This is a genomic window from Paraburkholderia sp. A1RI-2L, assembly GCF_048957375.1.
In the GTDB taxonomy this organism is placed as follows: domain Bacteria; phylum Pseudomonadota; class Gammaproteobacteria; order Burkholderiales; family Burkholderiaceae; genus Paraburkholderia.
Genome location: NZ_JARBTA010000002.1, coordinates 688,178 through 744,075, shown reverse-complemented (window position 1 = coordinate 744,075; position 55,898 = coordinate 688,178). Strand labels below are relative to the sequence as shown.

The window sequence follows — 55,898 nt, the reverse complement described above, 5'->3', positions numbered from 1 at the left end:
GCCGAACGTGCTGTTGAAGTAGTTGTACGAACCGGTATGGTTCGCGAACAGGAACGATGAGGTGCCCGGCGCGCGGTTGTAGATATACGTCGGGTCGATATAGCCGGTGACCGACAGACCTGCGAGCGGTCCGGTCGTGGCCGCGTCGGTGAGCGAATCCACCTTCATTTGCTGGTTCGCGATTTGCTGCTTCATCTGGTCGACCTGGTCGTTGGTCAACTGGGCAGGCTGCTTGCCATAGTCGGGCGAGGACGGATCCACAGCGGGCGCTGCGACGAGCGTGGCGCCTGCCGCGCCCGAGAACGCGCCGCCGGCCGATGCCGTGGCGGTTTTCGCCGTGCCCTGTGCGGCATGGTTCGACGCCGCGAGTTCGCTCTTGAGCGATTTCACCTCTTTTTGCAGCGCGTTGAGCTGCGCCTGCAGGGCCTTGATCTGGTCGCTAGTCGTGTCCGCGAAGGCGAGCCCTGGCAATGCCCCGGCCACCAGCAAACAGATTAACTTCTTCTTCATTGAAATTCTCCGAGTGGGTCGTTATTGCAAGCGCTGCGGCATAAAGATCCCCTGTGCCGCAGCGCGTTGCCGGCAGCGCGCGCTGCCTTTGTGGACTGCGATCAGATCATCAAGCGGCGCGCCGGCCGAGCGGCGAGCCCACTGCGCCGGCCGGCGCGCCCGGTGCCGCGCTCTGGATGGCTTCAGAGGGATCGGGCTGCACGAAGGCCATTTGCATGTCGCGCATGCGCTTCTTTTCGCGTGCCGACATCATCTGGTTCACCGCGATCACGCCGATCGTCACCGCGCAGATGAAGAGCGTGGCCAGCGCGTTCATTTCCGGATTCAGGCCGAGGCGCACGCGCGAGAACACCACGAGCGGCAGCGTGGTCGAGCCGGGGCCGGAGAGGAACGCCGAGAGCACGAGGTCGTCGATCGAGAGCGTGAACGAGAGCAGCCAGCCCGAGAGCAGCGCCTGCGAGATGAGCGGCAGCGTGACCACGAAGAACACCTTGAGCGGCGTGGCGCCGAGATCGAGCGCGGCTTCTTCGAGCGACTTGTCGAGCTCCTTCACGCGCGACTGCACGACGATCGCCACATAGGACACGCACAGCATCACGTGACCGATCCACATCGTGATCACGCCACGGCCCTTCGGCCAGCCGATGAGCTGCTCCATCGCGACGAACAGCAACAGCAGCGAGATGCCCTGGATCACTTCGGGAATAACGAGCGGCGCGTTGATCATCCCGGCAAACAGGGTGAAGCCGCGAAAGCGTCCGAAGCGCGCGAGCACGAAGCCGGCCCACGTGCCGATCACGACCGAGGCGAACGCCGTCATGAGGCCGATCTTCAGCGACAGCCACGCGGAGGTGAGCAGTTCGTCGTCCTGCAGCAGCGCGGCGTACCACTTGAGCGAGAAGCCCGACCACACGGTCACGAGCTTCGACTCGTTGAACGAGTACACCACGAGGCTGATGATCGGGATATAGAGGAACAGGAATCCCAGCGCGAGAACGCCCGTGGAAAGAGTGCGATTGGGCTTGATCATTTGCTTTCCTCCAGTTCCTTGACCTGGTAGTACTGAAAGACCGCCATCGGCACGAGCAGCAGCACCACCATCGCGACGGTGACCGCCGAGGCCATCGGCCAGTCCATATTGTTGAAAAACTCATCCCACATGACGCGGCCGATCATGAGCGTGTCCGCGCCGCCGAGCAGTTCGGGAATCACGTACTCGCCCACCGCCGGAATGAACACCAGCAGGCTGCCCGCGATGATGCCGTTCTTCGAGAGCGGCAGCGTGATCTGCGTGAACGCGACCCACGGCTTCGCGCCGAGGTCGTAGGCGGCTTCGAGCAGCGTGAGGTCCATCTTCACGAGATGCGCGTAGAGCGGCATCACCATGAAGGGCAGGTACGAATAGACCATGCCGATATAGACGCCCGCATCGCTGTGATAGAGGCGCAGCGGCGAGTGAATCAGGCCGATCGCGATGAGCGCGTGATTGAGCAGGCCGTCGTCCTTGAGAATGCCGATCCATGCGTAGACGCGGATCAGGAACGAGGTCCAGAACGGCAGCATCACGGCCATCATGAGGATGTTGCGCGTTGCCGGATTCGAGCGCGCGATGTAGTAGGCAATGGGATAGCCGATCAGCAGACAGAAGAAGGTCGAGACCGCCGCCATCTTCAGCGAGCTGATATAGGTGGCGATATAGAGGCTGTCCTGCAACAGGAAGGCGTAGTGACCCAGCTGCAGTGCGAGGTGCACCATGCCGTCTTTCATCTCGGCGAGGCTCGAATACGGCGGGATGCTCATCGCCTGGTCGGCGAAGCTGATCTTGAACACCAGCACGAACGGCAGCGCGAAGAACAGCGTGAGCCACAGGAAAGGCACGCCGATCACCGTCGTGCGGCCCGAGGGCAGGAAGCGCGCAAGCATGCGTCCGAGCGCGCCGCGCGAGGCAGCGCTCGACGTGGAAGACATAGGGGTACTCATCTCGGCCTCTCCCTTATTGCGTGAGCACGACGCCGCTGGCGGGCGACCACGAGACGTAGACGTCGTCGTTCCATGCCGGCGCGCCTTCGTTCATGAGCTGCGAGCTGGAGAGGTTCGAGACGATCGTTTTGCCGCCGGGCAGACGCACGTGATAGAGCGAGTAGCTGCCCATGTAGGCGACATCGGTGACCACGCCGCGCGCCCAGTTGTGCGGCGTGCCGGGCTTTTCGTGGGTGACGCGCACGCGCTCCGGACGCACGGAGATCCCCACCGGCATGCCGAGCGGCCCGGTAACGCCGTGGCTCACGTACATGCGCGTTTCGAGGTCTTCGCTTTCGACGTAGATGTGATCGGGCTCGTCTTCGACGACCTTGCCTTCGAACAGATTGGTCGAGCCGATGAACTCGGCGGAGAAGCGGCTATTGGGGAATTCGTAGACTTCGCCGGGCGCGCCGACCTGCACGATGCGGCCTTCGCTCATCACCGCGAGGCGGTTGGCCATCGTCATCGCCTCTTCCTGGTCGTGCGTGACCATCACACAGGTGACATCGACCTTCTCGATGATGTTCACGAGTTCGAGCTGGGTCTTCTGGCGGATCTTCTTGTCGAGCGCCGACATCGGCTCGTCGAGCAGCAGCAGCTTCGGCCGCTTGACGAGCGAGCGCGCGAGCGCGACGCGTTGCTGCTGGCCGCCCGAAAGCTGATGCGGCTTGCGCTTCGCGTAGCGGCCCATCTGCACGAGATTGAGCGCATCGGCCACGCGTTCGCGGATCTCATTCCTCGGCACGCCTTCCTGCTTGAGGCCGAACGCAACGTTCGATTCCACGCTCATGTGCGGAAACAGCGCGTACGACTGGAACATCATGTTGACCGGGCGGCGATACGGCGGCAGCGTCGCGAGGTCTTCGCCGTCGACGAAGATCTTGCCCGATGTGGCCGTCTCGAAGCCCGCGAGCATGCGCAGCAGTGTGGACTTGCCGCAGCCGGAGCTGCCGAGCAGCGCGAAGAGCTCGTTCTTCGCGATGTTCAGGCTCACGTTGTTGACGGCGACGCTGTCGCCGAACTTCTTGACAACGTTTTCGATGCGCACGAAAGCGTCGCGGGAGCTGGCCGCGGCTTGGGCGCGAGCGGCTTCGGAGGCGTTGACTTTGGACGTCGGATTCATGGTGTAACTGGGTTCCTTTCTGATCGCGGCACTGGCATGTCCTTGCGCGGTTTGGCGAAACGCGGGCGCGAGTTGCCCCGCGCCGGGCGCCAAAAACGCCTCGCAGACATCAGTACTACGAACTGAGCTCGTTGGAGGCGGGGCGTGCCGGTTTCAAAAAGCAAGGCGACGCACTCAGCCGGACTTCGAAACAGCGAACTTCTGGCGGCGAGGGGTCGAGCGATCCCTCTTCCGCGCGTTGTCTCCTTCCTTCTGCTTCGGTTTCCTTCCGGGGCGAATGGCTACGCTGCTCGGTCGATCAGCGGCCGGTCTTCAGCTGCGACCAGAGACGGTTTTCGAGGCGCAGGATATCGGCCGGCATCGGCTTCATCAGCGTCATCTTCTTGAGTACGTCCTCGGGCGGATAGACTGTCGGGTCCTGCGCGACACTCGCCGTCACGAACTGGCGCGCGGCCTTGTTCGCGGTCGGATAGAACACTTCGTTGGTAATGGCCGCGTTGACCTTCGGATCTTCGATGTAGTTGATCCACTTCATCGCGTTCTCGGCGTTCGGCGCGTCCTTCGGAATCACCATCACGTCGAACCAGAGCAGGCCGCCTTCCTTCGGATTTGAGAACTTGAGGTGATACGGGCGCTTGGCTTCCTCGGCGCGGCGGTGCGCGATGCCGACGTCGCCCGACCAGCCGACCGCCACGCAAACATCGTTGTTCACGAGGTCGTTGATGTAGCCCGACGAATTGAATTGCGTGATGTACGGGCGGACTTTCTTCAGCACTTCATAGGCGGCCTGATAGTCGGCCGGGTTCGTGCTGTTCGGGTTCTTGCCCATGTATTGCAGCGTCGCCGCGAACACGTCCACGGCCTGATCGAGGAACGACACGCCGCAGCCTTTGAGCTTCGAGAGATTGGCGGGATCGAGCACGAGCGCCCAGCTGTCCACGGGCGCGTTCGCGCCCATGGCTTTCTCGACGGCCTCCTGGTTGTAGCCGATGCCGTCCGTGCCGAAGGCCCAGGGCACGCCGTACTGATTGCCCGGATCGGCGTCGGCGATCATGTGCATGAGCACGGGATCGAGGTTCGCGAGGTTGGGGATCTTCGACTTGTCGAGCTTCTGGTACACGCCGGCCTGGATCTGCTTGGCCATGTAGTTCGAGGTGGGCACCACGATGTCGTAGCCCGAGCTGCCGGCGAGCAGCTTGGCCTGCAAGGTATCGTCGCTATCGTAGTTGTCGTACTTCACGTGAATGCCCGACTGCTTTTCGAAGTTCGGGATCGTGTCTTTCGCAATGTAGTCGGACCAGTTGTAGACATTGAGCTGATTATCGGCGGCGTGCACCGGCGCGCTCGACGTGGCCGTGAGGCCCGCGCAGGCGGCAAGCGCGGCCAGCGCGACAGCGTGACGAAGATGACTGACACTCATGTTGGTATCCCTGGAAGGTGAGGATTGGCAGGCGGCGCACGCACCCCGTCGTGCGCCGCCTGCCCTGACGTTTTCAGCGTTACGAAAGACCGAGTTGTTGCGCGGTTGCGTCGATGGCCTTTTTCGCCTTCGACACGATTTCGTCGATCTCGGCGCGCGTGATCACGAGCGGCGGCGAGAGCAGCATGCGGTCGCCGGTGGCGCGCATGATGAGATTGCCGTTGAAGCAGAAGTCGCGGCAGATCGTGCCCACGTCGCCGCCGTTCGCGAAGCGCTTGCGTGCCTTCGGATCTTCCGCGAGCTGCAGGCCCGCGACGAGACCCGCGCCCGAGATGTCGCCGATGATCGGGTGATTGCCGAAGGTTTCGCGCAGGCGCTGCTGGAAGTACGGGCCGGTGTCCGTTTTCACGCGCTCGACGAGCTTCTCGTCGCGCAGCAGTGTGAGATTCGCGACCGCTACGGCTGCCGCCACCGGATGGCCCGAGTAAGTAAGGCCGTGATTGAAGTCGCCGTTTTCGATGAGCGCCTTCGCGATGCGGTCGTGAAGGCCCACCGCGCCCATCGGCACATAGCCGCTCGTGAGGCCCTTGGCCATCGTGATCAGATCGGGCTCGAAGCCGAAGTGCTGATGCGCGAACCATTCGCCGGTGCGCCCGAAGCCGCCGATCACTTCATCGGCGCACAGCAGGATGTCGTATTTGCGGCAGATGCGCTGGATTTCCGGCCAGTAGGTCGAGGGCGGGAAGATCACGCCGCCCGCGCCCTGGAACGGCTCGCCGATGAACGCGGCCACGTTCTCCGCGCCCACTTCGAGAATCTTCGCTTCGAGCTGTTGTGCACGCGCGAGACCGAACTCCTCGGGCGTCATGTTGCCTTCGGCTTCGCCGAAGAAGTACGGCTGGTCGATGTGAACGATGTTCTCGACTTTCGAGGGCATCTGCTCGTGCATGTAGCCCATGCCGCCGAGCGTGCCGCCCGCGATGGTCGAGCCGTGATAGCCGTTCTTGCGCGAGATGACGACCTTCTTCGCGGGCAAGCCCCGCGTGAGCCAGTACTGGTGCACGATGCGCAGCACGGTGTCGTTGCCTTCCGAGCCGCTGTTGCAATAGAAGAAGTGATTGAACGGCTCGGGCGATACCTCGGCGAGCAGCGCCGAGAGTTCGATCACCGGCGGGTGCGTGGTCTTGAAGAAGGTGTTGTAGTAGGGCAGCTCCTGCAACTGCTTGTAGGCGGCATCGGCGAGCTCCTTGCGCCCGTAGCCCACGTTCACGCACCAGAGTCCGGCCATGCCGTCGATGATCTGGTTGCCTTCCGAGTCCCACAGGTACACGCCCTTCGCTTTCACGATCACGCGGCTGCCGGCCTTGTTGAGCGCGCCCATGTCGGAGAACGGATGGATGTGATGCGCGGCGTCGAGCGCGCGGTATTCGGCGGTCGAGCGCGCAGACTGTGCCGCTTGCGTCGATTGCGCGCGCAGCGTCGTCGGCAGCTCTTGCACTGCGCTGGCGGGGGCGTCGATTCGATAGCTCATGTTTCGTTTCTCCTTTCTATTACACGTGCAGCAGCAGGTGCTTGCGTTCCCACGAACTGATCACGCGGAAATACGCTTCGTATTCGGTTTCCTTGAGCGCGAGATATGCGCGCACGAACTTCTCGCCGAGGATGTCCTTGAGCGGCTCGCACGCGGCCATCAGCGAGATGCCTTCCTCGAGGTTGCGCGGCAGCTGATACGGCAGCGAATAGCCGTCGCTCACGAGCGGCTCGGTGGGCTTGAGGTGCTGCGTCATGCCCAGATAGCCGGCGGCCAGCGTGGCCGCGATCGCGAGATACGGGTTCGTGTCCACGCCCGGAATGCGGTTCTCCACGCGGCGCGCGGCCGGCGACGAATACGGCACGCGAAAGCCCACGGTGCGGTTGTCATAGCCCCACGCCACGTTGATGGGCGCGGCCATGAAACGCGAGAGACGGCGATACGAATTGATGTACGGCGCAAAGATCGGCATGAGCGCGGGCGTGTACTTCTGCAGGCCCGCGATGTACGCGTAGAACATGTCCGTGGCCTTGCCGTCCGAGCCCGTGAAGAGGTTCTGGCTGCTCTCGGCGCTGATCATGCTCTGGTGAATGTGCATGGCCGAGCCTGGCTCGTTCTCCATCGGCTTGGCCATGAAGGTTGCATACATGTGATGGCGCAGCGCGGCTTCGCGCACGGTGCGCTTGAAGAGGAACACGCGGTCGGCGAGATTGAGCGGGTCGCCATGGAGGAAGTTGATCTCCATCTGCGCCGCGCCCACTTCGTGAATCAGCGTATCGACTTCGAGGCCCTGAATATCGCAGTACTCATAGATGTCTTCGAAGAGCGGGTCGAACTCGTTGACCGCTTCGATCGAATACGCCTGGCGGCCCGTTTCCGGACGGCCCGTGCGCCCCACCGGCGGCGTGAGCGGAATATCCGGGTCCTTGTTCATGTCGACGAGATAGAACTCCAGTTCCGGCGCGATCACGGGCTTCCAGCCCTTCGCTTCGTAGAGTTCGAGCACGCGGCGCAGCACGCGGCGCGGCGAGATCTCGACCGGCGTGCCGTCGAAGTGCACGCAATCGTGGATCACCTGTGCGGTGGGATCGACGGCCCACGGAATGATGCGGATGGTCGAGGCGTCGGGCACGCACACCATGTCCGGGTCGGTGACGCCGGTGAGGCTGCCGTCCTCGGGATAGTCGCCGGTCACGGTCTGGATCATCACCGCTTGCGGCAGCCGCATGTTTTCGCCGAATTCGAACTTGCTGCGCGGGATGATCTTGCCGCGCGCGATGCCCGCCATATCGGGGATGATCGCTTCGATTTCGGTAATGTGGTGCTTCTTCAGGAAGTCGTCGATGTCGTTCATGATTTCTCTCTGTTCTGTATGAGCCGGCGTCATGCGTGCATGGATTGGCGCCCGGCTCCGCACGGTATTCGGGCCAGCATTCGGGCGCGGCAGGCTTCGCCGAAGGCGCGGAAAATCGCGGTGGACAGCGTGTTCTGCGCGTGCTGCCATTCCGGGTGCCATTGCACGCCGAGCGCGAAGCTCGCCGCATTGGCCACGCTGATTGCTTCGATCAGGCCGTCGGGCGCCGTTGCTTCCACAACTAGTCCGCCGCCGAGCGTTTCGATGCCTTGCCCGTGCAGCGAATTCACACGGGCTTCGCGAGTCTCGCCTGTGCCGCCGGCGAGCCGTTGCAGCAAGCCGCCCTCGGCCAGCGCGATGGTGTGCGCCGGGCCATATTGCGTATCGAGCGTGTCGGCCTTGTTCTCGCGATGGTCGTCGAGGCCGTCAACGGCATGCACCTGCTGATGCAGCGTGCCGCCGAACACCACGTTCATCTCCTGAAAGCCGCGGCAGATGGCGAGCACGGGCACGCCCGCGTCGATGGCCGCGCGCATCAGCGGCAGTGTGGTGGCATCGCGCTCGGGGTCGTGCAACGTGCCTGCGGCGCTAGCCGCGCCGCCGTAACGATGCGGCTCCACGTTCGAGTAGCTGCCGGTGAAGAGCAGCCCGTCAACGGCTTCGAGCAGGTCGGCCGTGGCCTGTCGCGCGCCGAGCGCCGGCAGCACCAGCACGAGCCCGCCCGAGCCGTCCACGGCGGCGGCGATGTACTTCTCGCCGGCCACGTGCGACGCGTGCGGTCCCATCATCGTGCGATCGGCGGTGACTCCAATCAATGGCTTGGTTCGCATGACTAATGTTTCACTTCTTTTGCCCGGGCAATGCATATGCAAAAAGGTTTTGCAGTAAGGCCCGGACGTGACATGACCTTGCAACCCTGCACGAGGCAAGGCCGCAAACCTTGGGTGCGGCGCGAGCGTTGCTAACGCATGGCGCTGCGGGTGGAGATCATGTAGGCGGTTCGTTTCCGGCCGTTATGCGGCGACACCGTGCAAAGGCGTGCGCAACCGCGCCGCGGGCGCGCAGCAATGCGGCTCGCGTGCAATGGACGGCGATAAAAGCGGCGATGAAAACGAACCGCGCAGGAAGGAGAGGCGCTAGGGCAGCAGCGACGCGACTTCGTCGGTATGAACGGCGATGAAGGCGCGGGCCGAGACGGCGTTATGGCGTCGAACGGACCGGCGGGAAAGAATGGTGAAGACGGATGGAAGCAGGCGAGAGGCAAGCCTGCCGCGAACGCCGTCGGCGATGGCGGCGCAGTCACTGCGAAGACACCTCGCATGACTTCGTTCCCATCTCACCAGAGGGCCACGGACTCTCACAATTACACTCGACTGGGTGGTTGAAGAATTGCCCGATTTATTCAGTGCGCAATGAATACTTCGCACTGCATCAATCTGAACATTGGTGTCGTTCAATGTGCATTGCATGAATGGTGTATTGCAGGACCATTTCATGCTCGCGGTCATCGTTCGATCAACCTATGTTTCAGCATATACGAGCCAAAAAGGCCGTCAATTATTTTTTACGTTTTTTTGTGTCAGCACTTTCCCGAGGGCGTTCTGTGAACCCCGACAAACACGAAATATGCCCGGATGCTTTTATATTTCGATTTACTTACAGGGGTTTCCACTAGCGCAAAATCTTGCAAACTGATTAGAATATTCAACACACCGACGTGCCGTTTTTGTTGTTGTTCGTCCGTCGCTCATTGCTGTTCGCAGTCGTACGCAGTGGTTTTTTGGCGCGCTTTCTGATCAACCGGCTTTCGAACGTGACCGAGTCCGCATCCGCTTCTACTGAAGTCGCAACACGTCTGCGCTACGTGCGCAAACGCTATGGATTGTCGCAGCGCGAGCTCGCCAAGCGCGCGGGCGTTACCAATGGCGCGATTTCGCTGATCGAGCAAAGTCGTGTCAGTCCCTCAGTGGGCTCGCTCAAAAAGCTGCTCGAGTGCATTCCCATGAGTCTTGCGGAGTTCTTCACTTTCGATCTGAACGAGGGCGCGAGCGTGGTGTCGCGCCGCAACGAGATGCCTAATCTCGGCAACGCGTCCATCGAGTTCTATCTCGCCGGCGCGAACGTGAAGGATCGCAACATGGGCATCATGCGCGAGGTGTATCAGCCGCTCGCCGACACCGGCGCCGAAATGCTCTCGCATGCGGGCCACGAGGGCGGCGTCGTGGTGTCCGGCCAGCTCGAACTGAGCGTGGACGGCACCACCTGGCTGCTCGACCCCGGCGACAGCTACTACTTCGAAAGCCGTCTTCCGCACCGGTTTCGCAATCCCAGCGCGAGCGATGTTTGCGAGGTGGTGTCGGCCAATTCGCCGCCCACCTTCTGACTCGCGCATATCAGATTCGCTTCCTGCTGCCCTTATGTTGAATTTACGCTGAATTTCGCCTGAAATTCGGCGGCATCCCCGGCATGCGAAGTGGATCGCAAATCATTGAGGCATCCTCATGGAAAAGAGAACTCTCGCTTACTGGCAGGACAAGGCCGCATCGCTTTCGATCGAAGGGCGTGCATTCATCGACGGTGCGGTGCGCGACGCGTATTCGGGCCGTACCTTCGATTGCGTGAGCCCGATTGACGGCCGTGTGCTCACGAGCGTGGCCGATTGCGGTGCGGCTGATGTCGATGCCGCCGTGGCCGCCGCGCGCCGCGCCTTTGAGCACGGCGTGTGGGCAGGCCGCAATCCGCGCGAGCGCAAGGCGGTGCTGCTGCGCTGGGCCGCGCTCATGCGCGAGCATCTGGACGAACTCGCGCTGCTCGAAACGCTCGATGCGGGCAAGCCGATTGGCGACACCACCACGGTGGACGTGCCGGGCGCGGCCTATTGCGTCGAATGGTTCGCGGAGGCCATCGACAAGGTGGGCGGCGAGGTCGTGCCCGCCGACCATCATCTCGTGGGCCTCGTTACGCGCGAGCCCATCGGCGTGGTGGCGGCCGTGGTGCCATGGAATTTCCCGATCCTGATGGCGTCGTGGAAGTTCGGGCCCGCGCTGGCCGCCGGCAACAGCGTCGTGCTCAAGCCTTCGGAGAAGTCGCCGCTCACGGCCATTCGCGTGGCGCAACTCGCGCACGAGGCGGGTATTCCGGCGGGCGTGTTCAACGTGCTGCCGGGCGGCGGCGAGCCGGGCAAGCTGCTTGCGTTGCATCGCGACGTGGACTGCCTCGCCTTCACGGGTTCGACCAACGTGGGCAAGCAGATCATGCAGTACGCGGGCCAGTCCAACCTCAAGCGCGTGTGGCTCGAACTCGGCGGCAAGTCGCCCAACATCGTGCTGCCCGATTGCCCGGACCTCGATCGCGCTGCAAAAGCCGCAGCCGGTGCAATCTTCTACAACATGGGCGAGATGTGCACGGCGGGCTCGCGCCTGCTAGTGCATCGCGACATCAAGGACGTATTTCTCGCGAAGCTGCTCGAAGCGGCGAAGGCATACAAGCCTGGGAATCCTCTCGATCCCGATGTGTCGATGGGCGCGATCGTCGACAAGGCTCAACTCGAGCGCGTGCTCGGCTATATCGAGGCGGGGCGCAAGGATTCCACGCTGCTGCTGGGCGGCGAGCGCGTGAATGCATCGAGCGGCGGCTTCTACGTGGAGCCGACCGTGTTCGATACGCGCCACGACGCACGCATCGCGCGCGAGGAGATTTTTGGCCCGGTGCTTTCGGTCATTACGTTCGACACGATCGACGACGCAGTGCGCGTCGCCAACGACAGCGATTACGGGCTGGCGGCTGCGGTGTGGACGGCGAACCTCACGCATGCGCACGAGATTTCGCGCCGCCTGCGCGCGGGCACCGTGTGGGTCAACTGCTATGACGAAGGCGGCGACATGAATTTCCCGTTCGGCGGCTTCAAGGAGTCGGGAAATGGCCGCGACAAGTCGCTTCATGCGCTCGAGAAGTACACGGAGCTGAAGTCCACACTCGTGCGGCTGCGCTAAAAAAGGCGGGCGAGCCCGCACGGCAGGCGCAAGCTTGCCGGCGGGCGGCGCTCGCAAGCGCGCGAGCGATTCACATGATGGGTTGAATCAGCGCTCGACGAGCGCGCCCAGATTGGCGCGCACGCGCTGGAGCATCCGGCTGAACTGCTCGGCTTCTTCGGGCGTGAAGCCGGCCAGCGCTTCGGCCTGCACCTCGTCGCCCACGCGGCGCGCGCCGCTGAGCGCACTTTCGGCCTTGGGCGTGAGGCTCACCAGCCACTCGCGGCGGTCTTCGGGGTTGGGGGCGCGCACGACCCAGCCGCCTTCCTCCATTCTTTCCAGCAGCCTGCCAGCGGATATCGGCGCGACTTCGAGCCGCTCGGCCAGGCTTGCCTGGTTCATGTCGCCGTAATGCGCGAGATACGCGATCGTGCGGCACTGCGCGCGCGTGAGTTCGAGCGACGACTTTGCAAGCTCGTCGTAACGCTTGCCATACAGGCTGCCCACGTCGACGACGAGAAAGCCGAAGCGTTTTTCCAGGTCGGTAGTCATCGCGCGATTATACGGTGCGCCGCGCGGCCGGGGCCCCGCGACGCGCTTCGCGAGCGCGGGCCTTTCTTTCGGGTTGTGCCGGGTGCGGCGAGTCGTATAATAAGCAGGCTTATTATCTCGCCACCTGGTTGTCACGCGACCCGCGCTGCCCGAACCCACGATGACCGCAGTCCCGCACGGCACCGCCCCGCAGCGTGAGGGCGCGCCGCTCAATCGCGGCATGATCACCTTGTCGATCATGCTCGCCACGCTGATGCAGACGCTCGACAGCACGATCGCGAACGTCGCGCTCCCGCATATGCAGGGCACGCTTTCGGCGTCGCAGGACGAGATCACATGGGTGCTCACCTCGTACATCGTGGCGGCGGCCATCGCCACGCCGCTCACGGGGTGGCTCGCCGACCGTTTCGGCGTGAAGCGGCTGCTCGGCGTGGCCATTGCGGGCTTCACGGTGGCCTCCGCATTGTGCGGGCTCTCGGAAACGCTCGGCGAGATCGTCGGCTCGCGCCTGTTGCAGGGTGTGTTCGGCGCGTCGCTCGTGCCGCTCTCGCAGTCCATCCTGCTCGACATCAATCCGCGCGATCGCCAGGGGCAGGCCATGGCCGTCTGGGGCATGGGCGTGATGGTGGGCCCCGTGCTCGGCCCCACGCTGGGCGGATGGCTCACGGATAGCTACAACTGGCGCTGGGTGTTTTTCATCAACGTGCCGATCGGCGCGTTCGCATTCTTCGGCGTCTCCACGTTCATGCCCTCGCGCACGCCGCGCCGCGAGACGCGCTTCGACGTATTCGGCTTCGCCACGCTGGCGCTCGCCATCGGCGCGCTGCAGGCCTTGCTCGACCGCGGCGAGCAGCTCGACTGGTTCGGCTCGCTCGAAATCCGCATCGAAGCGCTGGTCTCGTGCATCGCATTCGCGTTCTTCGTCGTGCATACGGCTACATCGGGCCCCAACACGTTCTTTCGCTATCAACTGCTCAAGGACCGCAATTTCGCCACCGGGACGCTCTTCATCTTCGTGATCGGCGCGGTGCTGTACGCCACGCGCGCGCTTCTGCCGCCCATGCTGCAGAACCTGATGGGCTACCCGGTCGCCACCACTGGTCTTGTCACGGCGCCCAGCGGCGCGGGCACCATGCTGGCCATGCTGATCGCGGGGCGCCTGCTCAAGCACGTGGACGCGCGCGCCATGCTGCTGTTCGGCTTTGTGGTGTCCGCCTATGCGCTGTGGCAGATGATGCAGTACACGATCGTGCTCTCGGCTTCCGATATCGTGTGGCCCGGCGTGATACAGGGTTTCGGGCTCGGCTTCGTGTTCGTGCCGCTGTCCACGCTGACGTTCTCCACGCTTTCGGCCCCGCTGCGCGCGGACGGCACCGCCACGTACAGCCTGATGCGCAACATCGGCAGCAGTATCGGCATTTCGATCGTGCAGACTTTCGTGACGCGCGGCACGCAGATCGCACACGCGGATCTCGCTGCGCACATCACGCCGTTCAACCCGGCGCTCCAGCCGATGCTCGCCACAGGATCGCGCTACGATCTCGCCGTGCTCAACCTGTCGATCACGCAGCAGGCGCAGATGATTGCGTATCTGAACGACTTCAAGATGATGTTCGTCGCGACGCTGCTGGTGATTCCCCTGCTCGTGCTGATCCGGCCCTCGGCGGGCAGCGGGGCGGTCGACGCGAGCCACGCGGCGATGGACTGATCTCCAGCGTCCCAGCGCATTTTTCGCGCGTTTCGCGCCGCGCCGCGCGACATACTCGCGCGGCACATTCACGTTTGCCCCGATGCTCTCCGCCGTTTCAATCCTGCTTCCGGTCTTCGGCCTCATCTTTGCCGGCTTCGCGTGCCGCCGTTGCGGCGTGCTCGGCCCCACGGCGGCCTCCGAGCTGAACCGCTTCGTCGTCTGGCTCGCGCTGCCGGCGTTGCTCTTCGACATCCTTGCGCGCGCAACGTGGCATGAACTCTTTCAGCCGGCTTTCGTGGCGGCGTTCAGTCTCGCGGGGCTGGCGGTGTTCGCGGCGGTGGTGGGCGTGCGGGTCCTGCTCGGGCGCCCGCTCGCCGATGCCAGCATCGACGGGCTCGCCGCTTCGTATCCGAACACGGGCTACGTGGGCTTTCCGCTGTGCATGATCGCGTTCGGGCCGTCGAGCCTCACGCCCACGACCATCGCTACGATCCTCGTGGTGTGCGTGTTGTTCGCGCTGGCAATCGTGCTGATCGAAACGGGTCTGCAAAGCGAGCGCCGCCCGCACCACTTGCTGCTCAAGGTGATGCGCTCGCTCATGCGCAATCCGCTGCTCGTCGCGCCCGCCCTGGGCGCCATCGTGTCGGGCGCGCATTTCACGCTGCCCGCGAGCGCCCAGACCTTCCTCAAGCTGCTGGGCGGCGCCGCGAGCCCCTGCGCGCTCGTGAGTCTCGGACTCTTTCTCGCCGAGCCTCGCGAGAAAAGCGCAGCGCCGCCCGAGTCGTCGTGGTGGCTCACGTTCTCGAAGCTCGTGGCGCAGCCGGTGCTCACATGGTGGCTGGCCGCGCACGTGTTCGCTCTGCCCGGGCAACTCGTGGACATCGCGGTACTGCTCGCGGCGCTGCCCACCGGCACCGGACCGTTCATGCTTGCGGAGTACTACCGGCGCGAAGCGCACGTCACGTCGCGCACGATCCTGCATTCGACGCTCGGCTCGCTCGTCACGCTCACGCTGATTCTGCTGCATCTGCACAACGGCTGACGCCGTGGAGGCGCTGCGCTCGCCACCCACACTGCGCGCGACGCGGTGGCACGCTGCTTGCGCCAGTTCGGTCATGGTTCTGATTGGGAGAATGAACGATGATCTGGCTTCGACGCAGCCGCGCATTGCGGGCATGTGTTCTCGTTGCTGCCACTGTCTCGATGCTGGGTGCCGGCGCGTGCACGCTGGGCGGTGCCGCGGCAGGCGGCTATATCGGCAACAGGGCGACCAACGGTAGTGCCGTGGGCACGGTGGGTGGCGCCGTTGCGGGCGGTGTGATCGGACACGAACTCGGCGAGTAGGCGCCCGCACGACTTTACGCAGCGAACACGACGCGTGATCCGGAACGCGCGTCTCGCAACGACGGCCCGGGCGCCGTCGTTTCATGGCGCGGTTGGCAAGTGGCCCCATTCATCATCGAATAGCTGCTCGCCTGGATTCTTGCAAAACTTTCTCCTCTTACACGAATGGCCAGCCGACCGCCGCCGGTTTCACCGCTTTATTTCACCGCCCCCAGCGCGAGCCCCTTAACCATGTAGCGCTGCAGCCACGCGAACACCACGGAGACCGGCAGCGTGGCCGCGAGCGTGGCCGCCATCACCAGTTCCCATTCCACGGTGTACTTGCCGGCCACCATGTCGGTGACCTGCACGGTGAGCGTCTTGTTCTCGGGCGAGCGGATCAGGGTGTAGACCACTGCAAACTCGTTCCACGCGCTGATGAACGTGAAGATCGCCGTGACCACCACGGCTGGCACCGCAAGCGGCAGGAACACGCGCAGCACTGCGCCGCTGCGGCTGCACCCTTCGAGCCAGGCCGACTCTTCGAGGTCGCGCGGCACGGTCTGGAAGTACGAAGACAGCATCCACACCGCGAACGCAATGTTGAACGCCGCATACGAGACGATCACACCGATCTTCGAATCGACGAGATTGCCGTCGCCGTAAGGGATCATCGCGGCGAGCCGGAACAGGCCCACCACCAGCAGGATGGGCGAGAGCATCTGCGTGACGAGCAGGAACTGCCGGTAGAGCCCGCGTCCGCGAAACGGAAAGCGCGCGAGCGCGTAGGCCGCGGGCAGGCTGACGGCCAGCGCGAGCGCCGTCGAGAGGCACGAGATCACGATGCTGTTGCGCAGCGCGACGCCGAAGTTCGCGGCCTGCCACATGTCGACATAGTTTTCCCAGCGCCAGTGCATGGGCAGCCAGCGCGCCGGATAGACGAACACCTCGGAGGCGGGCTTGAACGAGGTGAAGAACATCACCGCGAACGGAAACAGCACGGCCACCACGAGCGGCGAGAGCGCGAGCCAGCACCAGAGCGAGCGTTTGAGCTTGCGGTTCATGCGAGGTCTCCTTCGGCGCTGCCGCCACGCCTGGCCTGTACGCGCAGGTAAGCCACCGAAAACGCGAACAGGATCACGAGCATGATGAGCGAGACGGCGGCCGCTTCGCCGGGCCGGCCGAGCCGGAAGCCCAGTTCGTAGAGGTAGGTGACGAGAATGTGGGTGCTGTCGTCGGGGCCGCCTTGCGTCATCACCCAGATGATCGGGAACGAGTTGAACACGTAGATCACGTTGAGCAGGATCGCCATGTTGATGAAGGGCTTGAGCAGCGGCAGCGTGAGCTGGCGGAACTGCTGCCAGGCGCTCGCGCCGTCGATGCGCGCGGCTTCGTAGATGTCGCTGGGCACCGAGGAGAGCCCGCCCAGCAGTATCGTGGTGCTAAACGGGATCGACACGAGAATGCCCACGGCAATCTCCACCGGGAATGCATATTGGGGCGTGGCGAGCCAGTGGATCGGCCCCGAGATCATGCCGAGGCGCTGCAGCGTGACGTTGACCATGCCGTAGTCGTCGTTGAAAGCCCAGCGCCAGACCACGGCAGTCATGGTGAGCGAGACCGACCACGGCAGCATGACGATGGTGCGCGCGATGCCGCGTCCATAGAAGTCCTGATTGAGGATCAGCGCGACCGGAACCGAGATCGCCACCGTGCCCACCACGACGCAGAACGTCCAGATCAGCGTGTTCTTCAGCGCGCTCAGGAACACGGGATCGGTGAAGACGTTGTAGAAGTTCTGCAAGCCGCTGAAGCCGCGAACCTGGCCGAAGCGCGACACCTCGTGCAGCGACTGGTACACGATGTTGAAGATCGGGTAGCTGATGATGAATAGCGCCAGCGCCAGGCTCGGCACGATCAGCAGCCAGGGGGCGCGGGGCACGGCGATGGCGCGGTGTGAGCGGCTCATGTGACTCGTGTGACTCATGTGGCTCGTGCGGCTGCGGTTCGTTGTGCGTGGAAGCGGGCCGGGCGGAGCGCTCGCTTTGCCGCTCGCCGGACCGGCTGGCGGCGTTTGCTTCAGGGGACCGGGGGTCATGGCGTGGTGCGTCCCGCGTTGCGGTCATTGCATGAACGAACCGGCGCGCCGCGTAGCGAATTCCATGCTACGCCACGCGCCGGCATTTTGCGGCGATGAAGCGCCTTGCTGCTGTTCCGGCCGTGGGCGCCGCTTACTTGCCGAGCGACTTGTTGGCTTCGGTGGCGGCCTGGTTCAGCGCGTCGGCGGGCTTGGCCTTGCCGAGGTAGATCGACTGCATCGCGTTGGTCACGGCCTTGGCGGTGTCTTCCCAGCCCGTCACCGTGGGCGCGAAGCGCGCATGCGGCAGCAGCGCGACGAACGCCTTGGTGTCCGGATCCTGGAACGCCGGATCGGTGGCTTCGGCCTTGGTCGTCGGCAAGAAGCCCTCGGTGCTCGTGAACTCCACGCGCGGCTGTTTGGTGAACAGGAAGTCGAGGAACTTCCACGCGCTCTTCTTCACCTTCGAGTTCTTGAACATCATGATCGAGTCCGTGACCGCATAGGTCGCGGGCGTCGTGCCCACCGGGATCGGGTCGATGCCGTACTTGATGTTCGGCGCTTCCTTCTTGAGCTGCTTGGCGAGGAACGGCGCGGAAATCATCATCGCCACGCGGCCCTGCTTGAAGAGGTTCTGCACGTCCTCGCGGCTGTAGCCCGTCACGCCCGGCTCGGTGAGGCCTTCGTCGATCATGGTCTTGTAGAGCGTGGCGGACTTCACGCCGGCCGGCGAATTGAACGCGGCCTTGCCGTCCTTGCCCACCACGTCGCCGCCATTGGTCCACAGCGAATAGTAGTAGTACACATCGGTTTCGATTTCCTTGCCTTGCAGGCCGAACCCGGCAATGCCCTTCGCCTTGAGCTTCTTCGAGGCGTCGATCACCTCGTTCCAGCTCTTCGGGCCGTTCGGATAGCCCACCGAGGCGAGCATGTCCTTGTTGTAGTAGAGAGCGCGCGCGGAGGCGGCAATCGGCAGGCCGTAAATCTTGCCGTTGATTTCGCCAGGCGCGAGGAACGGGCCGATGAAGCGGCCCTTGAAGTTCGCGTCCATATAAGGATCGAGCGGCTCGGCAATGTCGTCCTTCACGAAGTCGAGCAGCCAGCGCGTGCCGATGATCGCGAGGTCGGCGTTCGCGCCGCCGGAGATATCCGTCTGCAGTTTCTGTTGCAGCGAGTCCCAGTTCACGTCTTCGATCTTGATGGTGGTGCCGGGATTGGCGGCCTCGAACTGCTTGGCCATTTTCTCGAAGTATGGGGCAGTGGCGTCACTGTAGTGAGCGACGGTCACGCGGACCGTGTCGGCGTGCGCCGCCACGGTGACGCCTGCCGCAGCGATACCAACCGTGAGCGCAGCGGCGAGCTTGCCGAGCGTGAGGGATGCACGTGCCTTAAACGCCATTCTCTGTCTCCTGTGTCGATGGAAGCGGGCGCCGCGCACCTCGTTCCATCCCATGCGGGGTGATTGCTGCCTGGTTTTTCGGATATTGCCGCCGCCTTGGCTTCGGTCGTCGTGCTGACCGTCTTGCGTTGTGTGAAAAAATCCTACAGGATGAAAAAAGCGTTGTCACCTGGGAAACGCGAGATTGTTTTGCGTGCCGGAAATTGCCTAACATGCCGTAAAACATAAGGAATTCATGCGGCGTCGCAGCAGCATGCCGTTCGTGTAAAGCCGCTTGCAAGATCGCATGCAGCCCACTATGTAGGAAATTTACAGCTTTGCCGAATGCGTGGCGGGACCTTTCGAATCCTTCGTGGAGAGTCGACGATGAGCCGGGTGGTGCTGGTGACGGGCGCGTGCGGCGGCATTGGCCGTGCGCTATGCAAGCGATTTCACGAGGCGGGCGACACCGTGCTCGCGCTCGATCGCGACGAGGCCGGCGTGCAGGCGCTGGCGGACGAGCTGGTGGACCAATCCGGCGCGCAGCGCCTCGAAGCGCTGGCCGCCGACGTGAGCGACCAGGCGGCCATCGAAGCTGCCGTGGCGCGCGCCGTGGCCGCGCGCGGCCCGGTGGAGGTGGCCGTGGCCAACGCGGGCGCCGCGCTCGGCACGACGCTCGCGCATACCGACGCCGCAAGCTGGCGGCGCGACATCGACCTGAACCTGAACGGCGCCTACTACACCGTGGAGGCGGTGCGCCGCTCGATGATCGAGCGCGGGCGCGGCGTGCTCGTGCTGATCGGCTCGGTGAACGGGCTGTCTGCGCTTGGACACCCCGCGTACAGCGCCGCGAAGGCTGGGCTCGTGAGCTACACGAAGGCGCTGGCCATGGAGCTCGGGCCGCACGGGATCCGCGCGAACATCGTTTGCCCCGGCACGGTGAAAACGCCGGCCTGGCACGCGCGCGTGACGCAGCATCCAAAAATATTCGAAGAACTGAAGAAGTGGTATCCGCTCGGCGACGTGGCCACGCCCGAGGACATCGCCGACGCCGTGCAGTTTCTCGCCTCGCCGCAGGCACGCGTGATCACGGGCGTGGCGCTGCCGGTGGATGCGGGCCTCATGGCCGGCAACCGGCTGATGGCCAACGAGCTCACGCTCGATCCGTTCTGAAGCGCGCGGCAGGCGGGAACAGTACAAAGGACAGCCCAAGAGGACAACATGGCGGCAGTGCAACTGAACGGCATCTACAAGCGCTACGGCGACACCCAGGTCGTGCACGGCGTGGATCTCGACATCGCGGACGGCGAATTCGTCGTGCTGGTCGGGCCTTCGGGCTGCGGCAAGACCACCTTGATGCGCATGATCGCCGGCCTCGAAGACATCAGCGGCGGCGATCTCACCATCGGCGGCACGCTCGCGAATACGCTGTCGCCGCAGCAGCGCAATATCTCGATGGTGTTCCAGAGCTACGCGCTCTATCCGCATCTCTCGGTCTACGACAACATCGCGTTCGGGCCGCGCATGCGCAAGGAGCGCGAGGAGGGCTTCAAGCCGCGCATCGAAGCCGCCGCGAAAATGCTCAATCTGTCGAGCTATCTCGACCGTCTGCCGCGCGCGCTCTCGGGCGGCCAGCGCCAGCGCGTGGCGATGGGGCGCGCCGTGGTGCGCGAGCCCGCGCTGTTTCTGTTCGACGAACCGCTCTCGAATCTCGACGCCAAGCTGCGCGTGCAGATGCGCACGGAAATCAAGGCGCTGCATCAGCGCCTGCGCAACACGGTGGTGTACGTCACGCACGACCAGATCGAAGCGATGACCATGGCCGACCGCATCGTGGTGATGAACGCGGGACGCATCGAGCAGATCGGCAAGCCGCTCGATCTCTACGACAAGCCGGGCAATCTGTTCGTGGCGAGCTTTCTGGGCTCGCCTTCGATGAACTTCGCCGCAGGCAGCGTGATGAGCGACGCGCGCGGCACGGCGCTCGTGCTCGAGGACGGCGTGCGCATCGCGCTTGTCGAGGGCAGTGCGGGAACGAGCATGCAAGCGGGCGCGCGCGTGACGCTGGGCATTCGCCCCGAGCACATCGAAACCCAAGGCGGCGACGTGCCGTTCAACGTCGAGGTGATTGAGCCGACTGGCGCCGAGACCCACTTGTACGGGAAAATAGGCGGCACGACATGGTGCGTCACGACGCGTGCGCGGCCCGGCATCGAACCGGGGCAGCGCATGACGCTGGGTCTGCCGCTCGCCCACCTGCATCTGTTCGATACCGAAAGCGGCAAGCGGCTCGACTGACTGAACCGAACCGCGGGCCCGGTCGCACCTTCCACGGCTTATCCACGGAATACAGCTTGCCGGTCTCCAATCTGATCCATCACATCCGCAACGTAGCGGAGTCGCTGCGGCCCGCCGAACGCAAGGTCGCGGAGATGGTGCTCGCCGACATCGACTTCGCGATGCGCGCGAGCATCACCGAACTCGCGCTGCGCGCCGAGGTGTCCGAGCCATCGGTCACGCGGTTTTGCCGCGCGGTGGGCGCGCACGGCCTGCGCGACTTCAAGATGCGGCTCGCGCAGAGCGCGGCGGGCGGCATGCCGTTTGCCGCCGCGCGCGAAGTGGCGAGCGGCGACCTCGCGCAGGCCGGCACGCTGCTCGATCGCGTGACGGAGCAGGTGGTGCTGGGCGTGCAGCACGCGCGCGCCTCGCTGGACCCGGCCGTGTTCGAGGCGGCGGTGGCGGCGCTCGCCAGTGCGCGGCGCGTCTATTTCTTCGGCGTGGGCGCGGGCTCGGGGCTGGTGGCGCAGGACGCGGCGCTGCGCTTGCTGCGCCTCGACATTGCCGCGAGCGCGTTCACCGACGCGCATTTGCAGCGGCTCTATGCCGGCTTGCTCGAGCCCGGCGACGTGGCGTTCGCGATCTCGCAGTCGGGCCGCAGCGTGGAAGTGAACGAGAGCATCCAGATCGCGAAGGAGCGCGGCGCGACCACGATCGCGCTCACCAATGCGGGTACGCGGCTCGCGTGGGTGGTGGACATACCGCTGCTGTTGCGCGTGCCGGAGTCCGAAGAGCCTGAAGAGGCGCACGCGCCGGGCGTGGCGCGCATCGTGCATCTCGCGGTGGTGGATGCGCTCGTGATGGGCGTGGCGCTCGGGCTCGGGCCGAAAACGTTGGAGAAGATGCGTGGCGCGCAGGGTGGCGAGGGGGCGGGCAGCGTCGAAGTGAAGGAATGAGCCGCGCGCGACACTTGAAGCCGCGCGGTTGCTTATTCGCGCGCCAGCGTTTCCAGCGCTATGCGCGCGAGAAAGCCGCTTCGCGTTTCATGCCGCTTCTCGACATACGCGTCGATCTTGTGCAAGACGGACCGTGGAAGGAGCAGGGCGCAAAGCGCGAGGCCGATGGCTGCGGAGTACTGGGGGCTCGTGGTCCTGAACTTCATGGATGGGCTGGCGGACGATCGTTGTCTGAGGAGTCGCCACCATAGCCTGCCGCGGATCCTGAAAAAATCGAGTCGGAGCCTTGTTTGTGCGCGGTCACCGTTTTCCGGCGCGGCTCCAGCCGGTCGCCGGATCAAGTTGCCCGCACGCGTTTCCTTAGCCTCACCGGCATGGTGTCCGGCACCATTGTGAATGCCGACACCTCGTTGATTTTCGCCGGATCGATGGCCATCTCGATCTCGAATTCGTTCATCAGCATGGAGAGCGCGAGGCGCATCTCCACGGTCGCGAGATGACGCCCCGGACACACGCGCGGCCCCGCGCCGAATTGCAGGTAGGCGCGCACGTCGTGCGCACCGCCGTGCTCGCCGCCTTGTTCCTTCTTATGCATCCAGCGCCACGGATCGTAGCGCTGCGGATCGGCGAAATTTTTTGCGTCGATCATCGCGGGCCGTGCCACGAAGAACATGCGCGTGCCACGGGGCAAGGCCACGCCGTCGAGCACCACGTCTTCGAGCGGCTCGAACGAGTGCACGGCCGCCACGGGGCGCAGGCGCGTCGCCTCGATGCAGGTCGCCTCGAAGAGGTCGAGCTCCTTGAGCGTTGCATAGTCGGGGCATACGCTCGCCTCGCCGAGCACGCGGCGCGCTTCACAGGCCAGATGCGTTTGCAGCGACGTGTCCGCAGCGAGATAGGGCAGCGTCCACGCGATCGAATCGGCGGTGGTGTCTTCGCCCGCGAGCAGGATCGTCAGCACGTTGGCGCGGATCTGCGCATCGGTGATGGGCGCAGCACCAGGTTCCGCCCCGGCGTCCTGCTGCTGCACGAGCATCGCTTCGAGCAGGTTGCGCGGCGTTTGCGCGGGCTCGTCGCGCAGGCGTTCGCGGGCGCGCGCCATCATCGCGTCGACATGGCGGTGCACTTCGGCCAGCGCCTGATCGAGCTTGCGGTCCGCGGGCAGCTTGAAGTAGCGCCAATATGGAAAGAGCGCGTTGATGCGGCCCATCACGCTCGGCAGGATGCGCTCCAGATGCTCCTGAATTACGCCGTGATCGCGTTCGAGCGTGCGCGGGTCTTCGCCGAACGCGAGCGCGCTCGTCACGTCCACGGTGTAGCGCTTGAGATCGTCGGTCATCTCGACGGTCTCGCCGCGCTCGGCCGCGCGTAGCCAGCGCGCGCGCAGCCGCCCGGTGATGTCGGCCAGCGTGGGATAGAACGCCTTGATGGTCGGGATCGAGAGCGCCTGCATCACGAGGCGGCGTTGCGGCTCCCAGGCCGCGCCTTCCGCCGAGAACAGGCCGTTGCAGCCCATCTCCTCGAGCACGGCCTCGATCGGTTGATAGCGCCGGTAGCGGTGCGGGCGCTCGCGCATGATCTGCTGGATCAGCTCGGGGTCGGTCCAGATCGTGATGGGGATGCTGCCCACCTGGAAGCGGTAGGGCGTGCCCAGCTCGGCGGCCCAGCGTTCGAGGATCAGATGCAGCCGCGCGGGCGAGAGTTGCAGCAGGTTGCCGACGAGCGGCAGGCCGCGCGGACAGGGCAGGTCTGCGACCTGACGCTGCGCGGTGCGGGAACCGGTGGTGGCCGTGCTCATGAGCGCTTCCCTGGTGGCGGTTGGCGGGCTGGTGTGGCTGCTGGGCGCTACTGCGTGGTGTTGCGTGGTGTTGCGCGGTATTGCGGGGTGTTGCATGGCCGCGCGGACGACTGGGAGCCGATTATAGCGACGCGGCCCCCGCCACATGACCGAAGCGGCGCGACAGGCGCTCGGCCGAGGCGCTTAGCCGCTGCGCGCTGTCGCCCTCGCTGGCGGTGTCGAAGTTGCCCGATGGCCCCATCAGCGCGAGCACGAGGCACACGCTGCCGGTGTGGTCGAACACGGGCGCGGCCACCGTGCTGATGCCGGGGATCGGATTGTCGAGCGCCGTGTCGAGCCCTTGTGCGCGGATCGCGGCAAGGCGCTCGGCGTAGCGCGGATCGGATGCCGCCGATTGCATGGGCGACGACGGCGACGGCGCGCCGGCGAGGCGCAGGCCGTCTTGAGCGAGCAGCCCGGCGCGCATGTCGTCGTCGAGCCAGGCGGCGAACACGCGGCCGATGGCCGTGTTCACGAGCGACATCACCGTGCCTGGCCGCAGGCTCACGTGCAGGGGGCGCGGCGATTCTTCGAGGCGCACGACCGTGGGCCCGAGGGGCCCCGGCACCGCGAGCGCCACGCTCATGCCCGTGCTGGCGGCGAGGTCGACCAGCTCGGCGTCGGCTTCGCGCACGGGCGACAGGCGCGCGAGTCCCAGCAGGCCCAGTTCGAGGCTCAAGGGGCCGGCTTCGTAGCGGCCTGCCGCGTCGCGCGCGAGCAGGCCGGTCTTGAGCAGGCTCACGAGGTGCGGGAATGCCTTCGCGCTCGGCATGCCGGCCGCCGCCGCGAGGTCGCGCAGCGAGAGCGGCGTGCCGGCCGCCACCAGCGCGGCGAGCAGTTCGCCCGTGGCATCGAGCGCCTGGATGCCGCGCTGCGGCTTGTCGGCGGATTCGGGCTGGGGCGCGGATTCGGCGCGGGCTTCGTCCGTGACGGTGGACGGGGTGCGGGCTCGGGGCATGGTGGCGGCTTCAGTTCGGATCGGAGGCGGGAGGGACAGCGACGGCGCCGGCGGAAGCCGCCGCAAAGGCAGCCTCGGCGATTTCGCGCGCGGCCTCGCGCAGCGCGCGCACGAGCGCGCTGGTGGGGCGCACGTCGAGCACGCCGGTTGCGCCCACGGCCGTGAGCGTGAGGCGCAATCCATGCTGCGGATCGAGCACCGGCACGCAGGCGCTGCTGACGCCCGGGCTGGGCGAGTCGATGCCGAGCTCGAAGCCGCGCGCGCGGATGGTGTCGAGCGTGGCGGTGAAGGCGGCGTCGAGTTTCGGCGACGGGGCGTCCTTCGATGTGGACTTGCTGGCCGCCGTCGAAGTCGCGCCGGCTGTCGCTGTGCCGCGCCAGACGGGCTGCGCCGTCTGGTTGCGCCACATCGCGCGCAGCGCGGCTTCGTCGAGGTATGCGCAGAACACGCGGCCCGTGGACGTCGCCGGCAGCGACATCACCGTGCCCACGTGCAGGTTCACATGGAGCGGCAGGCTCGCGTGCTCGTAGCGCACGATGGTCGGCCCTTGCGGCCCGGCAATGCATAGCGCGATGCTGCAGTTGTGCGCCTGCGCGAGCGCCGCCGCGCGCGGCACGGCTTCGCGCAGCGCGGGCTCCTGCGCCAGGCGCAGAAGGCCGAGGCGCAGCGCGAGCGGCCCCGCCTCGTAGCGCCCGGACAGCGCGTCGCGCTTGATCAGCCCCAGGCGCGTGAGGCTTACCAGATAGGCGTGCGCCTGGCTCGACGCGATGTCGGCGCCTGCTGCGAGATCGCTGGGCGCGAGCGGCACGCGGGCGTCGGCGAGCACGCGCAACAGGCGCGCGGCCACCTCCACGCTTTGAATGCCGCGCTGCGTCTTGCCGCCGCCTGCGTCCGCATCCGGCGTGGCCGACGGGGCTTGCGTGGTCGCGGCGGCGCGCGCGTTGCGAGGGGTCTTCACTCGTTGTCCCGGGCTGAAAAAGGGTCCATGTTAACCGAATGGCGCACGAACACCGGCGATCAAATTATTTGCAAATAGCTAGTGTGTTCGCCATTGACAAATAAAACCGGGCGGGCGATCATGGCCTCACCCCGGCAAAACAGCGGCTCATTCACAACCAGGCGGGGCGAGACATTCGGGCGGGCGTGAGGCCCGCCATTGCGGCGCGTGCTCGCGCGGGCCGCCCTGCCTCGCTCCGTCGTTCGCTCCCCCCAACGGATACGGAGACTCAGATGGCAAAGGCGTTCGCATCGCAGGCGGATCTCGAAGAGAAGCAGGTCACCTTCACGCAGCTCTCGGAAAACGCCTACGCGTACACCACGGAAGGCGACCCGAACTCGGGCGTGATCATCGGCGACGACGGCGTGCTGATCGTCGACACCACCGCCACGCCCGCCATGGCGCAGGATCTCATCGCCAAGATCCGCAGCGTGACGGACAAGCCCATCAAGTACGTCGTGCTCTCGCACTATCACGCGGTGCGCGTGCTGGGCGCATCGGCGTATTTCAAGGAAGGCGCGCAGCAGATCATCGCGAGCCGCGGCACGTACGAAATGATCGTCGAGCGCGGCGAAGCCGACATGAAGTCGGAAATCGAGCGCTTCCCGCGCCTTTTTGCGGGTGTGGAAACGGTGCCGGGCCTCACGTGGCCCACGCTCGTGTTCGAGAAGGAAATCACGCTGTTTCTCGGCAAGCTCGAAGTGAAGATCGCTCACCTGGGCTCGGGCCACACGAAGGGCGACACCGTGGTGTGGCTGCCGCAGCAGAAGGTGCTGTTCTCGGGCGACCTCGTGGAGTACGACGCGGCCTGCTATTGCGGCGATGCCCAGCTCGCCGAATGGCCCGCCACGCTCGAAGCGCTGCGCTCGCTGGGCGCGCAAAAGCTCGTGCCGGGCCGCGGCCCCGCGCTCGTCACACCCGATGAAGTGAACAAGGGCCTCGACTACACGAAGGACTTCGTCACGACGCTGCTCGCGCAGGGCCGCAAGGCGGTCGCGCAGAAGCTGGACCTCAAGCAGTCGATGGCGCTCACGCGTGAAGCGATGGATCCGAAGTTCGGCCATGTGTTCATCTACGAGCATTGCCTGCCGTTCGACGTGTCGCGCGCCTACGACGAGGCGAGCGGCATTACGCATCCGCGCATCTGGACCGCGCAGCGCGACAAGGAAATGTGGGACGCGCTGCAGGATTGAGGCTGACGCGAGGCATGGAGACGACAATGATCGACTATCAGACGCTGACCTTCGAATACACGCGCTGTAGCGAGCAAAGGCCGGATGCCGCCGCGTGCGTGCGTCCGGTCGTGGTGGTGGGCGCGGGGCCGGTGGGCCTCGCCACGGCGATCGACCTCGCGCAGCACGGCGTGCCCGTGGTGCTCGTGGACGACGACTGCACGCTCTCCACGGGCTCGCGCGCAATCTGCTTTTCGAAGCGCTCGCTCGATATCTTCGACCGGCTCGGCTGTGGCGAGCGCATGGTCGAGAAGGGCGTGAGCTGGAACGTGGGCAAGGTGTTCCGCAAGGACGAGCTGGTTTACACCTTCAATCTGCTGCCGGAAAGCGGGCATCATCGGCCTGCGTTCGTCAATTTGCAGCAGTACTACGTGGAAGGCTTCCTGCTCGAACGCGCACAGGAACTGCCCAACCTCGAAATCCGCTGGAAGAGCAAGGTGACGGGCATCGCGCAGCACGGTGCGCCGGGCGCCGAAGATTCGCACGTGGCGCTCGAAATCGAAACGCCCGACGGCTCATACGAATTGCTCGCGCGCTACGTGGTGGCCGCCGATGGCTCGCGCAGTCCGGTGCGCAAGCTCATGGGCCTCGACAGCCATGGCCGCACGTTCAAGGACCGCTTCCTGATCGCCGACGTGAAGATGGAAGCCGAGTTTCCCACCGAGCGCTGGTTCTGGTTCGACCCGCCGTTTCATCCGAACCAGTCGGTGCTGCTGCATCGCCAGCCCGACAACGTCTGGCGCATCGACTTCCAGCTGGGCTGGGACGCCGACCCGGTGCTCGAAAAGACCCCCGAGCGTGTGATTCCGCGCGTGCGCGCGCTGCTCGGCCCCGACGCGAAGTTCGAGCTGGAGTGGGTGAGCATCTACACGTTTTCGTGCCTGCGCATGGACAGCTTCCGCCACGGCAATGTGCTGTTCGCGGGCGACTCGGCGCACCTCGTTTCGCCGTTCGGCGCGCGTGGCGCGAATAGCGGCTTCCAGGACGGCGAGAACCTCGCGTGGAAACTCGCGATGGTGCTGGAGAATCGCGCGCCCGATGCACTGCTCGACACCTATGCGAGCGAGCGCGAATACGCCGCCGATGAAAACATCCGCAACTCCACGCGCTCGACCGACTTCATCACGCCGAAGAGCGCGGTGAGCCGCGTGTTCCGCGACGCCGTGCTCACGCTCGCGCGCGAGCATGCATTCGCGCGGCAACTGGTGAACAGCGGGCGGCTCTCGGTGCCTGCGGTGCTGCGCGAATCGACGCTCAATACGGCCGACGAAGAGACCTTCGCGGGCCAGATGGTGCCGGGCGCGTCGTGCGCCGATGCGCCCGTGGCCGGCACGCAAGGAGCGCCGCAATGGTTGCTCGCGCAACTAGGCGGACGCTTCACGGGGCTGCTGTTCTGCCGCGCGGGCGCGACGCTCGAAAGCGGTACGCGCGCAGCGCTCGACGCGCTGGCGCGTGGCCCGGTGCCGATGCAATTCGTGGTTGTGCTCGATGGCGCGGGCGCGGTGCCCGAGGGCTTGCCTGCGAACGCGGCAGTGTTGCGCGACGCCGAAGGCCTGGCCGCGCAACGCTACGGCGCGCAGGATGGCGCGTTCTATCTGATCCGGCCGGATCAGCACGTGTGCGCGCGCTGGCGTCGCGCCGATGCGTCGCGCGTCGAGCAGGCGCTCAAGCGGGCGTTGTGCGTGGCCGGCACGGCTTGACGCGCCGGACCGTCAATCAAGGAGACAACGATGCTCAACACCCAACCCAACCTCGCACGCCCCGACGACTTCTACGAGGCGCTCATCGACATGCATCGCGATCTCGACGAGGCACAGAGCCAGTCGGCCAATGCGCAATTGATTCTGCTGCTCGCGAATCACGTGGGCGAGCACGAGGCGCTGATGGACGCGATCCGCTTTGCGCGCGCGGGCGCGGCGTGCGCGCCTGAAGGCAACGGCGCGGCGAGCGGTCATCGCCAGTTGGCGGCTTGATTCACCGCTTGATGGAGTGAAAGCGCGCGGAGCTTGTCGCTCCGCGCGCTTCATGAGTCATCGCTTCGATCGCTTAATCGCTTACTTCGCCGCATCGCCTTCGCGATGCACCGGCTGCGTTTCCTTCAACTGCTTCGCGAGCCGAGAAGCCTGCAGATAGCCCGGATTCGCGGGCCGTTTCAGATAGCGCCCCGCGCCGCGCTTCGCACGCAAGTCGCCATCCGCCCACACGAGTTCCCCCTGCGAAACCGTATGCGTGGGCACGCCGCGCACCGTCATGCCTTCGAACACATTGAAGTCCACGTTCTGATGGTGCGTCTTCACCGAGATCGTGCGCGTGCCCTGCGGGTCCCAGACCACCAGATCGGCGTCCGCCCCCACGGCCACCGCACCTTTGCGCGGATAGAGGTTGAAGATCTGCGCGGCGTTCGTGGAGGTCACGCGCACGAACTCATTCGGCGTGAGACGCCCGGTGTTCACGCCCTGATCCCATAGCACGGCCATGCGGTCTTCCACGCCGCCGCAGCCGTTGGGAATCTTCGTGAAATCGTTGCGCCCCATGGCTTTCTGCGAGGCGCAGAATACGCAGTGGTCGGTGGCCGTGGTATGCAGCAGGCCGCCTTGCAGCCCGCGCCAGAGCGCGTCGCGATGCTCCTTGGTGCGGAACGGCGGGCTCATCACATGCGCGGCCGCGCGCGTCCAGTCGGGGTCGCGATACACCGACTCGTCGATCACGAGATGGCCCGCGAGCACTTCGCCGAAGACGCGCTGGCCTTCGGCGCGTGCGCGCGTGATGGCTTCGAGCGCCTCTTTCGCGGAGACGTGCACGATATACACGGGCACGCCCAGCACCTGTGCAATGCGCATCGCGCGGTTCGCGGCCTCGCCTTCCACTTCGGGCGGCCGCGAGAGCGGATGCGCCTCTGGTCCGGTGAAGCCGCGCGCGAGCAATTGCCTCTGAAGCTGAAACACGAGCTCGCCGTTTTCCGCGTGCACGGTGGGCAGCGCGCCCAGTTCCAGTGCGCGCGCGAAGCTGTTCACGAGGATCTCGTCGTCGGCCATGATGGCGTTTTTGTACGCCATGAAGTGCTTGAAGCTCGACACGCCGTGGTCCTGCACGAGCAGCCCCATGTCGCGATGCACGCTCTCGTCCCACCACGTCACCGCCACGTGAAAGCCGTAGTCGGCGGCGGCCTTCTCGGCCCAGCCGCGCCATTGCTGGAACGCGTCCATGAGCGGCTGCTTCGGGTTCGGGATCACGAAGTCGATGATCGACGTGGTGCCGCCCGCGAGCCCCGCCGCCGTGCCGCTGAAGAAGTCGTCGCTCGCCGTGGTGCCCATGAAGGGCAGCTCCATGTGCGTGTGCGGGTCGATGCCGCCCGGCATCACGTATTGCCCGCCCGCGTCCACCACGGTGGCGCCAGCGGGCGCGTCGAGGTTCTCGCCGATCGCCGCTATCGTGCCGCCTTCGCAGAGCACATCGGCGCGATAGCTTTTGTCCGCGTCGACGATGGTGCCGCCTCGAATCAGGATCGCCATGATGCAATGTCTCCTTCGGTTACGTTTTCAGTTATGCGTTCGCAATGCGTGGGCTGCGGCTCTTGCCCAGCTTCATCAGCACGCCATAGACAACGGCCGCGATCGCGAGTCCCACGAACCACGCATAGGTATAGAGGTTTTTGAACGCGTCGGGCACCGAGGGAAACGCATTCGGAAACGCCACGTTCAAGAAGCCCGGCAGATTCGGCAGCACGCCCGCGACGAGCGCGATCACGGCGGCGAGGTTCCAGCCATTCGAGTAAGCGTATTCGCCGTTTTCCTCGAACAGCTGCTCGGTGTCGAGGCGCGTGCCGCGAATCAGGAAGTAGTCGACCATGAGAATGCCCGCCACCGGCCCGAGCAGCGCCGAATAGCCCACCAGCCACGTGAAGATATAGCCTTGCGTGGTGGCCAGAATCTTCCACGGCATCATCACGATGGCGATGGTCGCCGTGATCAGGCCGCCCGCCTTGTACGAAATTCCCTTGGGCCAGAGGCTCGAAAAATCGTAAGCAGGTCCGACCAGGTTCGCAGCGAGATTGCAGCACATGGTGTCGAGCGTGAGGATCACGAGCGCGATGCCCACGCCGATGCCTTCCATGCGGCTCGTGACGTCGATGGGGTCCCAGATCGCCTTGCCGTAGATCACCACGGTGGCCGAGGTGACCACGACGGAGACCACCGAGAGCAGCGCCATCGGAATCGGCAGGCCCAGCGCCTGCCCCACGAGCTGGTCGTTTTGCGTCTTCGCGAAGCGCGTGAAGTCGGGAATGTTGAGCGCGAGCGTGGCCCAGAAGCCCACCATCGCCGTGAGGCTCGGCCAGAAGGTGACCCAGAAGAGCCCGGCCTTCTTGCCGCCCGGCGCGAACTGCGAGGGCTGCGAGAGCATCGAGCCCACCCCGCCCGCTTTCGAGCAGGCCCACCAGACCAGCGCCACGCACATCACGACCTTGATGGGCGCCGACCAGCTTTCGAGCCAGCGGATCGAGTCGGTGCCGTGCACGATGAAGTAGAGTTGCAGCGCCCAGAAGATCAGGAAGCACGCGCCTTGGGCGATCGAAATGCCGAGGAACGGCAGCGCGTCGCCGACCAGCGCGTTGTGCGTGAGGATGTTGGCGAGCGTGTAGATCGCGCTGCCGCCGAGCCACGACTGAATGCCGTACCAGCCGCACGCCACGATGGCGCGCAGCATGGCGGGCAGCTTCGCGCCCTGGGTGCCGAACGACGAGCGCACCAGCACCGCGTAGGGAATGCCGTACTTCGCGCCCGCGTGGCCAATCAGCAGCATGGGCGCGAGCACGATCATGTTGCCGAGCAGCACCGTGAGCACCGCTTGCCACGGCGACATGCCCTGTTCGGTGAGCCCCGCCGCGAGCATGTACGAGGCGATGTTCATCACCATGCCCACCCACAGGGCGGCGAAGTGATACCAGCGCCACGTGCGCTGCGCGGCGCGCGTGGGCGCGAGGTCGTCGTTGTATAGCTCGCTGGCGCTGCGGCGCGCGTGCGCGTCGCCTTCCATACCACCGCTGGCTGCTGGCTGGCTCATGGTGCGGTTTCTCCTGGCGCTTTTTGCTGCGCTTTGTTGCTCAGGTTGGGGAGAGAGGATCAGGCCGCCTTCGGATCGGCCACGCGGGCCGGATTGTTCGGGTGCGTGGTCCAGTTCGCGTAACGGCCCGTGTCGACGCGCTCCATCGTGATGCATTGGTCGACCGGGCAGACATGCATGCATAAATTGCACCCGACGCAGTTCGCATCGACCACTTCGAAGTGCCGCTTGCCGTCCTTCGTCGCGGTGATGGCCTGGTGCGAGGTGTCCTCGCAGGCGATATGGCACAGGCCGCACTGGATGCAACGGTCCTGATCGATGCGGGCCTTGATGTCGTAGTTCAAGTTCAGGTATTGCCAGTCGGTGACGTTTTGCACCGCGCGGCCGCGAAACGCGTCGAGGTTCGCGTAGCCCTTGTCGTCCATCCAGTTGGAGAGCCCGTCGATCATGTCCTGGACGATTCGGAATCCGTAATGCATCGCGGCGGTGCACACTTGCACGCTTCCGGCGCCCAGCACCATGAACTCCGCGGCGTCGCGCCAGTCGGAAATGCCGCCGATGCCCGAGATCGGCAGGCCCTGGGTTTGCGGGTCGCGCGCGATCTCGGCCACCATGTGCAGCGCGATGGGCTTGGCGGCGGGGCCGCAGTAGCCGCCGTGCGTGCCCTTGCCGTCCACGGTGGGCAGCGGCGCCATGGCGTCGAGGTCCACGCCCACGATCGAATTGATGGTATTGATGAGCGAGACGCCGTCCGCGCCGCCCTTGAACGCGGCGCGCGCGCCGTGGCGAATATCGGTCACGTTGGGCGTGAGCTTCACGAGGCAGGGCAGGCGCGTGCCTTCCTTCACCCAGCGCGTGACCATCTCGATGTATTCGGGCACCTGGCCCACCGCCGCGCCCATGCCGCGCTCGCTCATGCCGTGCGGGCAGCCGAAGTTGAGCTCGACGGCGTCGGCGCCGGTGTCTTCCACCAGCGGCAGGATCCATTTCCAGTCCTGCTCGGTGCACGGCACCATCAGCGAGACGATCAGTGCGCGATCGGGCCAGTCGCGCTTGACCTGCACGATTTCCTTGAGGTTCACGTCGAGCGGCCGGTCGGTGATGAGCTCGATGTTGTTCAGGCCTGCGATGCGCTGGCCGCGCCAGGTGGTCGCGCCGTAGCGCGAGCTTACGTTCACCACGTGCGGGTCGAGCCCGAGCGTCTTCCAGACCACGCCGCCCCAGCCGGCCTCGAAGGCGCGGTTGACGTTATAGGCCTTGTCGGTGGGCGGCGCGGAGGCGAGCCAGAACGGGTTGGGCGATTGAATACCGGCAATCGTGCAGCGGAGATCGGCCATGATGCGGCTCCTGTCGATTCGGAGTTAGTGCTTCAGCACTTGCTCCGATCCCATGCAAAACTGATGGGATGGTTCGTTTTTGTCGGGGTACGTGTAGTGCTGCCGCTCAGGCCGCTTTCGTGGCCTGCGCAGCGAGGTAGCGGTCGATCGCACGCGCGGCGAGCTTGCCGTCCTGCACCGCCTGCACGGTGAGATCGGTCGCGCCGTGGCCCGCGCAGTCGCCGCCGGCCCAGACGCCTTCGAGCGAGGTCGCGCCATCGGCATCCACGGCGATGCGCACGCCGCCCTCGGTCAACTGCAGTGCTTCGAGCCCTGCCGGCAGCAGCTTTTGGCCGATCGCCTTGAGCACCACGTCGGCCTCGATGCGCTCGATTTCGCCGGTGCCCCGGAGCACGCCGTTCGGGTCGAGCGCCGTGCGTTCGAACTCGACCGCTTCGACACGGCCCGCGCCCACGCCGCTGCCCAAAATCCGCAACGGCTTGCGCCACTCGACGATCGTGACGCCCTCGTTACGCGCGAATTCCTGCTCGGCCCACGTGGCGCTCATGTGTGCGCCGCCACGCCGGTAGGCGAGGGTGACGTGCTCCGCGCCGAGCTTGCGGCTTTGCACGGCGGCGTCGATGGCGGTGTTGCCGCCGCCGATCACCACGACGCGGCGGCCGGTGGGCACGGTGGCCAGATCGCGCGCCTGGCGCAGTTCGGCGATGAACTCGACGGCGTCACGCACGCCTTCGAGCGCTTCGCCTTCGATGCGCAGCGCCTGCGTGCCGCCCAAACCGATGCCGATGAACACCGCATCGAACGCTTCGCGCAGCGCGTCGAGCGCGAAATCGCGGCCCAGCCGCTTGCCCGTTTCGATCACGATCCCGCCGATGGAGAGCAGCCACTGGACCTCGCGCTGGGCGAAATCGTCGACGGTCTTGTACGCGGCGATGCCATATTCGTTGAGCCCGCCGGGTTTCTCGCGCGCGTCGAACACGGTCACGGCATGCCCGGCCAGCGCGAGCCCATGCGCGCATGCGAGCCCGGCGGGACCCGCGCCGACCACGGCCACGCGCCGCCCCGTCTCACTCGTGCGCTTGAAGAGCGGCGCGGCGCCCTCGGCCTCGCGTGCCATCTGGAAGTCGGTGGCATGGCGCTGCAGCGCGCCGATCCGGACTGGTTCGCCATCCTGATGATTTCGCACGCAGGCGCCCTCGCACAGGATCTCGGTGGGGCACACGCGCGAGCACATGCCGCCGAGCGGGTTGGCGCTCAGGATGTCGCGCGCCGCGCCCTTGAGGTTGCCGTTGCCGATCTTGCGGATGAAGCCCGGAATGTCGATGCCGGTGGGGCAGGCGGCGATGCAGGGCGCGTCGTAGCAGTAGTGGCAGCGGTCGGCGGCAATGACGGCGGCGTCGGCGGAGAGGGGTGGGGCGACATCGGCGAAATTGCAGCCGAGCGCCTCGGCGCCGAGGCGTCCGGCAGCAACGCCTTGCGGAGTAGGTGCGGTGGCACGCGAGTTCGAATGGGACATCCGGATGCTCCTTGCGAGGCAAAACACGGGCCCGCCGGCTGCGCACGCAGCGGTGCAGCCGGGACGAGGGGGAAATGCTGGAATTGCTACTGGCGCTCGAGGCCGCCTGTTTCGAATCGTGTGCGATCAACCCGGCTCTGACGCGCGTTCGAGCATCGCATGCAACAGCACGTTCGCGCCCGCCTCGATCCACTCCTGCGTCGCGTCCTCGACCTCGTTATGGCTGATGCCGTCGATGCACGGCACGAACACCATCGAAGTCGGTGCGACCGTTGCGAGATAGCACGCGTCGTGGCCCGCGCCCGAGACGATGTTGCGGTTCGAATAGCCGAAGCGTTCCGCCGCCGCGCGCACGGACTTCACGCAGTTCGCATCGAACGGCACCGGCGCGTAATAGAAAATCTGCTCGACTTGAGCTTCGAGCTTGCCTTGCTGCGCGATCTTCGCGATGCCTTCGCGCAACTCGGCGTCCATTTTCGCGAGCACTTCATCCTGCGGATGGCGAAAGTCGATGGTGAAGAACACCCGCCCCGGAATCACGTTGCGCGAGTTCGGATGCACCTGCATCATGCCGACCGTCGCGCACGCAAGTGGTGCATGGCGCAGGCCGATTTCGTTCACGAGCTGCACCACGCGCGAAGCGCCGAGCAGCGCGTCGCGGCGGCGCGGCATGGGCGTGGGGCCCGCATGCGCTTCCTGGCCCGTGAGCACGACTTCGTACCAGCGCTGGCCCTGCGCGTCGGTCACCACGCCGATGGTCTTGTTCTCCGCCTCGAGTATCGGCCCTTGCTCGATATGCAACTCGAACGCCGCGTGAATCTTGCGCCCGCCGCACGGCAGGTCGCCCGCATAGCCGATGCGCTGCAATTCCTCGCCGATGGTCTTGCCGTCCACGTCCTTGCGCGAGAGGCCGTAATCGAGCGTGAACACGCCCGCGAACACGCCGGACGCCACCATTGCGGGGGCGAAACGCGAGCCTTCCTCGTTGGTCCAGATCACCGTTTCGATGGAGTGCTCGGTCTGAATGCCGTGGTCGTTGAGCGAGCGGATCACCTCCAGCCCGCCGAGCACGCCATAGATGCCGTCGAAGCGACCGCCCGTAGGCTGCGAGTCGGCGTGCGAGCCGGTCATCACCGGCGGCAGGTCGTTGTTGCGTCCCGCGCGGCGCATGAAGACATTGCCCATCTGATCGACGCTCACGGTGCAGCCCGCTTCCTTCGCCCACTTCACGATGAGGTCGCGGCCGGCTTTGTCGAGATCGGTGAGGGCGAGGCGGCAGACGCCGCCTTTCGCGGTCGCGCCGATCTTCGCCATCTCCATGAGGCTGTCCCAGAGGCGCTGGCCGTTCACATGAATCGCGGTGGTCAGCGCGGCTTCGCTTACGGTGTTCATGCGTGCTCTCCTCGTTTGCTGAATCCTGTCCGATTGGACAGGTTGTAGGCGATAAACTTCAGGAATTCAATGCGGTGTTACGAGCGAAAAGCATGCCATCGATGTTGCGGTGCATGAAAGCACACGGGCGACGGGCAGGTTTACCCGAAGGTTTGCCATGCATCTATGCACGTCGCGCCGATGCCGTGACTACAATGAAACCGGCGTTGCGCGGCGGATGTTGCGCGCAACGCCTTTCCACCCTTGAGCGGACCGAACCCCATGCGCGACGACGACCCGAACACGCCAGCCGCGAATCTTGCAGTGCGCACCAGTGCGGGCGCGCGCGACGACGCTGACGCGGCGCACAAGCCGCGCCGCAAGGCGTCGATTCGCGCCTCCAATGAAACGCATCTGCTGGCTTGCGCGGAGGCGGTTTTCGCGGAGCGGGGCTTCGAGGGCGCGAGCACGGCGCTGATTGCCGAGCGCGCCGGCCTGCCGAAGGCGAATCTGCACTACTACTTTCCCACCAAGCTCGCACTCTATTGGCGCGTGCTCGACGACGTGTTCGAAGAGTGGAACGCCGCCGCCGACACCTTCGACGCAAGCGACGACCCGGTGGTCGCCATCGGCGGCTATGTGCGCGCGAAGATGGCGCTCTCGCGGCGCCGGCCGCTGGGCTCGAAAGTGTGGGCCAACGAGATCATCAGCGGGGCCACGCACATGCAGGACATTCTGCTCAAGCGCGTGAAGCCGTGGATGGAGTCGCGCGTGCAACTGATCGAGCGCTGGATCGACGAAGGACTGCTCGCGCCGCTGGACCCCAAGACGCTGCTCTTCATGATCTGGGCGACCACGCAGCATTACGCCGATTTCGAGGCTCAGATTCGCGCGCTCGCGGGCAAGCGCGCGTTATCGGCCGCGAGCTTCGAGGCCACCACCGAAGAAGTCGTGAAGATGATCTTGCGCGCGAGCGGGGCGCGCTCGCCAGGAGCGTGAACTGCTCCGCGCATTTGATACGGATGACGAACTAACTGGCGTGATGCGCTGAGGAAGCTCACACCTGCATCGACGCCACGTCCTTCATGCAGCGCAGCGCGAACATCGAGCGGCTGTGGCGGATGCTCGAAATGCGATAGAGCTTTTCGCGCAGGAAGCGCTCGTAGCCCGCCGTGCCATCCACGGCCACCTTGATCCAGTAGTCGTATTCGCCGGAGACGAGATACGCCTCCAGCACTTCGGGCAGCGCCGCGAGCTCTGCGCCGAAGCGCGCGAGCGCGTCGTCCTCGTGGCGGTCGAGCGTGACTTCGAGAATCACGATGTCGGCGAAACCGAGCTTGCGCTGGTTCACGAGCGCGACATAGCCGTCGATGTAGCCGTCGGCTTCGAGTTGGCGCGTGCGGTTCCAGCACGCCGTGGTCGACATGCCTACTTGTTCCGCGAGTTCGGCGTTGGAGAGGCGGGCGTTCTGCTGTAGCGCGCGCAGGATCTTGCGGTCCTGGTTGTCGAGCGGTTTGGACGGGCGTTCGCGGGGGCTCATGATGGATGGAATTATCTACAGGGGGTTGCAATTTTGGCGGAATTATATTCCGTAAATGAGCGATTTTTGCCTGAAAACAGGAAGCCTTTACAGGGTCATTGCCGGTATATTTTCTCCATGCCTTCTTGCCCGGCACGACCCACGCGGCCACCTCCCCGCGTTGGGGTGCGCCGCCGCAGCCACAAGCCGCGGTGGACCGTCAGAGCCGGTTTTCCGTGCACCCAGCGGCGGCCATCGGGCGTTGTACGCGTTCATCACGCGGCCAGCAAGGTTCGATCGGGCAGATGGCATTTGAAACCGCGCTGTTGCGCGGTTTTTTGTTGCCCGCTTTCGTTTCGCCCCCTTCATTACGCCAACCCAGAACTCCAGAAATGTCGCCCCAGTTGTATTTGTCGTTTCTCGCCGCCGCGCTGGTCCTCGTCTACACCCCCGGTCCCGTCAACGTGCTCACGATGAGCCACGCGCTCCATGCCGGCTGGCGTCGCGCGCTGCCTTGCGTCTGGGGCGGCACGCTCGCGGTGCTGTTGCAACTCGTCTTCACGGCGCTTTGCCTGAATTCGCTGCTGCTCATTAGTGAGCATTCACTTACCGTGCTGCGCTGGGCCGGCGCGGCTTACCTCGTCTGGCTCGGCTGCAAGCAATGGCGCAGCCGTACGCTCGGCGGCGAGTCTGGCGCAGAGCCAGCGGAGTCGGCGCTCACTTCCCGGCGCGGTCTGTTCTGGCGCGGGTTTGCTACCTCGGGGCTCAATCCCAAGACCTTGCTGTTCTTTCCGTCGTTTTTCCCGCAGTTCATCAGCGCGGATGCGTCGTGGAGCGCGAACCGGCAGTACCTCGTGCTGGCGGCGACGTTCGCGTTGCTGTTCGCGGGTGGGGTGGCGTCGATGGCGCTGTTTTCGCACCGCCTGCGCCACGTGCTGCAACGGCCCCGGCGGCTGCGCGTGGTTAACCGCTTGATGGGCAGCCTGCTGGTGGGCATGGGCGCGGTGATGGCGGGCTTGCGCTAGACGCGCATATGGCGGTGGGATTCGGGCGCTGCGTCCGGACGCCGGGGAGGCGTGCGGATCGGGCCGCTCAGGGCGCCCTGGCTGCGGTTGGAGCCGAGCCGGAAACCGGAGCGCTGGCGGAGCTGATCGCCGCTGACGAGGCCGCTGCCGCGCTTTGAGCACCGCGGGCGGGTGCCGGTGCCGTGGCGGCCGATGCCGATGCCGCTGCGGGCTGTACGGCTGTTTGCGTCGGCGTTGCCGAAGCCGCCGAGGCAGGCACGGCAGCGGTGCTTGTCGCAGCGGCGGCCGATGCTGCCGGAGCCGACGCCGCCGACCCAGCAGGAGCCGATGCCGCCGCCGGCAGCACCGGCGTGAGCAACGTCGCCTCCGATGCGGGCGATGCCGGGAAGACCGCATGCACACCGCTTGCGGCGGCGATGGGCGCGGCCGCGTGCGTGGTTGCTTGCACGGGCATTGCGCTCGTTGCCGGCGTCGGGCTCGACACGGAGGTATGCAGCACGGTCGCGCCAGTCACCGCAGCCGCCGCTGCAGCGGCAGCCGCCGCCGCTGGCGCGGTCGAAGCGCCCGGCGCTGCCATGTTCACCATCGTTGTATCGGGCTCGAGTTGCAGCGGCGTAGCCTTGATATTGCCGCCCGGCACCGGCTCGCTGCGCGCGACGCCGCCCAGATAGCGCCCCACGAGACCGAAGAAGCGCTTGTAGAACTCGGTCGACTGAACCGTCTCGCTCGAGACCTTGACCATTTCGTCGCTGTTCGAGTGGATCGGCAGCGAGACCGACCCGAGAATCGACAACCCCACGCTCGCCGAGGTCGCGCTCTTCTTGAGCGCATAGCCGTTCTGCACGGCGTTGACGTACAGCATGCTCGTGTTCGTGGCGTCGGCCGGCGTGCACACCACGTGCACCTCCACGACGATGTGCTGGTCGACGGACGGCTGGAAATTCTTGGTGGCGTCGACGGTGTCGTTGCGCGTCATCGTCGTCATGTAGCCCTGGCTCAGCAGCGCGCGGCGCGATGCCTCGCAGGCATCGCTGCTGGCATAGTTGAAGCCGTGCGAGAACGGGCTTGGAGCGCTGCTCAGCAGCTGGTCATCCCGAAACGCCGGTGTGGGCGACGAGCATGCACTGAGGGCGGCAGCAAGCGGAATCAGCAGAAACGGAACGACTTTTGAAATACGGGGCATGGTGCGTACGAACGAGGCGGCGAGCGCGCCGGCAAACGAGAGAACGGCATGCATTGTAGTGCGGTTCGGGTCCGCGTGACTGAAGCGGCTGTTTGACCCCGACCCCGCAATCGCGATCGCACGCGGCCCCAAAAACAAAAAACGGGCTGTCGCGCGCAGCGAAGCCCGTGTCGATATGGCGCGATGCGCGCGCTTACACGGCCATTTCCGGCGGCGCGCGGCGCAAGCACCGCGTGATCCAGCCGAGATACGCAAGGCCGAGCACGAACCAGATCACGCCGAGCGCGATGGCGGTTTTCTCGAGGCTGCACAGCAGCCAAATATCGGTGATCGCGCCGATCAGCGGGAACACCAGGCCACCCAGGAAGCCGAAGCCGCGCGTGCCGGCGGCGCCGCCCAGGTATTGGCGGATCACGCACAGGTTCACCGAGGTGAACGCAAGGAACGCGCCGAAGTTGATGAACGAAGTGGACGTGGCCACGTCGAGCTTCAGCGCGATCAGGCCGATCGCGCCGGCAATCGCGATGTTGATGGCGGGCGTGCGAAAGCGCGGGTGGATGAAGCCGAAGATCGACTTGGGCAGCACTTCGTCGCGGCCCATTGCGTAGAGCAGGCGTCCCACGCTCGCCTGCGCCGAGATGCCCGAGGCGAACTGCGCGAGGATCAGGCCGGCGAGGAAGATCGTCACGAAAATGTCACCGCCTACTTTGCGCGCGATTTCGAACGCAGCCGAATCGGGGTCCTTGAACACGGCGCCCGGATGTGCGAGCTGCAACGTGTACGCGGCGATCACGAAGATCGCGCCGCCCAGCAGCGCGATCAGCACGATGGCGCGCGGAATGTTCTTTTCCGGCTCGATGGTTTCTTCGGTGAGCGTGGAGACGGCGTCGAAGCCGAGATACGAATACGCGGCGATGGCCGCGCCAGCCATCGTGGCCGAAAGCGGCACGTGCGGCTGGAAGAACGGCTGCGCGGCGAGCAGGCCGCCGGGGCCGGCCGCGGCCGCCGCGTAGTGCAGGCACAGCACGACGAAGATGGCGGCAATGCCGAGCTGCACGATCATCAGCACGATGTTGAAGCGCGCTGCGAGTTCGATGCCGATGATGTTCAGGCCGCTCGTGAGCACGATGAACGCGACGATCCAGATCCACGCGCTCACGTGCGGAAACGCGGCGCCCAGGTAGGCCGCGCCGATCAGCCAGATCACCATCGGCAAGAAGAAGTAGTCGAGCAGGGTGGCCCAGCCGATCATGAAGCCCATGTGCGCATTGAAGCTCTTGCGCGTGTAGGTGTAGGCCGAGCCGGCCACCGGGAACAGGCGCGCGAGCTTGCCATAGCTGAGCGCCGTGAACACGATCGCGATGAGCGCGATGAGATAGGCGAGCGCGGCAGTGTCCTGGCTCGCGCCCGCGAGCACGCCATAAGTGCCGTAGACGATCAGCGGCGCCATGTAGGCGAGGCCGAACAGGAGCACGGAGGGCAGGCCGAGCGTGCGCTTGAGATGCGGTTCGCGCGCGTGGCTTGCCACGCTTGCGCCGTTCGTGCCGTGGGTGCCGTGTTCAGCCGGTGTTGCGGAAGGCTTCATGATGCAGGTGTCTCCTGAGTGCTGCGGGTGTAGTCCGCGCGCGAGCGTGCGTGCCGCCCCGGCGGGGCAGCGCACGCTGCGTGGCTTCGATCGTTTGCTGGTGGCTTGTCGGCTGCGCTGGCCGCTGGCGCTGCGCGCTCAGCGGCTCGTGCGGGCGCGGATGTTGAGCGAGCGGCGGCCCTGCGCGTCGTTTTCATCGGCGAGATTCAGCGCGACGCGCGCATCGTGCAGATAGCTGTAATGCTCGCGGCTTTGCGCGAGCAGCGCGCGGTCCACGGTCACGGGCAGGACCGCGTCGTCGCTCTCGAGCTCGGCCAGCACGTCGCCGAACGGGCTGATGAGCGCCGATTCGCCGGGGAACGTGAGGTTGTCGTCGCCGTCGCCGGTGCGGTTCACGAGCGCTGCGAATGCCTGGTTTTCCATCGCACGCGCGACAATGGCGCGGCGGTGCACCGGGCCGAACGGATCCATGTTGCCGTTGGTGACGATCAGCATTTCCGCGCCGAGCACGCCGAGCGCACGCGCGGGTTCCGGAAACTCGATGTCGTAGCAGATCAGCAGGCCCACGGTCATGCCCTTGAATTCGCAGACCTCGAAACGGTCGCCGGGCGTGAAGACGCCGACGTCGGTGGCCCACAGGTGGGTCTTGCGATAACGCAGCGCGATTTCGCCGCGTTCGTCGATCAGGACGGTGGTGTTGTAGAAGCGCTCGTTGTCGCCGCTGTCACGCTCAGCAAGACCCACGGCCACCGCCACCTGGGCGTTGCGCGCGGCGTCGCGCACGGCGCAAAGCGAGGGGCCGGAGAGCGTCTCGGCCACGTCGCGCACGCGCTCGCGGGTGGGAAAGCCGGTGAGCGTGGCTTCGGGGAACACCATCAGGTCGGTACCCGCACGGCGCTTGCCGATCGCATCGAGCGTGCGCGCCAGATTGGGCGCGACGACGCCGTCAACGAGGGGAATTTGTGCGAGTTCGAGTTGCATGCCTGTCTCCTTGTGCCGCGCGAGCGTAATGAGCGGCTATTATCACCACGTTATTTTTGCTCGGAAATCACCCTGCAGGGGTACCCTGACCGGAGGAACCATGGAACTCGACTGGCAAGATCGCGCGTTCCATCACCGTATCGCGACGCTCATCGACGCCCTCGACGGTCCCGAATTCTGGACCCGCATGACGCGCGTGATCGAGCGGTTCGTCGCTTTCGACAACTGGGTCGCGCTCGTCTTCATGCGCGATCGCGCACCGCTCGTCTGCGCCGAGTCGCCGATGCCCGACGGCACCGTGGATCTCTTGTTCCGCGCGTATCTGGAGGGCATGTACCAGCTCGATCCCTTCTATATCCACGCCTGCGAAAAGCCGCGCGCGGGGCTCGTCACGCTTGCCGAAGTCGCGCCTGATAACTTCCGCATGACGGACTACTACCAGCGCTATTTCAGGAGCAACATCATCGGCGACGAAGTGCAGTTCAATCACCCGCTCGATGCGCGCCGCACGCTGATTTTCTCGCTGGGCGCAACGCGCCATTACACCGAGCGCGATATTGCGATGTTCGCGATGTTTGCGCCGTGGGTGATGGCGTTGATGCGGCAGCGGCTGCCTTATGAGACGTTCTCGATGCCCGAGTCGGGTGAGGCGGATGCAGGCGCGCCGCGCGCCGAGACGACGGCGGCAGGCAACACGGATTACGCGAGCCGCTTCGAAGCGGTGGCGCGACAAAGCGGCCGCACGCCGCTCACGGCGCGCGAGATCGAAGTGGTGCGCCAGAGTCTTTCGGGATTTTCGACGCGCGCGATTGCCGAGCGGCTCGACATCTCGTTCGAGACCGTGCGTGCGCACAAGAAACATATTTACGCGAAGCTCGGCGTTAGTTCGCAGTCTGAACTATTTGCGCTGTTCTACGAGCCGCTGGGACGTGAAGGCGGATAGCGGTGTGAGCGCATGAACGCTCACACATGGCGGGTTCCTCAGAACTCGACCAGCGCGAAATCTTCCTTGCCCACGTCGCACAGCGGGCAGCGCCAGTCGTCGGGCACGTCGGTCCAGCGCGTGCCGGGGGCGAGGCCGTCGTCGGGGGCGCCGGCGGCTTCGTCGTACACCCAGCCGCAGATCACGCAGACCCATTGCTTTAAGGCTTGATCGGACTGAGTAGCGTGTGCCGCGCTTGCGGTGGCGGCATCCGCTCGAGGCTCGCGCGGCGCGTCGAGCGCCACGACGAGCGGCGCCGAAGTGGCTTCGCGCGCGGCCAGCTTTGCTTGCAGCGTGTCGAGCAGCGCGGCGGCTTCCGCGGCGGTGAGATCGATCCAGTAGGGATCGCCTGCGCCATCGTTCAGGCGCTCGGGTGAGAACTGGATTTCGAGGGCGACGCCTTTCTTGTACATAAGCGAAAACCTTGAAGCGTGCGGCCGGTGCGGCGCTTAGGCGAAGTGCTGGAGCACGAGCGAGACCGCGATGCCGCCGAACGCGATCAGCGCGAGCATCTGCAAAAGCGAGATGGATTTGCGTGCGGTCGTGGCGGCGGGGACGGATTGACGGTTCGAGTTCATGGCGTGCGATGCGATTGGGTGTTGCGGGTGCGTGACTTGGGCGTTGGGTGCGCCAGGATTGGCGCAGCCGGCAAGTTTCGCACGATTTCGCATCCGGGGGGACGATTGCGCGCAATTCGCGCGCACGGGTCGTACCCCCCCGAGGCTGCCTGTGCGGCCCGCACTGGCATTGAGCACGGTGGCCCTGATTATCGCCGCTCCTGCGCCGAATATTGCGAAGCGTGCGAAGAGAGATTTTCTCGCGAGGGTTGCCTAAGCATGCAGCCAGCGCCGCTCGAAATACGAAAACCCCCAGCATACGGGCAAGGCGCAAGCCATGCCGATCGCCACCTCGGCCACGCGAAAGAGTGCGACATCCCACACGGGGCCGTGGCTGGGTACGAGGAGCACGATGGTGGTGGTGGTGGCGCCAAGCCGCGCGGCGGTGCTCACGCGCAGGCACCAGCAGGAAACGATCACCACGGCCACCGCCACGAGATACACCGCCATGTTCTCCGGCCCGAGCGTGGCCGCCACGAAGCCCACAATGCCGCCGGAGATCGCGCCGATGAACTGGTCGCGCGACTGCGTGAGCGTATCGGCGTAATCGTGCTGCGTGACGGCGATGGCGGTGATCGCCGCCCAGAACGCCTGCTCGGTATGCAGCGCGCGGCCGATGCTGTAGGCGAGGCCCGCGCCGCAAACGGCGCGCAGCGCCATGAGCATGCCTTGCGCGGCGCGGCTCTTGAGCGGCAGGTGTTTGAGCGCGCTCAGCGCGGATTGCTGCAGCGAGGAAAAATAGCCGAAGAGATTTTCTTGCGGATCGTGCATCGGGTTTGATCGGCTCGAAGGCCGATTTGAAAGCGAATTTGAAGGCGGCCCTGAGAGCTGGGCGCGCGGCGCGCCCGCCTGGTCGTCAAGGATATCAATTTCGCATGCAAGGTCAGCACGCCGCGCTTCTTTACGACGCGCACAGCTCCTCGAGGCACGCATCGAATGCGCCGATCAGGCGCTCGACATCGGCTTCGGTGGTATCGGGGCACACGAGCATCATGTTGTGAAACGGCGTGATGAGCACGCCCCGGTTGAGCAGATACAGATGGATGACTTGCTCGAACTCGTCATTCATCGCGGCGCGCGCCTCGCTGCCATTGCGCGGCGGGGTGGCGCAGAACTGGAACTCGCTGCGCGCGCCCACGCGCGTCACGCACCACGGCAGCGCATGGCGCGCGATCGTTGCCGCGAGGCCCTGTGCGAGGCGCTCGGCGAGCGCGAACATCCGCGCATAGGCCGCTTCGGTCATGACTTCGTCGAGCGTCGCGCGCATCGCGCTCATCGATAGCGCGTTCGCCGTGAGCGTCGTGCCGATGCCCGAGTGGCCCGGCGGCGCGTCAAGCTTCGCTTTTTGCGCACGCGCGGCGAGTTCGGCGGAAAAGCCGTACACCGCGCACGGCACGCCGCCGCCCACGGGCTTGCCGAGCACGAAGAGGTCGGGCTCGATGCCGTGCTCGCACGCATAGCCGCGCGGCCCGCTGCTGATGGTGTGCGTTTCGTCGATCAGCAGCAGCGTGCCGTGGCGCTTCATGAGCGCTTGCGCGTCGCGCCAGAAACCGGGATCGGGCAGCACCATGCCCACGTTGGTCATGGCGGGCTCGGCCAGCACGCAGGCCACTTTGTCATCGGCGAGCGCGCGCCCGAGCGCGTCGAGGTCGTTGAACTCCACCACGCGCGTGTGCGGCAGCAGGTCGTGCACCTGGCCCAGCAGGCTCGCGCGCTGCGTGGGCCGGCCATCGACGAGGTCGACGAAGACGTCGTCCACGGTGCCGTGATAGCAGCCGTTGAACACGACGATCGTGTTGCGCCCGGTGGCCGCGCGCGCCCAGCGCAGTGCGAAGCGGTTGGCGTCGCTCGCGGTCATGGCGAACTGCCAGTACGGCAGGCCGAAGCGCTGCGCGAGCGCCGTGCTCACGGCTACGGCGTCTTCGCCGGGCAGCATGGTGGTGAAGCCGCGCTGCGCCTGGCGCGCGAGCGCCTGGGCGACGGCGGGCGGTGCGTGGCCGAACATCGCGCCCGTGTCGCCGAGGCAGAAGTCGATGTAGCGGTGCCCGTCCACGTCGGTGAAGGCTGCGCCGCGCGCCGCATCCACATAGAGCGAAAACGGCGTGGGCCAGTCGTTCATCCAGTGCAGCGGCACGCCGAACAGCAGATGCTGCGCGGCTTGCACGGAGAGGGCTTGCGACTTCGGGCGCGCGGCGACAAAGGCATCACGCTCGCGTGCCAGGATGCGCTGCGCGCGCTCCCGGTTCACGCCTTGGCGGTCTTGCATGGATGCTTCCTCGAGGATGGAGTTGCGCCGATCCTCGCATGCACCCGCACCGTAGTAAATTCGGGCGCGCCCGCCTTACTTCCTGTCGATCGAGAACTTCCCCGGACCTGCCACGGCGAGTGCGATCAGGCCGCCCGCGATGCTCATGTTCTTGTAGAAGTTGATCATGTTCGCCATCTGCTCCATGCCGGTCATGGTCCAGAAGTGATGGCCGATGAACGCGGTGGCGACAGTGTAGATCGCCAGCAGCACGGCCAGCGGTCGCGTGAAGAAGCCCACGAGCAGCAGGATGCCCACCACGAGCTCCATGACGACCGCGATGACCGCCGAGAGCATCGGTATCGGCGCGCCTTCGTGCGCCATGAAGTCGACGGTGCCGGCAAACCCGGTGATCTTGGACCAGCCGAACAGGATGAAGAGCGAGGTCAGCAGGACGCGAGAGACGAGCAGGGCGAGGTCGTTGCCCTGGCCGAAGAGGTTGTATCGCATTGTATTTCTCCGAAGACGTTGAAGCGGGTTGTTTGTTTTGTTGCCCGTGTCGGCCGCGCGGCCCGCCGCCTGGCGGCGGCCGCGCTAGCACTGATTACGACCAGAGTTCCGACACCTCGATATTACGCAGATCGAACACCAGCACCTCGGCATCGTGTCCGTCGCTGAAGGTCAGCTCGCGCTCGGAGCGGATCCGCGCGCCGTCGCCTTCGCCCAGTTCCACGCCGTTGACCTTCACGCTGCCGCGCGCCACGTGCACATAGGCGTAGCGGTCCGCGCCGATCTCGAGCGTTGCGCTCTGCGCGCCGTCGAAGCGGCCCGCATAGACCCGCGCGTCCTGGCGCAGCTCCAGCGACTCGGCAGCGCCGTCCGGCGAGAGAACCAGGCGCAGCTTGCCACGCTTTTCCGCATCCGCAATGTGCTTCTGCTGATAGCGCGGCTGCGCGCCCTTCACGTTCGGCGCAATCCAGATTTGCAGGAAGTGCACCGGCTGTTCGGCCGAGTGGTTGAACTCGCTATGCGCGACGCCGGTGCCCGCGCTCATCAGCTGCACGTCGCCGGGGACGATCACCGAGCCGGTGCCCATCGAGTCCTTGTGCTCGAGCCCCCCTTCCAGCACGTACGAGAAGATTTCCATGTCGCGGTGCGGATGCTTGCCGAAGCCGCGCCCCGGGGCTACGCGGTCGTCGTTGATCACGAGCAGGTCCGAGAAGCCGATCTGCTTCGGGTCGTAGTAGTTCGCGAACGAAAACGTGTGGCGCGAGCTGAGCCAGCCATGTTCGCCGCGGCCGCGTTGGTCTGCTTTGCGAAGTTCGATCATGTTCGTTTCTCCGTTGGTTCCGATGTTCGGTTGCGATGGAGACAGTTTAGGTCAACCCATGCGATACGGAGCGTCGTAAAATACGACTCACTGTCATATTGAAGTGGACAATTGCCATGCAACTCGATGACATGCGGATCTTTGTCAGCGCCGTGGAGGCGGGCAGCTTCACGGCGGCGGCCAACCGGCTGCGGCTCTCGAAGCAATTCGTGAGCCGCCGCGTGGCCGCGCTGGAAGCCGATCTCGGCGCGCGGCTGCTGGTGCGCAATACGCGCAAGCTGGCCGCGACGGACCTCGGCCAGGAGTTCCACGAGCGCGCGAAGCGCATCCTCGCCGAGGTGGCCGACACGGAGCAGGCCATGTCGGCGCGCCGCTCGGAGCCGCGCGGCCTGCTCAAGGTGAGCGCGCCGATGTCGTTCGGCATGGCGCATCTCTCGCCGCTCGTCGCCGAATTCCTGCGCGCGCATCCCGACGTGCACTTCGACATGGACCTGAGCGACCGCAGCGTCGACGTGATCGGCGAGGGCTTCGACATGGCGCTGCGCATCGGAAGGCTCTCCGATTCCACGCTGATCGCCCAGAGGCTCATCGACGTGCGCATGATCGCCTGCTGCAGCCCCGGCTACCGGCGCCGGCACCGCGAGCCGCAAACGCCCGCCGATCTCGCGCAGCACGCCTGCCTGCCATACGGGCAGCAGGGGCGCGCGTCATGGGACTTCATGATCGACGGGGTGCGCACGCCGTTCGAGGTGCGCGGGCCGCTGCGGGCCAACAACGGCGAGGTGATTCGCGATGCAGCGGTGGCGGGCCTCGGCATTTGCTATCTGCCGGACTTCATCGTGGCAGGATCGGTTGATGCGGGGTTGCTGGTGGAGGTGCTCGAAGCGTTCATGCCGCCGCCCAACGCGCTGCACGCGCTGTATCCGCAGCACCGCGAAGCTTCCGTGACCATCCGCGCATTTACGCAATTTCTGCGCGAACGTCTGGCAGCTCGCGCGGCAACCGCGCGCGGCGGTGCGCTTTGATGCGCAATCCGCGGGGATTCGGCGCACCGGTCTTGTGATTTGCCGGTTGCGCCCGCATCTGAAGGATGGCCGCCCCGGCGGCACTGCCCGGTATATCGGGCAGATGAGGTGGGATGTCGCAATTTCGTTGTATGCTCACCGCCCCGAGGGTTGCTCACGCTGCCTCGATGCGGGCGTGGAACGCCGTGCTGGCGGGCTTGGGGGTCCAATCAGGGCTTCTATGAGGCTCGATAGGCATGGTTTATCCCGGCGATCAATGTAATCAATTTTTCAAATGGCCGTGATTCCCGTAATCTACGTCCATCCCTTTCCAACCCAGAGCGAGGAAACAACTGATGTCTCTCATCAACACGCAAGTCAAGCCGTTCAAGGCCACCGCATTCCACAATGGCAAGTTCGTTCCGGTCTCTGAAGAGAACTTCCTGGGCAAGTGGTCCGTGGTCGTGTTCTACCCGGCCGACTTCACTTTCGTGTGCCCGACCGAACTCGGCGATCTGGCCGACCAGTACGCGGAATTCCAGAAGCTGGGCGTTGAAATCTACGGCGTGTCGACCGACACGCACTTCACGCACAAGGCATGGCACGACACGTCGGAAACCATCGCCAAGATCAAGTACCCGCTCGTCGGCGACCCGACCGGCGCGCTCACGCGCAACTTCGACGTGATGATCGAAGAAGAAGGCCTGGCACTGCGCGGCACGTTCGTGATCAACCCGCAAGGCGAGATCAAGCTGTGCGAAATCCACGACAACGGCATCGGCCGTGACGCCAAGGAACTGCTGCGCAAGGTTCAGGCTGCCCAGTACGTTGCGGCTCACCCGGGCGAAGTGTGCCCCGCCAAGTGGACGCCGGGCGCTGAAACGCTCAAGCCGTCGCTCGACCTCGTCGGCAAGATCTAAGCGTCGATGTTCGATGCGGTCGCCCTGACCGCATGACGCTGAAAATCGCACTGAGCTGTACAACCGGGCCGCACCCTCGTGGCTTGCGGCCCGGAAGCCTTGCTGCAAAGCTCAAAAGGCTTTGTTATCGCCAGGCATTAGTTAGCATTCCAACGCTTCTTCTCCAGCAGAAAAAAAACGCCATGCTCGACGCCAACCTCAAAGATCAACTCAAAAACTACCTCGAAAAAGTCACGCAGTCGATCGAGATCGTTGCGTACCTGGATGACGGCGAGAAGTCGCAAGAGCTGCAGCAACTGCTGCAGGACATCGCATCGCTTTCGGATCGCATCGCGTACGAAGAGCGCCGTGGCGCCACAATTGGCGACGCGCGTACCCCTTCGTTCGAGATCAAGCGCGCGAACTCCGACGTCAAGGTGACGTTCGCGGGCATTCCGATGGGCCATGAATTCACGTCGCTCGTGCTGGCGCTGCTCCAGGTGGGCGGCCACCCGGTCAAGCTCGAGAACGAAACGATCGAACAGGTGAAGGCGCTCGACGGCGCGTTCTCGTTCGAAGTCTATATGTCGCTGTCGTGCCAGAACTGCCCGGAAGTCGTGCAGTCGATCAACGCGATGGCCGCGCTCAACCCGAACGTGCAGATCGCCACGATCGACGGCGCACTGTTCCAGGACGAAGTCGAGCAGCGCAAGATCATGGCCGTGCCGACCATCTACCTGAACGGCGAAGTGTTTGGCCAGGGCCGCATGGGCGTCGAGGAGATTCTCGCGAAGCTCGACACTGGCGCCTCGGCGCGTGCAGCAGAAAAGCTCAACCAGAAAGATATCTTCGACATGCTCATCGTCGGCGGCGGCCCCGCTGGCGCAGCGGCCGCGATTTACGCGGCGCGCAAGGGCATTCGCACCGGCGTGCTGGCCGAACGCTTCGGCGGCCAGGTGCTCGACACGATGTCGATCGAGAACTTCGTCTCGGTGCAGGAAACCGACGGGCCGAAGTTCGCCGTGGCGCTCGAGCAGCACGTGCGCGCCTACGACGTCGACATCATGAACCTGCAGCGCGCCGAAGCGCTCACCGCCGTCGGCAACGGCTTTGAAGTGCGCACCGCGAGCGGCGCGACGCTGCGTGCGAAGAGCGTAGTACTCGCCACGGGCGCGCGCTGGCGCAATGTGGATGTGCCCGGCGAGCAGGAGTACAAGAACAAGGGCGTGGCGTACTGCCCGCACTGCGACGGCCCGCTCTTCAAGGGCAAGCGCGTGGCCGTGATCGGCGGCGGCAATTCGGGCGTCGAGGCGGCCATCGACCTCGCGGGCATCGTGAGCCATGTGACGCTGCTCGAATTCGGCGCACAACTGCGTGCGGACGAGGTGCTGCAACGCAAGCTGCGCAGCCTGCCGAACGTCACCGTGCACGTGAATGCGCAGACCACGGAGGTTAGCGGCGATGGCCAGAAGGTCACCGGCCTCGCGTATCTCGACCGCAACACGGGCGAGAAGCATCGCGTCGAACTCGAAGGCGTGTTCGTGCAGATCGGCCTCGTGCCGAACACCGAATTCCTCAAGGGCACGGTGGCGCTTTCGAAGCATGGCGAGATCGAAGTGGACGCGAAGGGCCAGACCTCGGTGCCGGGAGTATTCGCCGCCGGCGACGTGACGACGGTGCCGTTCAAGCAGATCGTGATCGCCGTGGGCGAGGGCGCGAAGGCCTCGCTGAGTGCGTTCGATTATCTGATCCGTTCGTCGGTGGAGCAGGAAGAAGAAGCGGTTGCGTAAATTTGCCTGCGAAGGCATGCAGCATCATGGAAAACGCCGGCGTCTACTCAGATCGCCGGCGTTTTTTCGTGCGTTTTCTTTCGTCTAGCCGTTGAGCCGTTGTCGTGCGGACACGGCTGCTCACGCTGCCAGACGCTGCAAATCGGTCAGTTTCACGTGCTTCGCGGCTTCTTCGAGATCGTAGTCTGTCTGCAAGCTCATCCAGAACTGCGGCGTCGTGCCAAAAACGAAGGACAGCCGCAGCGCCGTGTCGGCAGTGACGCTGCGCTCACCATGCACGATCTCGTTAATGCGGCGCGGTGGAACGCTCATGGCGCGGGCCACTGCGTTCTGGCTCATTCCCATGGGCGTCAGAAACTCTTCCTGGAGGACGACGCCGGGATGCACGTTCGCGAGTTTTTTCATAGTCTGCGCCTCGGTTAATGGTAGTCGACGATTTCGACGTCGTATGCGTTTCCATTGCGCCAACGAAAGCACACGCGCCATTGATCGTTGATGCGGATACTGTCCTGTCCGGCTCGGTCACCCTTCAACAGCTCAAGCCTGTTCGCTGGCGGGATGCGCAAATCCGCAAGATCATGCGCCGCATGAAGCATGCGCAGCTTGCGGCGTGCGATCTGCTGCATTTCAGCAGGCAGCCGCCTCGATCTCGCCAGTCCAGATGAGTGCAGTTTCGCGGTCTTCAAAGTTTTAGATCGCCATGCCAAAGCATAACGCCACGCATCATATGACGCGTGGCGTTATGGCTATCCAGAATCTGCCTGAAGTCAAGCGATGCCTGCAAATTGCGGCGTCTCACTCCCGCTCACGTTGCGCAGCCACTCATTCCTGCACGAGCGAGTTGCGATACGAAAACCCGACTGCCGGATCAGCATGCTTCTGGCGATGCGCGTTGCGCAGCGGCTTGAGCACGAACACGGCCAGCAGTGCGGAGAGCGCCGCCATGCCCGAGGCGAGCATGAACACGGCGTGCCAGCTTCCGGTAGCCGCGGTGATCACGCTGGAGAACGGCACGAGCAGCGCAGCGGTGCCTTTCGCGGTGTAGAGCAGACCGGCGTTGGTCGCCGCGAACTTCGGGCCGAAGGTGTCGCCGCAGGTGGCGGGGAAGAGACTGTAGATCTCGCCCCACGCGAAGAACACGATACCCGTGAGCACGACGAAGGCAACCGGGCTGTGCCCGTAGCGCGAGAGCAGCACGATGCCGACGGCCTCCACGGCGAACGCGACGAACATCGTGTTCTCGCGGCCGATGCGGTCCGAGACCCAGCCGAAGAACGGCCGCGTGAGGCCGTTGAGCACACGGTCGATGGTGAGCGCGAAGGTGAGCGCGGGCAGCGTGAGGCCGAGCAGCGAGACCGGCGCGTCGTGCAGGCCGAAGTCCTTCGCGATCGGGCCGAGCTGCGCGGTCGCCATCAGTCCGCCGGCGGCCATCATCACGAACATCGCGTACATCACCCAGAAGATGGGCGAGGCGATCACCTCGCGCGGGCTCGCGTTGTAGACGGCGCTCACGCCTTGCGCGGCGTGTTTCGCGGCTTCGCCGATGGCGCGCTTCGCGGCGGCGACGCCATGCGAAGCCGGCGCCGCGAGCGCGAGGCCGAGCACGAGCACGACGATCCCTTGACCGAGACCGAACCAGAGGAACGTCGCCTCATAGCCGCTGCTCTTGATCATGTTGGCGATGGGCACGACGGTGGCCGCCGATCCTGCGCCGAAGCCCGCCGCCGTGATGCCGGCCGCGAGCCCCCGCCGGTTGGGGAACCACTTGAGCGCATTGCCGACGCAAGTGCCGTACACGGCCCCCGCACCAAGCCCGCCCACGGCCGCCGCGACATAGAGCAAGGGCAGCGACGAGGCGAACGAGTTGAGCACCCAGGCGATTGCGCACAGCAGCCCGCCGCCGACCACCACGGGGCGCGGGCCATACTTGTCGACGAGCCAGCCTTCGACCGGCACGAGCCAGGTTTCGGTGACGACGAAGATCGTGAACGCGACCTGAATCGCCGCGCGTCCCCAGTGGTACTTCTCGTTGATCGGATTGACGAACAGCGTCCAGCCGTACTGCATGTTGGCGATCATCGCCATGCAGATTACGCCGAACACGAGCTGAACCCATGGCGACGCAAAGCGCGACGCCCCTCCTTGCCGATGCTCCATCAGTGTCTCCTTATTGATGTTCCGCGAGGCCGTTTTTGCGCCTGGTTGCGGCCTTGTATCCTGTCGTTTTGCTGACAGTCGTTTACACAATATGTGATATATCAACGGAGTCAAGAGAAAGCAGTCTCAGTGTTTCCACTAACGTGGGACATTGATGAGCAGGCTTTTTGGAAGCTTTAAATCGATGCCGAAAAAGCAAAAAAAAGCCCGCAGGACAAGGCCTGGCGGGCTGAGTCATGTGCGAGATAGTGGAGATCGCGACATGTGATGCCGTTATAGATGAAAGTTTTTTGTAATGAAAGAAGAATTTTTCTAAAGCCTTTCATTCGGATGCGAGTGAAAGGTTTGAGGCCTTTGAGCGGGCGAGCAGCTCACCCGCGCGCCGCAATCTCCTTCTTCCACCCCGCGATGATCTTCGCCGCGAGGGCGTTGTAGTCGCCATCGAAGTGATGGCTGCCCCCCGTCTTCACAAGCTCGATACCGGTGTTCGCGAGCGCCGGGCACAACGTGTCTTTTTCATCGGCGCCATAGACGCATTGCACGATCGCGGGCGGCACCTTCGCGAGTTCCGGGCGCACCTGCAGCGCCTTCTCGCTCGCGGGCATGCCGAGCCAGCCCGTCACGCGGATCTGGAAATCGGCGTCGGGCGCGAAGCCGAGCAGCGACATGTATGAGACCTTCGCGCGCAGCGCATCTGGCAGGCGGTTGTAGGCGAACGGCATCACGTCCGCGCCGAACGAATAGCCCACCAGCGCGATGTGCTTCGCATGCCAGCGCGCGGCGTAGGTGTTGAGCACGCGCGCGAGGTCATGGCTCGTTTGTGCGGGGCTCTTCTCGCTCCAGAAGTAACGCAGCGCGTCCCAGCCGATCACCGAAATACCCTGTTTTTGCAGGGCTTCCGCGATGGTTTTGTCGAGATCGCGCCAGCCGCCGTCGCCGGAAATCACGACTGCGAGCATGTCGGTCGGATGCGCGGCGGGCAGCTCGACGAGCGGCAGATCCGACACGTCTTCCTCGCTCTCCGTCTGCACGCGCAGATGCGGTGCGGTGAGCGCGACGAGCTTGTCGGCATCGGAGAGGTTCGCGGCAAATGCGTGCGGCGCCGGGTGAGTGGCGCCAGTCTCTGTGGGCGATTTGGTTGCATTCGCAACGGTCGTTGCGCCTTGCTCGAAGAAGCCGGGCAGGCCCTTGCCGCGCGACAGCGTGGCGTCGGCGGGGCAGGGCGCGAAGCGTGCGTCGAGTTGCGCGGCGGGATCGAGCGACACCGCGCCCGCCATCGTGTTCGCGGGTGCTTGCGAGAGCATGCGTTGCGCGACGAGCGCGCCCTGGCCGCTGCCGATCGCGATCGGCGCGAAGTACTGGTTCGATGCCTGCTGGCGTTCGAGTTGATGACTGAGCGCTTCGGCGTCGCCATAGAGCTTGTGGCAGGTCTCGTTCTTCACCGCCGCGAGATTGCTTGCGTAGCGCTCCGTATCCACGCCCACGACCAGCGCGCCGTGTTGCGCGAGGGCGTCGGCGCGCGTCTGGTCGGCGGCGCTCCAGTGCTTGCCCGCCGAGAACAGCACGGCAAAGCCGCGCATCGCGCCGGTGGGTTTGGTCACGGCGACATCGCCGTAGCGGCCGCCCGAGACGCGTGCGGGCACGGGGTGTGACGGCGCGCCTGTTTCGGTTGCGTTGACCTGAACCGCGCAGAGCGCGAGCACGGCGGCGCCCGCCGCAGCGCCCGCGAGGCGCGGCAGCGAGAAAGTACGAAAATTCATGAGCGCCAGCCTCCTGCCAGCAACGAAAGATCCGCGAGGGTGATGAACACGCTGATCGAGCCCGATGCAGCCAGATAACGCGGTTCCCAGCGCGGCGCGAACTTGTTCTTGAAGCCGCGCAGCCCCCGGAAGTTGTAGAACTTGCCGCCGAAGCGCCAGATCAGCCCGGCGAGGCGGTGCCACGACGAAGCGAGCGGCGTCGGCCCCATGCCGGCGAGCGGCGCCATGCCGAGCGACAGCGATTGATAGCCGGCGCCCTTCAGATGCAGCGAAAGTTGCGTGAACAGATACTCCATCGCGTAAGGCGACGCGCCCGGCAGATGGCGCA

The 55,898-nt window shown here is 65.2% G+C and carries 53 protein-coding genes and 1 pseudogene (2 of these 54 running past the window's edge); 17 read left to right on the top strand and 37 right to left on the bottom strand.

The genetic code is table 11. The annotated features are described in order from the left end of the window. The 9 genes from PWP93_RS18240 to PWP93_RS18200 all read right to left on the bottom strand — a co-directional run. Positions 1-510 carry the start of a DUF3138 family protein gene (locus PWP93_RS18240; RefSeq protein ID WP_421045402.1) on the bottom strand. 1,107 nt of this gene lie to the left of the window's left edge, so the window shows 510 of its 1,617 coding nt (coding positions 1-510); it begins with the start codon at positions 508-510; its stop codon lies beyond the left edge, outside the window. Positions 511-619: 109 nt separating this feature from the next. Further along, positions 620-1,540 (bottom strand): ABC transporter permease subunit, encoded by a 921-nt coding sequence (locus tag PWP93_RS18235; RefSeq protein ID WP_421045401.1) that lies wholly within the window; start codon positions 1,538-1,540, stop codon positions 620-622. Further along, a complete protein-coding gene (locus tag PWP93_RS18230; protein WP_421045400.1) occupies positions 1,537-2,490 on the bottom strand; it encodes an ABC transporter permease subunit in 954 nt (317 codons plus the stop codon). The genes PWP93_RS18235 and PWP93_RS18230 overlap by 4 nt, the downstream gene beginning before the upstream one ends. A gap of 13 nt (positions 2,491-2,503) precedes the next feature. Further along, positions 2,504-3,655: an ABC transporter ATP-binding protein gene (locus PWP93_RS18225; RefSeq protein WP_421045399.1), complete on the bottom strand. Its 1,152-nt coding sequence runs from the start codon at positions 3,653-3,655 to the stop codon at positions 2,504-2,506. Between the two features lie 298 nt (positions 3,656-3,953). Further along, positions 3,954-5,075, bottom strand: a complete 1,122-nt coding sequence (locus PWP93_RS18220; RefSeq protein WP_421026219.1) for a polyamine ABC transporter substrate-binding protein — start codon at positions 5,073-5,075, stop codon at positions 3,954-3,956. A 79-nt stretch (positions 5,076-5,154) separates the two neighbouring features. Beyond that, entirely contained in the window at positions 5,155-6,606 is a 1,452-nt protein-coding gene (locus PWP93_RS18215) for an aspartate aminotransferase family protein (protein ID WP_421045398.1), read from the bottom strand. A gap of 19 nt (positions 6,607-6,625) precedes the next feature. Next, positions 6,626-7,960 carry a glutamine synthetase family protein gene (locus PWP93_RS18210; RefSeq protein WP_421045397.1) on the bottom strand — a complete coding sequence of 445 codons (1,335 nt, stop codon included), beginning with the start codon at positions 7,958-7,960 and terminating at the stop codon, positions 6,626-6,628. Positions 7,961-7,989: 29 nt separating this feature from the next. After that, on the bottom strand, positions 7,990-8,790 hold the full coding sequence (locus PWP93_RS18205) for a gamma-glutamyl-gamma-aminobutyrate hydrolase family protein (protein WP_421045396.1): 801 nt from the start codon (positions 8,788-8,790) through the stop codon (positions 7,990-7,992). Between the two features lie 306 nt (positions 8,791-9,096). Continuing rightward, the gene (locus PWP93_RS18200) at positions 9,097-9,321 is read right to left on the bottom strand and encodes a hypothetical protein (RefSeq protein ID WP_421027046.1); all 225 of its coding nucleotides are present in this window, start codon (positions 9,319-9,321) and stop codon (positions 9,097-9,099) included. Between the two features lie 452 nt (positions 9,322-9,773). On the opposite strand from PWP93_RS18200, the gene PWP93_RS18195 reads away from it, so the two are divergent. After that, positions 9,774-10,343, top strand: a complete 570-nt coding sequence (locus PWP93_RS18195; protein ID WP_421027045.1) for a cupin domain-containing protein — start codon at positions 9,774-9,776, stop codon at positions 10,341-10,343. A 118-nt stretch (positions 10,344-10,461) separates the two neighbouring features. Continuing rightward, positions 10,462-11,952 carry an aldehyde dehydrogenase gene (locus PWP93_RS18190; RefSeq protein WP_421045395.1) on the top strand — a complete coding sequence of 497 codons (1,491 nt, stop codon included), beginning with the start codon at positions 10,462-10,464 and terminating at the stop codon, positions 11,950-11,952. Between the two features lie 87 nt (positions 11,953-12,039). Here the strand turns inward: PWP93_RS18190 and PWP93_RS18185 are convergent, their stop codons facing one another. After that, a complete protein-coding gene (locus tag PWP93_RS18185) occupies positions 12,040-12,483 on the bottom strand; it encodes a MarR family winged helix-turn-helix transcriptional regulator (protein WP_175195556.1) in 444 nt (147 codons plus the stop codon). A gap of 160 nt (positions 12,484-12,643) precedes the next feature. Between PWP93_RS18185 and PWP93_RS18180 the strand changes: the two genes are divergently transcribed. From PWP93_RS18180 to PWP93_RS18170, 3 genes are all read left to right on the top strand, one after another. After that, positions 12,644-14,191 carry a DHA2 family efflux MFS transporter permease subunit gene (locus PWP93_RS18180; RefSeq protein ID WP_421045394.1) on the top strand — a complete coding sequence of 516 codons (1,548 nt, stop codon included), beginning with the start codon at positions 12,644-12,646 and terminating at the stop codon, positions 14,189-14,191. A gap of 82 nt (positions 14,192-14,273) precedes the next feature. Beyond that, a complete protein-coding gene (locus tag PWP93_RS18175) occupies positions 14,274-15,215 on the top strand; it encodes an AEC family transporter (protein WP_421045393.1) in 942 nt (313 codons plus the stop codon). Between the two features lie 98 nt (positions 15,216-15,313). Further along, complete coding sequence (locus PWP93_RS18170; RefSeq protein WP_421026212.1) at positions 15,314-15,517, top strand: glycine zipper 2TM domain-containing protein; 204 nt, start codon at positions 15,314-15,316, stop codon at positions 15,515-15,517. 197 nt (positions 15,518-15,714) lie between these two features. On the opposite strand, the gene PWP93_RS18165 is transcribed toward PWP93_RS18170, so the two are convergent. The 3 genes from PWP93_RS18165 to PWP93_RS18155 form a co-directional block, all read right to left on the bottom strand. Beyond that, positions 15,715-16,560 (bottom strand): carbohydrate ABC transporter permease, encoded by an 846-nt coding sequence (locus PWP93_RS18165; RefSeq protein ID WP_421026211.1) that lies wholly within the window; start codon positions 16,558-16,560, stop codon positions 15,715-15,717. Then, positions 16,557-17,465, bottom strand: coding sequence for a carbohydrate ABC transporter permease (locus PWP93_RS18160; RefSeq protein ID WP_421045392.1), 909 nt, complete (start codon positions 17,463-17,465; stop codon positions 16,557-16,559). Before PWP93_RS18160 ends, PWP93_RS18165 begins: the two co-directional genes overlap by 4 nt. A gap of 262 nt (positions 17,466-17,727) precedes the next feature. Continuing rightward, entirely contained in the window at positions 17,728-18,972 is a 1,245-nt protein-coding gene (locus PWP93_RS18155; RefSeq protein WP_421045391.1) for an ABC transporter substrate-binding protein, read from the bottom strand. 366 nt (positions 18,973-19,338) lie between these two features. Here PWP93_RS18155 and PWP93_RS18150 point away from each other — a divergent pair, with 366 nt between their 5' ends. From PWP93_RS18150 to PWP93_RS18140, 3 genes are read left to right on the top strand one after another with little or no spacing between them, the layout of a single operon-like run. Continuing rightward, positions 19,339-20,124 (top strand): SDR family oxidoreductase, encoded by a 786-nt coding sequence (locus PWP93_RS18150; RefSeq protein WP_421026208.1) that lies wholly within the window; start codon positions 19,339-19,341, stop codon positions 20,122-20,124. Positions 20,125-20,172: 48 nt separating this feature from the next. Continuing rightward, positions 20,173-21,249: an ABC transporter ATP-binding protein gene (locus tag PWP93_RS18145; protein ID WP_421045390.1), complete on the top strand. Its 1,077-nt coding sequence runs from the start codon at positions 20,173-20,175 to the stop codon at positions 21,247-21,249. 56 nt (positions 21,250-21,305) lie between these two features. Further along, positions 21,306-22,184: a MurR/RpiR family transcriptional regulator gene (locus PWP93_RS18140; protein WP_421045389.1), complete on the top strand. Its 879-nt coding sequence runs from the start codon at positions 21,306-21,308 to the stop codon at positions 22,182-22,184. A 32-nt stretch (positions 22,185-22,216) separates the two neighbouring features. Here the strand turns inward: PWP93_RS18140 and PWP93_RS18135 are convergent. From PWP93_RS18135 to PWP93_RS18120, 4 genes and pseudogenes are all read right to left on the bottom strand, one after another. Beyond that, positions 22,217-22,324 (bottom strand): annotated as a pseudogene (locus PWP93_RS18135) (type II toxin-antitoxin system HicB family antitoxin); the annotation flags it as partial. Positions 22,325-22,521: 197 nt separating this feature from the next. Further along, positions 22,522-23,982, bottom strand: coding sequence for a cytochrome P450 (locus PWP93_RS18130; protein WP_421045388.1), 1,461 nt, complete (start codon positions 23,980-23,982; stop codon positions 22,522-22,524). A 121-nt stretch (positions 23,983-24,103) separates the two neighbouring features. Beyond that, on the bottom strand, positions 24,104-24,979 hold the full coding sequence (locus PWP93_RS18125; protein ID WP_421045387.1) for an IclR family transcriptional regulator: 876 nt from the start codon (positions 24,977-24,979) through the stop codon (positions 24,104-24,106). 10 nt (positions 24,980-24,989) lie between these two features. Then, positions 24,990-25,937 (bottom strand): IclR family transcriptional regulator, encoded by a 948-nt coding sequence (locus PWP93_RS18120; RefSeq protein ID WP_421045386.1) that lies wholly within the window; start codon positions 25,935-25,937, stop codon positions 24,990-24,992. A 272-nt stretch (positions 25,938-26,209) separates the two neighbouring features. On the opposite strand from PWP93_RS18120, the gene PWP93_RS18115 reads away from it, so the two are divergent. Genes PWP93_RS18115 through PWP93_RS18105 form a run of 3 tightly spaced genes read left to right on the top strand, consistent with a single transcriptional unit; the run spans position 26,210 to position 29,181 of the window. Continuing rightward, on the top strand, positions 26,210-27,169 hold the full coding sequence (locus PWP93_RS18115; RefSeq protein ID WP_421026202.1) for an MBL fold metallo-hydrolase: 960 nt from the start codon (positions 26,210-26,212) through the stop codon (positions 27,167-27,169). A gap of 26 nt (positions 27,170-27,195) precedes the next feature. Continuing rightward, positions 27,196-28,908, top strand: a complete 1,713-nt coding sequence (locus PWP93_RS18110; protein ID WP_421045385.1) for an FAD-dependent oxidoreductase — start codon at positions 27,196-27,198, stop codon at positions 28,906-28,908. A gap of 30 nt (positions 28,909-28,938) precedes the next feature. Further along, positions 28,939-29,181 (top strand): DUF2783 domain-containing protein, encoded by a 243-nt coding sequence (locus PWP93_RS18105; RefSeq protein WP_421045384.1) that lies wholly within the window; start codon positions 28,939-28,941, stop codon positions 29,179-29,181. An 81-nt stretch (positions 29,182-29,262) separates the two neighbouring features. On the opposite strand, the gene hydA is transcribed toward PWP93_RS18105, so the two are convergent. From hydA to PWP93_RS18080, 5 genes are all read right to left on the bottom strand, one after another. Next, positions 29,263-30,720 (bottom strand): dihydropyrimidinase, encoded by a 1,458-nt coding sequence (hydA, locus tag PWP93_RS18100; RefSeq protein WP_421026199.1) that lies wholly within the window; start codon positions 30,718-30,720, stop codon positions 29,263-29,265. Between the two features lie 31 nt (positions 30,721-30,751). Next, complete coding sequence (locus PWP93_RS18095) at positions 30,752-32,269, bottom strand: NCS1 family nucleobase:cation symporter-1 (RefSeq protein WP_421045383.1); 1,518 nt, start codon at positions 32,267-32,269, stop codon at positions 30,752-30,754. 59 nt (positions 32,270-32,328) lie between these two features. Next, positions 32,329-33,606, bottom strand: coding sequence for an NAD-dependent dihydropyrimidine dehydrogenase subunit PreA (gene preA, locus PWP93_RS18090; RefSeq protein ID WP_421045382.1), 1,278 nt, complete (start codon positions 33,604-33,606; stop codon positions 32,329-32,331). Between the two features lie 106 nt (positions 33,607-33,712). After that, positions 33,713-35,122, bottom strand: a complete 1,410-nt coding sequence (locus PWP93_RS18085) for an NAD(P)-dependent oxidoreductase (RefSeq protein WP_421045381.1) — start codon at positions 35,120-35,122, stop codon at positions 33,713-33,715. 126 nt (positions 35,123-35,248) lie between these two features. After that, positions 35,249-36,514: a Zn-dependent hydrolase gene (locus PWP93_RS18080; RefSeq protein WP_421045380.1), complete on the bottom strand. Its 1,266-nt coding sequence runs from the start codon at positions 36,512-36,514 to the stop codon at positions 35,249-35,251. 261 nt (positions 36,515-36,775) lie between these two features. On the opposite strand from PWP93_RS18080, the gene PWP93_RS18075 reads away from it, so the two are divergent. Further along, entirely contained in the window at positions 36,776-37,492 is a 717-nt protein-coding gene (locus PWP93_RS18075) for a TetR/AcrR family transcriptional regulator (RefSeq protein ID WP_421026194.1), read from the top strand. Positions 37,493-37,550: 58 nt separating this feature from the next. Here the strand turns inward: PWP93_RS18075 and PWP93_RS18070 are convergent, their stop codons facing one another. Next, on the bottom strand, positions 37,551-38,033 hold the full coding sequence (locus PWP93_RS18070) for an Lrp/AsnC family transcriptional regulator (protein WP_213301033.1): 483 nt from the start codon (positions 38,031-38,033) through the stop codon (positions 37,551-37,553). Between the two features lie 371 nt (positions 38,034-38,404). Between PWP93_RS18070 and PWP93_RS18065 the strand changes: the two genes are divergently transcribed. Then, positions 38,405-39,037, top strand: a complete 633-nt coding sequence (locus PWP93_RS18065; RefSeq protein ID WP_421026193.1) for a LysE family translocator — start codon at positions 38,405-38,407, stop codon at positions 39,035-39,037. 67 nt (positions 39,038-39,104) lie between these two features. On the opposite strand, the gene PWP93_RS18060 is transcribed toward PWP93_RS18065, so the two are convergent. The 3 genes from PWP93_RS18060 to PWP93_RS18050 all read right to left on the bottom strand — a co-directional run bounded on the left by PWP93_RS18060 (position 39,105) and on the right by PWP93_RS18050 (position 42,786). Further along, a complete protein-coding gene (locus tag PWP93_RS18060; RefSeq protein ID WP_421045379.1) occupies positions 39,105-40,274 on the bottom strand; it encodes a DUF2242 domain-containing protein in 1,170 nt (389 codons plus the stop codon). A gap of 139 nt (positions 40,275-40,413) precedes the next feature. Continuing rightward, positions 40,414-41,805, bottom strand: coding sequence for an APC family permease (locus PWP93_RS18055; RefSeq protein WP_421026191.1), 1,392 nt, complete (start codon positions 41,803-41,805; stop codon positions 40,414-40,416). A 138-nt stretch (positions 41,806-41,943) separates the two neighbouring features. Continuing rightward, a complete protein-coding gene (locus PWP93_RS18050) occupies positions 41,944-42,786 on the bottom strand; it encodes a carbon-nitrogen hydrolase family protein (RefSeq protein ID WP_421045378.1) in 843 nt (280 codons plus the stop codon). Positions 42,787-42,886: 100 nt separating this feature from the next. Between PWP93_RS18050 and PWP93_RS18045 the strand changes: the two genes are divergently transcribed. Then, positions 42,887-43,729: a response regulator transcription factor gene (locus PWP93_RS18045; RefSeq protein WP_421045377.1), complete on the top strand. Its 843-nt coding sequence runs from the start codon at positions 42,887-42,889 to the stop codon at positions 43,727-43,729. Between the two features lie 38 nt (positions 43,730-43,767). Here PWP93_RS18045 and PWP93_RS18040 read toward each other — a convergent pair whose 3' ends face one another. The 6 genes from PWP93_RS18040 to PWP93_RS18015 all read right to left on the bottom strand — a co-directional run bounded on the left by PWP93_RS18040 (position 43,768) and on the right by PWP93_RS18015 (position 47,960). Then, complete coding sequence (locus PWP93_RS18040; RefSeq protein WP_421045376.1) at positions 43,768-44,181, bottom strand: rubredoxin; 414 nt, start codon at positions 44,179-44,181, stop codon at positions 43,768-43,770. Between the two features lie 36 nt (positions 44,182-44,217). After that, a complete protein-coding gene (locus tag PWP93_RS18035) occupies positions 44,218-44,346 on the bottom strand; it encodes a hypothetical protein (RefSeq protein WP_421026188.1) in 129 nt (42 codons plus the stop codon). A gap of 252 nt (positions 44,347-44,598) precedes the next feature. Beyond that, positions 44,599-45,156 (bottom strand): FUSC family protein, encoded by a 558-nt coding sequence (locus PWP93_RS18030; protein ID WP_421045375.1) that lies wholly within the window; start codon positions 45,154-45,156, stop codon positions 44,599-44,601. Between the two features lie 130 nt (positions 45,157-45,286). Further along, positions 45,287-46,651 (bottom strand): aspartate aminotransferase family protein, encoded by a 1,365-nt coding sequence (locus tag PWP93_RS18025; protein WP_421045374.1) that lies wholly within the window; start codon positions 46,649-46,651, stop codon positions 45,287-45,289. 75 nt (positions 46,652-46,726) lie between these two features. After that, on the bottom strand, positions 46,727-47,140 hold the full coding sequence (locus tag PWP93_RS18020) for a DoxX family protein (RefSeq protein WP_421026185.1): 414 nt from the start codon (positions 47,138-47,140) through the stop codon (positions 46,727-46,729). A gap of 94 nt (positions 47,141-47,234) precedes the next feature. Continuing rightward, positions 47,235-47,960: a pirin family protein gene (locus PWP93_RS18015; protein WP_421026184.1), complete on the bottom strand. Its 726-nt coding sequence runs from the start codon at positions 47,958-47,960 to the stop codon at positions 47,235-47,237. 116 nt (positions 47,961-48,076) lie between these two features. On the opposite strand from PWP93_RS18015, the gene PWP93_RS18010 reads away from it, so the two are divergent. From PWP93_RS18010 to ahpF, 3 genes are all read left to right on the top strand, one after another. Continuing rightward, a complete protein-coding gene (locus PWP93_RS18010; RefSeq protein WP_421026183.1) occupies positions 48,077-48,985 on the top strand; it encodes a LysR substrate-binding domain-containing protein in 909 nt (302 codons plus the stop codon). 335 nt (positions 48,986-49,320) lie between these two features. Further along, the gene (gene ahpC, locus PWP93_RS18005) at positions 49,321-49,884 is read left to right on the top strand and encodes an alkyl hydroperoxide reductase subunit C (RefSeq protein ID WP_035527993.1); all 564 of its coding nucleotides are present in this window, start codon (positions 49,321-49,323) and stop codon (positions 49,882-49,884) included. A gap of 182 nt (positions 49,885-50,066) precedes the next feature. Next, entirely contained in the window at positions 50,067-51,653 is a 1,587-nt protein-coding gene (gene ahpF, locus PWP93_RS18000; RefSeq protein WP_421045373.1) for an alkyl hydroperoxide reductase subunit F, read from the top strand. A gap of 120 nt (positions 51,654-51,773) precedes the next feature. Here ahpF and PWP93_RS17995 read toward each other — a convergent pair whose 3' ends face one another. From PWP93_RS17995 to mprF, 5 genes are all read right to left on the bottom strand, one after another. Further along, complete coding sequence (locus PWP93_RS17995; protein WP_421026181.1) at positions 51,774-52,058, bottom strand: HigA family addiction module antitoxin; 285 nt, start codon at positions 52,056-52,058, stop codon at positions 51,774-51,776. A 14-nt stretch (positions 52,059-52,072) separates the two neighbouring features. Beyond that, positions 52,073-52,279 carry a type II toxin-antitoxin system RelE/ParE family toxin gene (locus tag PWP93_RS17990; protein ID WP_421046109.1) on the bottom strand — a complete coding sequence of 69 codons (207 nt, stop codon included), beginning with the start codon at positions 52,277-52,279 and terminating at the stop codon, positions 52,073-52,075. A 196-nt stretch (positions 52,280-52,475) separates the two neighbouring features. Continuing rightward, positions 52,476-53,810: an oxalate/formate MFS antiporter gene (oxlT, locus tag PWP93_RS17985; RefSeq protein ID WP_421045372.1), complete on the bottom strand. Its 1,335-nt coding sequence runs from the start codon at positions 53,808-53,810 to the stop codon at positions 52,476-52,478. Positions 53,811-54,181: 371 nt separating this feature from the next. After that, a complete protein-coding gene (locus PWP93_RS17980) occupies positions 54,182-55,570 on the bottom strand; it encodes a virulence factor family protein (RefSeq protein WP_421045371.1) in 1,389 nt (462 codons plus the stop codon). Further along, positions 55,567-55,898 carry the 3' portion of a bifunctional lysylphosphatidylglycerol flippase/synthetase MprF gene (mprF, locus tag PWP93_RS17975; protein ID WP_421045370.1) on the bottom strand. Its footprint extends 2,281 nt past the window's final position, so 332 of the gene's 2,613 nt are visible here — the last part of the coding sequence; its start codon lies off the right edge, out of view; it ends in the stop codon at positions 55,567-55,569. Before mprF ends, PWP93_RS17980 begins: the two co-directional genes overlap by 4 nt.

Coding starts and splice junctions, on each gene's coding strand:
- PWP93_RS18015 (WP_421026184.1), bottom strand. CDS start 47,960: ATGATCGAACTTCGCAAAGCAGACCAACGCGGCCGCGGCGAACATGGC.
- PWP93_RS18190 (WP_421045395.1), top strand. CDS start 10,462: ATGGAAAAGAGAACTCTCGCTTACTGGCAGGACAAGGCCGCATCGCTT.
- PWP93_RS18040 (WP_421045376.1), bottom strand. CDS start 44,181: ATGTACAAGAAAGGCGTCGCCCTCGAAATCCAGTTCTCACCCGAGCGC.
- PWP93_RS18225 (WP_421045399.1), bottom strand. CDS start 3,655: ATGAATCCGACGTCCAAAGTCAACGCCTCCGAAGCCGCTCGCGCCCAA.
- preA (WP_421045382.1), bottom strand. CDS start 33,606: ATGGCCGATCTCCGCTGCACGATTGCCGGTATTCAATCGCCCAACCCG.
- PWP93_RS17990 (WP_421046109.1), bottom strand. CDS start 52,279: ATGCAGCAGATCGCACGCCGCAAGCTGCGCATGCTTCATGCGGCGCAT.
- PWP93_RS18175 (WP_421045393.1), top strand. CDS start 14,274: ATGCTCTCCGCCGTTTCAATCCTGCTTCCGGTCTTCGGCCTCATCTTT.
- PWP93_RS18055 (WP_421026191.1), bottom strand. CDS start 41,805: ATGAAGCCTTCCGCAACACCGGCTGAACACGGCACCCACGGCACGAAC.
- PWP93_RS18170 (WP_421026212.1), top strand. CDS start 15,314: ATGATCTGGCTTCGACGCAGCCGCGCATTGCGGGCATGTGTTCTCGTT.
- PWP93_RS18210 (WP_421045397.1), bottom strand. CDS start 7,960: ATGAACGACATCGACGACTTCCTGAAGAAGCACCACATTACCGAAATC.
- PWP93_RS18130 (WP_421045388.1), bottom strand. CDS start 23,982: ATGAGCACGGCCACCACCGGTTCCCGCACCGCGCAGCGTCAGGTCGCA.
- PWP93_RS18165 (WP_421026211.1), bottom strand. CDS start 16,560: ATGAACCGCAAGCTCAAACGCTCGCTCTGGTGCTGGCTCGCGCTCTCG.
- PWP93_RS18160 (WP_421045392.1), bottom strand. CDS start 17,465: ATGAGCCGCTCACACCGCGCCATCGCCGTGCCCCGCGCCCCCTGGCTG.
- PWP93_RS18185 (WP_175195556.1), bottom strand. CDS start 12,483: ATGACTACCGACCTGGAAAAACGCTTCGGCTTTCTCGTCGTCGACGTG.
- PWP93_RS18035 (WP_421026188.1), bottom strand. CDS start 44,346: ATGAACTCGAACCGTCAATCCGTCCCCGCCGCCACGACCGCACGCAAA.
- PWP93_RS18205 (WP_421045396.1), bottom strand. CDS start 8,790: ATGCGAACCAAGCCATTGATTGGAGTCACCGCCGATCGCACGATGATG.
- ahpF (WP_421045373.1), top strand. CDS start 50,067: ATGCTCGACGCCAACCTCAAAGATCAACTCAAAAACTACCTCGAAAAA.
- PWP93_RS18050 (WP_421045378.1), bottom strand. CDS start 42,786: ATGCAACTCGAACTCGCACAAATTCCCCTCGTTGACGGCGTCGTCGCG.
- PWP93_RS18075 (WP_421026194.1), top strand. CDS start 36,776: ATGCGCGACGACGACCCGAACACGCCAGCCGCGAATCTTGCAGTGCGC.
- PWP93_RS18155 (WP_421045391.1), bottom strand. CDS start 18,972: ATGGCGTTTAAGGCACGTGCATCCCTCACGCTCGGCAAGCTCGCCGCT.
- PWP93_RS18115 (WP_421026202.1), top strand. CDS start 26,210: ATGGCAAAGGCGTTCGCATCGCAGGCGGATCTCGAAGAGAAGCAGGTC.
- PWP93_RS18110 (WP_421045385.1), top strand. CDS start 27,196: ATGATCGACTATCAGACGCTGACCTTCGAATACACGCGCTGTAGCGAG.
- PWP93_RS18025 (WP_421045374.1), bottom strand. CDS start 46,651: ATGCAAGACCGCCAAGGCGTGAACCGGGAGCGCGCGCAGCGCATCCTG.
- PWP93_RS18070 (WP_213301033.1), bottom strand. CDS start 38,033: ATGAGCCCCCGCGAACGCCCGTCCAAACCGCTCGACAACCAGGACCGC.
- PWP93_RS18085 (WP_421045381.1), bottom strand. CDS start 35,122: ATGTCCCATTCGAACTCGCGTGCCACCGCACCTACTCCGCAAGGCGTT.
- PWP93_RS18150 (WP_421026208.1), top strand. CDS start 19,339: ATGAGCCGGGTGGTGCTGGTGACGGGCGCGTGCGGCGGCATTGGCCGT.
- PWP93_RS18180 (WP_421045394.1), top strand. CDS start 12,644: ATGACCGCAGTCCCGCACGGCACCGCCCCGCAGCGTGAGGGCGCGCCG.
- PWP93_RS18080 (WP_421045380.1), bottom strand. CDS start 36,514: ATGAACACCGTAAGCGAAGCCGCGCTGACCACCGCGATTCATGTGAAC.
- PWP93_RS18125 (WP_421045387.1), bottom strand. CDS start 24,979: ATGCCCCGAGCCCGCACCCCGTCCACCGTCACGGACGAAGCCCGCGCC.
- PWP93_RS18010 (WP_421026183.1), top strand. CDS start 48,077: ATGCAACTCGATGACATGCGGATCTTTGTCAGCGCCGTGGAGGCGGGC.
- PWP93_RS18105 (WP_421045384.1), top strand. CDS start 28,939: ATGCTCAACACCCAACCCAACCTCGCACGCCCCGACGACTTCTACGAG.
- PWP93_RS18045 (WP_421045377.1), top strand. CDS start 42,887: ATGGAACTCGACTGGCAAGATCGCGCGTTCCATCACCGTATCGCGACG.
- hydA (WP_421026199.1), bottom strand. CDS start 30,720: ATGGCGATCCTGATTCGAGGCGGCACCATCGTCGACGCGGACAAAAGC.
- ahpC (WP_035527993.1), top strand. CDS start 49,321: ATGTCTCTCATCAACACGCAAGTCAAGCCGTTCAAGGCCACCGCATTC.
- PWP93_RS18095 (WP_421045383.1), bottom strand. CDS start 32,269: ATGAGCCAGCCAGCAGCCAGCGGTGGTATGGAAGGCGACGCGCACGCG.
- oxlT (WP_421045372.1), bottom strand. CDS start 53,810: ATGGAGCATCGGCAAGGAGGGGCGTCGCGCTTTGCGTCGCCATGGGTT.
- PWP93_RS18060 (WP_421045379.1), bottom strand. CDS start 40,274: ATGCATGCCGTTCTCTCGTTTGCCGGCGCGCTCGCCGCCTCGTTCGTA.
- PWP93_RS18215 (WP_421045398.1), bottom strand. CDS start 6,606: ATGAGCTATCGAATCGACGCCCCCGCCAGCGCAGTGCAAGAGCTGCCG.
- PWP93_RS17995 (WP_421026181.1), bottom strand. CDS start 52,058: ATGAAAAAACTCGCGAACGTGCATCCCGGCGTCGTCCTCCAGGAAGAG.
- PWP93_RS18230 (WP_421045400.1), bottom strand. CDS start 2,490: ATGAGTACCCCTATGTCTTCCACGTCGAGCGCTGCCTCGCGCGGCGCG.
- PWP93_RS18030 (WP_421045375.1), bottom strand. CDS start 45,156: ATGCACGATCCGCAAGAAAATCTCTTCGGCTATTTTTCCTCGCTGCAG.
- PWP93_RS18145 (WP_421045390.1), top strand. CDS start 20,173: ATGGCGGCAGTGCAACTGAACGGCATCTACAAGCGCTACGGCGACACC.
- PWP93_RS18065 (WP_421026193.1), top strand. CDS start 38,405: ATGTCGCCCCAGTTGTATTTGTCGTTTCTCGCCGCCGCGCTGGTCCTC.
- PWP93_RS17980 (WP_421045371.1), bottom strand. CDS start 55,570: ATGAATTTTCGTACTTTCTCGCTGCCGCGCCTCGCGGGCGCTGCGGCG.
- PWP93_RS18020 (WP_421026185.1), bottom strand. CDS start 47,140: ATGCGATACAACCTCTTCGGCCAGGGCAACGACCTCGCCCTGCTCGTC.
- PWP93_RS18235 (WP_421045401.1), bottom strand. CDS start 1,540: ATGATCAAGCCCAATCGCACTCTTTCCACGGGCGTTCTCGCGCTGGGA.
- PWP93_RS18220 (WP_421026219.1), bottom strand. CDS start 5,075: ATGAGTGTCAGTCATCTTCGTCACGCTGTCGCGCTGGCCGCGCTTGCC.